Raw genomic sequence first — 57,671 nt, forward strand, 5'->3', positions numbered from 1 at the left:
CATAACAGTATCTACAAAACCAAAAATAATCGATTGTTTCGTAGGTCGGAAAGCGCCAGCGTCATCCGACAAAACACCTTATAATTTGTGGCTTAGATAATCACTAAAGCGCGACCACGCGCTGCCCTTTTTAACATCGGCCAGCGTCACCAGCGGCCAGTGCGCAATGAGCTTGTCGCGGTCAAACAGTTCGATTTCACCCACATGCTGATTAGCCGCGATTGGCGCTTCCAGTTCAGGCTTATCGAGAACGTATTTCGCTTTAATGTTAGGCACTTCCGATTTTGGCAGCGCCAGATACACATCCTGATTGGTACCGACTTCTACGTTCTTTTGGTTGCCGTACCAGATGGTTTCAGTGCCAATTTTTTTGCCTTTATGCAGCACCTGGACGGTATCGAAATTATCCTGGCCCCAGTGCAGCAGTTTACGCGCCTGATCTTCACGGCCTTTGGAGCTTTCAGCGCCCATCACCACCGCAATTAAGCGGCGCTCTCCCTCAACACTCGAAGCGATAAGGTTGAAGCCAGCGCTGGCTGTGTGACCGGTTTTCAGGCCATCGACATTCAGCCCTTTGTCCCATAGCAGGCCGTTGCGGTTCTGCTGGGTGATGCCATTCCAGGTCAGGCTGCGCTCGCTATACATATGATAAAAATCAGGCTCGCCATGAATGATGGCGCGAGAAAGTACGGCAAGATCATAGGCGGAGCTGTGTTGGCCCGGCGCATCAAGGCCATGCACCGTTTCAAAATGGGTATCGCGCAGGCGCAGCTGCTGCACATATTTGTTCATCAGCGCTACAAATTGTGGTTCCCCGCCAGCAACGTAATCAGCAAGGGCAACGCAGGCGTCGTTGCCGGAGTCGATAATCAGCCCGCGACTCAGGTCATGAACGGTGAGTCTGTCGCCCGCTTTCAAAAACATCAGTGAAGAACCGTCAAACACCGGATTGCCTTTGGCCCAGGCATCTTTACCGACCATCACAATATCGTCTGGCTTGATACGCCCGCTATCAATGGCGCGATCTACCACGTAACCGGTCATCAGTTTGGTCAGACTCGCCGGGTTGCGTCGCACATGTTCATTTTGCGCAGTCAGTATTTGCCCGGTGGTGTAATCCATCAACACCCATGACCCCGCCTGGATTTGTGGCGGGGGTGGCGCGTTAACAAAGGTATCGTCGGCAAAAGCGGAGTGAGCAACAAAAGAAAGCAATGAACAAGCAGCAAACAGACGGATCTTCAACGATATACCCTCAGTAACAATAAATTCAGCCGCCTCTTTTACTGGAGTTTGCGAGATTTTTCGCAATTAAATTGCAAAAATATATGAATAGAGAGAATTGCATGCTCACCCTGTATGCTTCCCGCAGTGGTGCAGGCAGCGGCTTTATGGTTTACCATGCACGATTGCAGTGACCGACAAACCAGCTTGCATCATGGAGAGAGTTTTAGTGGGATTTCAGTTTAATTACAGCATGTTAAACAACACTCAAGGGCGGGAGTAAACCGTGGAAAATTCAACGCAGCAACCGACCTTCCTCTTTCATGATTATGAAACTTTCGGCAAAAGCCCATCACTCGACCGCCCGGCGCAATTCGCAGCAATTCGGACAGATGACCAATTTAATGTGATTGGCGAGCCGGAAGTGTTTTATTGCAAACCGGCTGATGATTATTTGCCTCAGCCAGAAGCGGTGATGATTACCGGCATTACCCCGCAGCACGCGCTGGCGAACGGCGTTAACGAAGCCGATTTTGCTAAACGTATTCATAGCATTTTTACGCAGCCGAAAACCTGCGTGGTGGGCTACAACAATGTGCGTTTCGATGACGAAGTGACGCGCAATATTTTCTACCGTAACTTTTATGATCCGTATGGCTGGAGCTGGCAGAACGATAATTCGCGCTGGGATTTGCTCGACGTGATGCGCGCCTGTTATGCCCTGCGCCCGGAAGGGATTGTCTGGCCGGAGAACGACGACGGGCTGCCGAGTTTCCGCCTTGAGCATTTGACCAAAGCCAACGGTATTGAACATGCGAACGCCCATGATGCGATGTCGGATGTTTACGCCACCATTGCGATGGCGCAACTGGTCAAAAACCGCCAGCCACGCCTGTTCGAATATCTATACAGCCACCGCTCAAAACATAAACTCACCACGCTGATTGATATCCCACAGATGAAACCACTGGTGCATGTTTCGGGGATGTTCGGCGCGGCTCGCGGAAATACCAGTTGGATTGCACCGCTGGCGTGGCATCCGGATAACCGTAATGCAGTGATTGTGGTGGATTTGGCGGGAGATATCTCCCCACTGCTGGAACTGGATGCCGATGCGCTGCGCGAGCGTTTGTATACGCCGAAGGCCGCGCTTGGCAATGTGGCTGCGGTGCCAATTAAACTGGTGCATCTAAATAAATGCCCGGTGCTGGCGGTGGCGAATACCCTGCGCCCGGAAGATGCCGAACGTTTAGGCATCGACCGTAAGCGCTGTCTGGATAACCTGAAGCTGCTGCGCGAACACCCGGCGATACGGGAAAAAGCGGTGGCGATTTTTGCCGAAGCCGAGCCTTTTGTGCCATCTGATAACGTTGATGCGCAGCTCTATAATGGTTTCTTTAGCGATGCTGATCGCGCGGCAATGCGCATTGTGTTGCAAACCGAGCCGCAAAATTTACCGGCGTTGGATATTACTTTTGCCGATAAACGTATTGAGAAATTGCTGTTTAACTATCGCGCCCGCAACTTCCCCGGCACGCTGGATGAAACTGAGCAGCAGCGCTGGTTAGAGCATCGTCGTGAAGTGTTGTCGCAGGAAGCGTTGCAGGCTTACGCTCAAGAACTGGAAGCGCTGTATAACTTGCATGAAAGCGATAAAGAAAAGACGGCGTTGCTGAAAGCGTTGTTTGAGTATGCGCAGTTTTTGGTGGGATAAAAATCTTTGTCGGATGACGCTAACGCTTATCCGACCTACAATTTATGCAAAAAAAACCCTCAAATGAGGGTTTTTTCATATTCAGCTTTTACGCTAAATCTTCGTTGAATTGCGGAACCGGGTTACGGAAGCGACGAGTCACGAAGGCCAGATAAGTGAGGCCAATCGCCGCCCAAATCAGACCCAGAATCATCGAGCTTTCTTCCAGGTTAATCCACAGTGCACCCACCGTCAGCGCGCCGCAGATTGGCAGCACCAGGTAGTTGAAATGATCTTTGATGGACTTGTTACGCCCTTCACGGATCCAGAACTGGGAAATCACGGACAGGTTGACGAAGGTAAACGCCACCAGCGCACCGAAGTTAATCAGCGCCGTTGCTGTCACCAGGTCAAATTTCACTGCGAACAGCGCGATGATACCGACCAGCACTACGTTCAGAGCCGGGGTGCGCCATTTCGGATGAATGTAACCGAAGAAACGCTCCGGGAACACGCCGTCACGACCCATCACGTACATCAGACGAGAAACGCCTGCGTGTGCCGCCATACCTGATGCCAGAACGGTAACACAGGAGAAAATCAGGATGCCGAACTGGAAGGCTTTGCCCGCCACGAAGAGCATGATTTCTGGCTGTGATGCGTCCGGATCGTGGAAGCGAGAGATGTCCGGGAAGTACAGTTGCAGGAAGTAAGACACCACCACGAAGATCACGCCGCCAATCAGGGCAGTCAGGAAAATCGCTTTCGGGATGACGCGGCCTGCATCTTTGGTTTCTTCGGAGAGCGAGCTGATGCCGTCAAATCCGAGGAACGAGAAGCATAATATGGTTGCACCGGTGATCATCGGCACCACGTTGGCGTGTTCCGACCAGAACGGACGCGTGCTGGTTAAGGTGCCTGCACCTTCGCCGTTTGCCACGCCGTAAATCACCAGGCCGGTAATCACTACCATCACGATCATCTGCAGCACAACAATCAGACTATTGAAGTTGGCTACGGTTTTGATGCCGCGCAGGTTTGAGATGGTCATAAAGCCCACCAGCAGCACGACGAATATCCATGACGGAATCGACGGCACCAGGGCTTCAAAATAGATTTTTGCCAGCAGGATATTGATCATCGGCATAAACAGATAATCAAGCAGCGCCGACCAACCCACCATAAAGCCAACCACCGGGTGGATTGCTTTTTGAGCGTAGGTATAAGCGGAACCCGCTGATGGGAAGCGGCGTACTAGCTTTCCATAACTTAACGCGGTGAACAAAATTGCCACAAGGGCAAACGCGTAAGCCGTAGCGACATGTCCGTCGGTAAGGCCAGATACAATCCCAAATGTATCGAACAAGGTCATAGGCTGCATATAAGCAAGGCCCATCATAACAACCGGAATGAGCGTCAGGCTCTTACGGAGTTCAACACGAGATTTTGCACCTGCGGTGACGTTAAGCGACATGGTCATTCCCCCAAACGGCGAATACATGCGCAAAAGCAAAAAGCTGCCCCATCTAAATTTCCTCGGCGACACGACTGTCGTTTTTTAAAAGCTAGTATCTATCCGGTACGAAGCCCGGCCTCTTGGTTTTTTTGGCGGATGCCTGTTTGACTGCTAGAACTTAATGCAAAAAAATAACCGACGCGTTTAACGTCGGTTTTTTGTTCTCATTTAGTGAGGCGCGTATTTTGCACCAATTCGAGGCAGGATGACAAGACGTTGAGACCTTCATTAACAATTTCTTTTTCAGCCGTTAACGGAACGAGAAAACGAATCACATTTGCTCGTACTCCGCACGACAGCAATACCAGCCCTTTTTTACCGGCTTCTTGCACAAGTGCCTGTGTTAATTCTTTATTCGGCCGATGGCTGTCACGCTCCTCGACCAGCTCCATCGCAATCATTGCGCCGTAACCGCGCACATCGCCAATGCAGTCAAATTTCTCAGCCATCTCCTGTAAACGATGCGTGATTTGCTCACCAATTTCTTGAGCGCGCTGATTGAGATTTTCTTGCTCAATGATGTCGGTGACGGCAAGTGCTGCGGCAATCGCCACGGGTGAACCGGCATAGGTGCCGCCAAGCCCGCCCGGCATTGCTTTATCAAACAGCGATTTCTTGCCAACCAATGCCGAAAGTGGGAATCCACCCGCGAGGCTTTTTGCCATGGTGACGAGATCGGGTTCGACTTCACTGTGTTCAATCGCAAAGGTTTTTCCGGTGCGGCAGAACCCACTCTGGATTTCATCGGCAATCAATACGATGCCGTGTTTATCGCACAGCGCACGCAGTTGCTTCATAAAGGAAGGCGATGCGGCGTAGAAGCCCCCTTCCCCCTGCACTGGCTCAATAATAATGGCGGCGACTTCCTCCGGTGAAACATCGGCGGCAAAAATTCCCGCCAACGAGGCCAGCGCCTGGGTGTCGCTGACACCGAGATACGCCGCCGGATATGGCGCATGATAGATACCCGCCGGGAACGGACCGTAACCTTTTTTGTACGGCTGAACCTTACCGGTTAATGCCATGCCCAAGAGCGTTCGCCCGTGGAATGCACCACGAAATGCGATAATCGCCGAGCGCCCGGTGGCAATACGCGCCACTTTAATTGCATTTTCAACCGCTTCCGCACCGGTAGTGAGGAACAGTGTCTGGCATGGCTCACTGATGGGCACCAGTTCATTCAAGCGTTCGGCAAGCTCGATATAGTTGCCGTAAGGCGTGACCTGGAAACAAGGATGGGTAAATTTTTCAAGCTGTTGCCGCACCGCGTCAATAACGGCCGGATGGTTATGCCCGGTATTGAGCACCGCAATACCCGAAGCAAAATCAATATAACGTTTGCCTTCAACATCCCAAATTTCGGCATTTCTCGCTTTTTCGATGTAGACCGGCAGCGCATTGCCAACGCCATGAGGAACCGCCTGCTCACGCCGGGACTGCCATTGCTGATTTGTTTGCTTCATACAGACTCCTTGCGCACAAAAAACTCCGCAAAATAAAGCAGAGGAGAAAAATAAACGCGAAGACACTTTCGAAGAAATAACGATCCACTTTAAACAATAGCTGCGGTGAATATGTCCTGCCACTCACCCGTTTGTATTATTTTTCGTGATGCCATAGACCCCGGCAATTTCCGGGCTGTTGACGATCTGCTCACGCCACCATTCACTGGCAAGTCCGGCAGTTTGCTCGTTCCAGCCAATCCACACCGGCACGAACGGCACATGGGAAACCACCTGTTTTTCCACCAATACGCCACTTTCGATAAAACGCTGCGCCATGTAACGCGGAACGTAACCGCAGCCGATGCCGCTGATTTGCAGCTCGAGTTTGGTTTTGAAATCAAAAACGGTGATGGCGTCCTGATCTTCGAGCAAATGCATCGAACGTGAGGGTTCAAGGCGCGAAGTGTCGCCAACGATGACCGCGCGACTCCTTTTTACCAGGCGGCGCGTTAGGGGTTCTTCAACTTCGGCAAGTGGATGGTGAGGGGCGACAACAAACACAATTTCCAGTTGGCCTAGCAGCGTAAAACCAAAACCACTCAGCGATGGCGGGTCGCTCATCGCACCGACGATAATATCGGCTCGCCCCTCGGTGAGCGCTTCCCAGGAACCGCCCAATACGCCATTGATAAATTTCAGGCGCGTCACGCTGTAACTTTTGTAGAAAGCTTCAATCAGCGGCGTCAGCAGCGAAAACGGAAAGGAATCGTCGACGCCAATCACCAGTTCGTTTTCCCAGCCCTGATGCAACTTGATAGCCTGCTGTTCCAGTTCGCGCACGGTATGCAGCACTTCGCGGCCTTTTTCCAGCAGAAGCTGACCCGTTCGCGTAAAACGCGCGCGATGCCCGGAGCGGTCGAGAATTTGAATATTGAGGTCGTTTTCGAGTTTTTGAACGGTGTAACTGAGCGCAGAGGGAGTTTTAAAGAGCTTTGTTGCTGCCGCAGCAAAGCTCCCTTCTTTATCGAGGGTATCGAGAATTATCAACACATCCAGCAGTGGTTTCATACTCGTTCCCATCGGTCACGAGCAATGCCCCACAGCGGTTACTGCATGGGCATTACCAGTGGGTTTGGATACTGATATTCAAACCCAAGTTCATTGCAAATACGGCTGCCATCCACCAGCTTACCGTGGCCATTTTGCCCTTCCGTTCTGAACACTGGCGCATCAAGGTTCATCTGACGTGCCATTAGAGTGTAGAACTCAGCACGCGATGGGTGATCTGGCGCACATAAATTATAGATGTGTCCGCCCTTTGGAGCCTGTAACAACAGCGTAATTGCTGAAATAACATCTTCGAGATGCACCAGGTTGACGCCATGCATGCCGTTTTGCACATCCACTTTTCCCGCCAGGAAGCGCCCGGGATGGCGTTCCGGCCCGACTAAACCCGCCAGGCGTAAAATATCCACCGACGTTCCCGGTAAATCATGCAGCCAGGTTTCCAGTTCTTTGAGCACGCGCCCGCTGGCGGTGACGGGTTCAAGCGGCGAGGTTTCTTTTACGGTGCTTTCCGTTTCACCATAAACCGACGTTGAACTGGTAAAAATGATGCGCGGGATATCATGCGCTAACGCGCTATCGACAATTTCCTGCACCGCTTGCAGATAAAAATCGTCGCCATCGCCAGTGCGGCGAGCAGGCAAGGTGATCACCAACGCATCGGCATCCAGCAACGCATCGAGGTCGTCACTTTCACAAACCAGTTCGGGCGTGAGTTGCAGTTGATAACTGTCAATCCCACACATTCTTGCGGCTTCGACGCCATCAAGGGTGGTTTTACTTCCTGTCACTTGCCAACCACGCGCTGATAATGACAGCGCCAACGGCATTCCCAGCCAGCCTAACCCGACAATCGCAACCTTTTTCATGCCTTATCTCCTGGAATGCAGCATATTTCTCTGCGGTACTTTTTGACCCTGCTTTAAGGCTACGCCACGTTAGCGGAACTGACAATTACTGCGGCTAAACAGAATATTAATCTCTGGTGAAAAAAGCCCTTGCGCTCAACGGCGAATCTGGTTTACGTTATTTGCACATCATGAATAAACATTCATACGAGAATTTTATGACACGCGTTCAAAATACTAACCACCATCATCACCATCATCCTGACTAGTCTTTCAGGCGATGTGTGCTGGGAGACGAAAAGATCTTCCAGTGGTGCATGAACGAGTCAATAAGCCCCCGGAAGATTTCTTCCGGGGGCTTTTTTTTGGACGTCAGACAAGAATTTATCAGGAGAGATTGCACATGTTAGACAACAACCGTTTACGCATAGCTATTCAGAAATCAGGCCGTTTAAGCGATGATTCACGCGAATTGCTCGCGCGCTGTGGCATAAAAATCAACCTGCACACCCAGCGCCTGATCGCGTTAGCGGAAAACATGCCAATCGATATTCTGCGTGTGCGTGATGACGATATCCCAGGCCTGGTGATGGACGGTGTTGTCGACCTCGGCATTATTGGCGAAAACGTGCTGGAAGAAGAGTTGCTGACCCGCCGCGCTCAGGGCGAAGACCCGCGTTATTACACGCTGCGTCGTTTAGATTTCGGCGGTTGCCGTTTCTCGCTGGCGATTTCCGTTGATGAACCGTGGGACGGCCCGGCAAGCCTGAATAACAAGCGTATCGCTACCTCTTATCCGCACCTGTTAAAGCGCTACCTTGATGGCAAAGGCGTGCAGTTCAAATCCTGTTTGCTGAACGGTTCTGTAGAAGTGGCACCACGCGCAGGCCTGGCAGATGCGATTTGTGACCTCGTTTCCACTGGCGCAACCCTTGAAGCCAACGGCTTGCGTGAAGTGGAAGTGATTTACCGCTCCAAAGCGTGCCTGATTCAGCGCGACGGCGAAATGCCAGAAGCCAAACAGCAACTGATCGACAAACTGATGACCCGTATTCAGGGCGTGATTCAGGCGCGTGAGTCGAAATACATCATGTTGCATGCACCAAGCGAGCGTCTGGATGAAATTGTTGCCCTGCTGCCAGGTGCTGAACGCCCAACCATTCTGCCGCTGGCAGGCGACCAGCAGCGCGTTGCAATGCATATGGTGAGCAGCGAAACGCTGTTCTGGGAAACCATGGAAAAACTGAAAGCGCTGGGTGCCAGTTCGATTCTGGTGTTACCAATTGAGAAGATGATGGAGTAACACCATGGCAAACTTCAATACGTTGATTAACTGGAATGAATGCGATGCGGCGGCGCAACAGGCGCTGCTGACTCGCCCGGCGATTTCCGCGTCGGAAAGCATCACCCTCACCGTTGCAGAGATTCTGAATAATGTGAAAGCTAACGGTGATGTGGCGTTGCGTGAATACAGCGCGAAGTTCGACAAAACCGAAGTTCAGCAGCTGAAAGTCAGCGAGCAGGAAATTTCCGCTGCCGTCGCTCGCCTGGGTTCAGAAATTAAAGACGCGATGGCCGTGGCCGTGGCGAATATCGAGAAATTCCACGTCGCGCAAACTCTGGCGACTGTGGATATCGAAACTATGCCCGGCGTGCGTTGCCAGCAAGTGACTCGCCCGGTGGCCTCCGTTGGCTTATATATTCCTGGTGGTTCTGCACCGCTGTTTTCAACCGTATTGATGCTTGCCACGCCTGCGCGTATCGCTGGCTGCAAAAAAGTGGTGCTGTGTTCCCCGCCGCCGATTGCCGATGAAATTCTGTATGCCGCGCAACTTTGTGGCGTGCAGGAAGTGTTCCAGGTTGGCGGCGCGCAGGCCATTGCCGCATTAGCACTCGGCACCGAAAGCATCCCAAAAGTGGATAAAATCTTCGGGCCGGGTAACGCGTTTGTCACCGAAGCGAAACGCCAGGTCAGCCAGCGCCTTGATGGCGCGGCAATCGACATGCCTGCTGGCCCGTCGGAAGTTTTGGTGATTGCCGATAGCGGCGCGACGCCGGATTTCGTGGCTTCTGATTTGCTTTCGCAAGCTGAACATGGCCCGGATTCACAGGTCATTTTACTGACGCCAAACGCACAGATGGCGCAAGCCGTTGCCGAAGCGGTGGAGCGCCAGTTAGCCGCATTACATCGTGCTGAAACCGCGCGTAAAGCGCTGGAAAGCAGCCGCCTGATTGTTGCCCGCGATTTAGAGCAGTGTATTGAAATTTCCAACCAGTACGGCCCGGAGCACCTGATTATTCAGACACGCAACGCCCGTGATTTGGTTGACAGCATTACCAGCGCCGGTTCGGTGTTCCTCGGTGACTGGTCACCGGAATCGGCTGGCGATTACGCTTCTGGCACCAACCACGTGCTGCCGACGTACGGTTATACCTCGACCTGTTCAAGCCTGGGCCTGGCGGATTTCCAGAAGCGCATGACGGTTCAGGAACTCTCGCCGCAGGGCTTCGCAAGCCTGGCCAAAACCATTGAAACTCTGGCTGCCGCCGAGCTGCTGGATGCCCACAAAAACGCCGTTACCCTGCGCGTTGCTGCGCTGAAGGAGATGCAATGAGCATTGAAGAGTTAGCCCGTGAGAACGTTCGCGCCCTGACCCCTTACCAGTCGGCGCGCCGCCTGGGCGGTAATGGCGATGTATGGTTAAACGCCAATGAATACCCGACCGCCGTTGAATTTGAATTAACGCAGCAGACGCTAAACCGTTACCCGGAATGCCAGCCAAAACTGGTGATTGAGCGTTACGCCGAGTATGCGGGCGTAAAACCGGAACAAGTTCTGGTCAGCCGTGGCGCAGATGAAGGTATCGAACTGCTGATTCGCGCCTTCTGCGAGCCGGGTAAAGATGCGGTGCTTTACTGCCCGCCAACTTACGGCATGTACAGCGTCAGCAGCGAAGCCTTCAACGTTGAGTGCCGTACCGTGCCAACGCTTGCGGACTGGCAGCTCGATTTACCGGGAATCGCTGAGAACATCGAAGGCGTTAAAGTCATTTACGTATGCAGCCCGAACAACCCAACTGGCCAGTTAATCAACCCGCAGGATTTCCGTGTGCTGCTGGAAATGGCGCGCGGTAAAGCGCTGGTTATCGCAGATGAAGCCTATATTGAATTTTGCCCGCAGGCGACGCTGGCTGGCTGGCTGAATGAATATCCGCATCTTGTGGTTCTGCGCACGCTTTCTAAAGCCTTTGCGCTGGCGGGCCTGCGTTGTGGCTTCACACTGGCAAACGAAGAAGTGATTAATTTGCTGATGAAAGTGATTGCGCCTTACCCACTTTCAACACCGGTTGCAGATATTGCCGCGCAGGCACTCAGCCCGCAGGGCATCAATGCGATGCGTGAGCGCGTGGCGGAAGTGCTGGTGAATCGTCAGTACTTAATCACGGCTTTAAAGGACGTTGACTGCGTTGAGCAAGTTTTCGACTCCGAAACCAACTATGTGCTGGTGCGCATAACCGCTTCCAGTGCGGTATTTAAATCGCTGTGGGATCAGGGCATTATCCTACGTGACCAAAACAAACAACCATCGTTAAGCGGCTGCCTGCGGATTACCGTCGGCACCCGTACCGAGTGCGAGCGCACCATTGCTGCGCTGCGTGAACAACCCGGCCTGACGGCCACGGAGGGCGTGTGAGCCAGAAAATTCTTTTTATCGACCGTGACGGCACTTTAATTTCCGAGCCACCTTCAGACTTCCAGGTGGATCGCATGGACAAACTGGCGTTTGAGCCAGCGGTGATTCCCGCCCTGCTGCAACTGCAAAAAGCCGGATACAAGCTGGTGATGATCACCAATCAAGATGGCCTGGGAACGGACAGCTTCCCGCAGGTCGACTTCGACGGCCCACATAACCTGATGATGCAGGTGTTTACTTCTCAGGGCGTGAACTTTGATGACGTGCTGATTTGCCCGCATCTGCCCGCCGACAACTGCGATTGCCGTAAACCTAAACTGGCGATGGTGAAAGGCTACCTGGAAGAAGGCTTGCTGGATAAACCTAACAGCTATGTGATTGGAGACCGCGCGACGGACATCGAACTGGCTGAGAATATGGGCATTCAAGGGCTGCGTTACCACGGCGAAACGCTGAACTGGCCGATGATTAGCGAGCAATTGACCAAACGTGACCGCTACGCCCACGTCGAACGCGCCACCAAAGAGACACAAATCGACGTGCAAGTTTGGCTGGACCGCGAAGGCGGCAGCAAAATTAATACCGGCGTGGGTTTCTTCGACCACATGCTGGATCAGATTGCCACCCACGGCGGTTTCCGTATGGATATCAGCGTGAAAGGCGACCTGTATATCGACGATCACCACACCGTTGAAGACACTGGTCTGGCATTAGGCGAAGCCTTGAAAATCGCGCTGGGCGATAAACGCGGCATTACTCGCTTTGGCTTTACGCTGCCGATGGACGAATGCCTGGCACGCTGTGCGCTGGATATTTCTGGCCGTCCGCACCTTGAGTACAAAGCTGAATATAACTTCCAGCGCGTGGGGGATTTAAGCACCGAAATGGTTGAGCACTTCTTCCGCTCGCTTTCTTACACCATGGGCGTGACGCTGCACCTGAAAACCAAAGGCAAAAACGACCATCACCGCGTCGAAAGCCTGTTTAAAGTCTTTGGCCGCACGCTGCGCCAGGCAATTAAGGTTGAAGGCGACACGCTGCCCTCCTCAAAAGGAGTGTTGTAATGAACGTGGTGATTCTGGACACAGGATGCGCCAACCTGCATTCGGTGAAAGCGGCGATTCAGCGCCATGGCTACGAGCCGTTGGTGAGTCGCGACCCGGATGTAGTACTGCGCGCCGATAAACTGTTTTTACCCGGCGTGGGAACCGCACAGGCGGCGATGGATCAAATTCGCGAACGCGATTTGGTGGAGCTGATTAAAGCGTGTACTCAACCGGTGCTCGGTATTTGCCTCGGGATGCAGCTTTTGGCGTCCCGCAGCGATGAAAGCAACGGCATCGACATGCTCGGCATTATCGACGAACCGGTGTTGAAAATGACCGACCACGGTTTGCCTTTGCCGCATATGGGCTGGAATCGTGTTTATCCAAAAGCGGGCGACCGCCTGTTCCGTGGCATCGACGACGGCGATTATTTTTACTTTGTGCATAGCTACGCGATGCCGGTTTGTGCGAACACTATCGCGCAGGCCAGCTATGGCGAAGCCTTCACGGCGGCGGTGCAAAAAGATAATTTCTTCGGCGTGCAGTTCCACCCGGAGCGCTCCGGTGCCGCAGGCGCGAAATTACTGAAAAACTTCCTGGAGATGTAAGCACCATGATTATTCCAGCTCTCGATTTAATTGACGGCACAGTGGTGCGCCTCCATCAGGGGGATTACGGCCAGCAGCGTGATTACGGTAACGACCCGCTCCCACGCCTGCAAGATTATGAAGCGCAGGGTGCGCAAGTGCTGCACCTTGTAGATTTGACCGGTGCGAAAGACCCGGCAAAACGCCAGATTCCTTTGATTAAAACGCTGGTTGCAGGCGTGAAAGTGCCGGTGCAAGTTGGCGGCGGCGTGCGTACGGAAGACGATGTTGCGGCACTGCTTGAAGCGGGCGTAGCGCGAGTTGTTGTCGGCTCTACAGCGGTGAAATCGCCAGAGATTGTGAAAGGCTGGTTTACCCGTTTTGGTGCCGATGCGCTGGTGCTTGCGCTCGATGTGCGCATCGACGAACTGGGCAATAAACAGGTTGCAGTAAGCGGCTGGCAAGAGAACTCGGGCGTCTCACTGGAAGAACTGGTGGAGATGTATTTGCCGGTTGGCCTGAAACACGTGCTGTGCACGGATATTTCACGCGACGGCACGATGGCGGGCTCGAACGTCTCATTATATGAAGAAGTTTGTGCGCGTTATCCGCAAGTGGCATTCCAGTCTTCTGGCGGCATTGGCGGGCTTGATGATATCGCTGCGCTGCGCGGAACCGGCGTGCAGGGCGTGATTGTCGGGCGGGCATTGCTGGAAGGGAAATTTAACGTAACGGAGGCGATTTCATGCTGGCAAAACGGATAATTCCTTGCCTGGACGTACGCGACGGGCAAGTCGTAAAAGGTGTGCAGTTCCGCAACCATGAAATCATCGGCGACATCGTGCCACTGGCGCAACGTTACGCTGCCGAAGGTGCCGACGAACTGGTGTTTTACGATATCACCGCCTCCAGCGATGGCCGCGTGGTGGATAAAAGCTGGGTGTCACGCGTGGCGGAAGTTATCGACATTCCTTTCTGCGTGGCAGGCGGCATTAAGTCGATTGAAGATGCGGCGCAGATTTTGTCATATGGTGCGGATAAAATCTCTATCAACTCCCCCGCTCTCGCTGACCCGGAGCTGATCACGCGTCTGGCAGATCGCTTTGGCGTGCAGTGTATTGTGGTCGGAATCGATACCTGGTTTGACAGCGAAACCGGGAAATATCACGTCAATCAATATACCGGCGATGAAAGCCGCACGCGCGTGACCACGTGGGAAACCGCAGACTGGGTGCAGGAAGTGCAAAAACGCGGTGCCGGGGAAATCGTGCTCAATATGATGAACCAGGACGGCGTGCGTAACGGCTACGACCTGGAGCAATTAAAGAAAGTGCGTGAAGTTTGCCGCGTACCGCTGATTGCATCTGGCGGCGCGGGAACCATGGAACACTTCCTCGAAGCCTTCCGTGATGCCGATGTTGATGGCGCACTGGCGGCATCCGTGTTCCATAAACAGATTATTAATATTGGCGAGCTGAAACTGTATCTGGCTCAACAAGGCGTGGAGATAAGAGTGTGTTAACACAAGAACAGCAAGACCAACTGGACTGGGCAAAAACCGACGGACTGATGCCGGTAATTGTTCAACACGCGAAATCTGGCGAAGTGCTGATGCTGGGATACATGAACCCGCAGGCGCTGGCGCAGACGATTGAAAGCGGCAAGGTCACGTTCTTCTCACGCACCAAACAGCGTTTGTGGACCAAAGGCGAAACCTCGGGCAACTTCCTTAACGTGGTGAACATTGCTTCCGATTGCGACAACGACACGCTGCTGATTCTGGCAAATCCCATCGGCCCAACCTGCCACCTCGGCACTTCAAGCTGCTTTGGCGAAACGAATCACGACTGGCATTTCTTGTATCAGCTGGAAGAGTTGCTGGCATCGCGTAAGAGTGCCGACCCGGAGAGTTCTTACACTGCGAAGTTGTATGCCAGTGGCACTAAACGTATTGCTCAGAAAGTCGGTGAAGAAGGCGTTGAGACTGCGCTGGCTGCGACCGTGAATGACCGCTTTGAGCTGAAGAATGAAGCATCGGATTTGGTTTATCACTTGCTGGTGCTATTGCAGGATCAGGAGCTGGATTTGAGCGCGGTGATTGAGAATTTGCGGGAAAGGCATAAGTAGGTTTTTTAGATATAAAAAAGGCCGCGATTGCGGCCTTTTTCATTACTACAGGACTTAGACTACAGGTTTATAGTTACGCAGTGCGTTACGACCAAGTACCACACCAGAGCCGATGATCAATCCAATCAGCGCGCCCAGAACCAAAGTTAGACCCTTTTTAGGGCTATCACGACGGATAGGTAAAGAAGGTTTCATAACATAGCGGAATGCGTAAGTGGTATCAGGCTTAGATTTCAACGCACTAATCGCTAACAATGATTGACGTGCATCAAAATAGCTATCATCCAACGGCAGAGGACGAGTCGCTTCATTCTTAATGGTAGCTGAAAGCGCATCGCTACCCAGAACGAACAACGTATCTTCAGACAACGTTTCTGCCTGCTGAACCAGGGTATTTTTGATGTTGGATTGCTCCGCAACGATCAATGCCTGATTTAGAATTTCCAGACGCTTGTCTTTCTTCTCTTGAGCAATTTTTTCTTTAGTCGCCAAATCTACATTCAGATCCTCAACTTTAGAATTGATGCTTGTTTTCAAATCATCGTCCAGTTCATTGACAACTCGTTTGTTGATTTGCTGGATGTAAGTTGTGAGCGTTTTTTGCGCTTCTGCCGGGCTCGTAGAGACATAGCTCACTTTCAAAGGAACAGGCTGACCTTTAACTGACTCTTCGATTGTCAGTTTTTCGGGTTTGTCCTGGTTATCTAATAGTTCCGATAAGGCTGAAATGGCAGAGTTGAAACGCCCGAAAAAGCGTTCCTGTACTTCGACGTTCGATGGTGCACTACCACCATATAGGACACCCATCGCATTATTGTAATTCGCTACCTGCCCAGAATCAGGCAAGGTGATGATCGCTTCAGAGGTCCATTTCTCTTTGGCAACGAACAGATAGATAACTGCAAGAATGATAGTTAGAACAGCAAAAGCTATGATGGTGACTTTGCCTTTCCACAATTGAATAATTAAATCAATTAAATCAATAGATTCCTGATTGCTATCCGTGTGGTAATTCGCCATGTTATTGTTATCTGGATTCATGTTTACCCTAAGAGAATTTGTTCACTAAATGCGAGATGCTACAGTCGATTAGTATAATCGGATCAACGAAAAAATACGTAATAGCAAATGAAAAATTTTTGTCAGATTGAGCTGAAAATAGCGTCTAAAATTAAAGTTATATGATCTATTAAATTTATGAAAGTGGATAATAAACGAACAAATTTCATGCAACCCCTAAATTTAGGACCTGCATGAGGCTACGCTCTTTATCGCTAATCTCTTAATTGAATTAATCTGGCGAAGACAAATTAATCTACTGGAAGGCCCTCAATTAAATGTCAGCGCCAACCAATTGGATCAAATATTGACCATATAAGGTTTTATCCATGGATTTTGCATTATCAAGAACCTGCTCCGGAGTTAGCCACCCTTTACGATAAGCAATTTCTTCAAGACATGCAACTTTAAAACCCTGCCTTTTTTCTATGGTATGGACGAACTGCGATGCTTCAATCAGGCTATCGTGCGTACCCGTATCAAGCCAGGCAAACCCACGCCCCAGCAACTCAACAGTTAATGCCCCCATCTCCAGATACATCTGGTTAATGCTGGTGATTTCCAGCTCATTTCTTTCAGACGGCTTAACTTGCTTCGCCAGATCGACAACTTTGTTATCGTAAAAATAGAGTCCAGTTACTGCCCAATTGGATTTAGGGTGTTGAGGTTTTTCTTCAATGGACAATGCACGATACTGCTCGTCAAACTCGACAACACCGAAGCGATTGGGAGACATAACCTGATAACCAAAAACTGTCGCTCCGCTCTCCCGTTGAGCAACCATTTCCAGTTTGCTGCCAAAACCCTGGCCAAAGAAAATGTTATCACCGAGCACTAGCGAACAACTTTCTCCATTAATGAATTCCTCCCCGATGATGAAAGCTTGCGCAAGACCATCCGGCCGAGCCTGGATTTCATAGCTCAGATTAATACCTAAATGAGAGCCATCGCCCAGTAAACGCTGGAATGAGGGAAGATCCTCAAGCGTTGTGATCAGTAAAATATCCCGAATCCCAGCCAACATAAGTACCGAGAGCGGATAGTAAATCATGGGCTTATCATAAATAGGCAACAGTTGTTTCGAGACACCACGGGTGATTGGATACAACCTAGTACCCGAACCACCTGCCAGAACAATCCCCTTCATATTAAATCCTTATATTCTTGATTAGCTGTTAAGGCCCAAACGTTCTCTTGAATACGAACCATCTTTAACACGTTGCCACCACGATTCATTAGCCAGATACCATTCAACCGTTTTCCTGATACCACTCTCAAAGGTTTCAGCCGGTGTCCAGCCAAGTTCCCGTTCGATTTTAGAAGCGTCGATAGCATAGCGCAAATCATGGCCAGGACGATCTGTTACATAGGTAATGAGCTCTTCAAATCGATCTATTTGCATTGGTTTATCGGAAATTATCTCATCAAGCAAACGGCAGATAGTTTTAACGACATCAATATTTTTACGCTCGTTATGCCCGCCAATGTTGTAGGTTTCACCCGGTTCACCTTCGGTAACAACGGTATAAAGTGCTCTGGCATGATCTTCAACATATAACCAATCTCGAATTTGGCACCCATTTCCATACACTGGCAGAGGCTTGCCCTCAAGTGCATTGAGAATAACCAATGGGATTAGTTTTTCCGGAAAATGGTAAGGGCCATAATTATTAGAGCAATTGGTCACGATCGTGGGCAGCCCAAAGGTTCGCATCCAGGCACGCACAAGATGGTCGCTTGATGCTTTTGATGCGGAATAAGGACTGCTCGGCGCATATGGAGTTGTTTCAGTAAATAACGATTCAGTGCCATGCAAATCACCAAATACTTCATCGGTTGATATGTGGTGGAAACGGAAGCTCTCTTTTGCCGATGATGTTAGCTGGCTCCAGTAGTCTCGCGTAGCTTCTAACAATACATAAGTTCCGACTATATTCGTTTCAATAAAGGCAGCGGGTCCGACGATGGAACGGTCAACATGGCTCTCGGCGGCCAAATGCATCACTGCATCCGGTTGGAAGTCTTGAAAAACAGTCGCTAAGGCGGTGGGGGCACAAATATCAATCTGGCGAAATGAGTAACGCTCATTGCTTGAGACTGAGGCAAGAGACTCAAGATTCCCTGCGTAAGTCAACTTGTCGATGACCAAAACCTCATCATGAGTGGCTTCGATAATGTGGCGAACAACCGCAGAACCAATAAACCCTGCACCGCCTGTGACTATAATTTTCATAAGGCCTCAAATAATCTGATTTCAGTTAAGCCTGCCTTTAAAAACATCGGCAGCAATAACCCAAAAGCAAATTTTACACACTTCTAAAAAAGAAAAAACCAATGGAGAGCATTCTCCACTGGTTTTAAATTAAAGCATAACTTACTGACAGTTAATTACTTTTCCATCCACTCGGTGTGGAACACACCTTCTTTATCGGTACGCTTGTAGGTATGCGCACCAAAGTAGTCGCGCTGCGCCTGAATCAGGTTGGCAGGCAGAACCGCTGAGCGATAGCTATCGTAGTAAGAGATGGCGGCCGAGAAGGTAGGTGTTGGAATACCATTCTGTACTGCGTAAGAAACAACGTCACGCAGTGCCTGTTGATATTCGTCAGCAATTTGCTTGAAGTAAGGAGCTAACAGCAGATTTGCAATCGCTGGGTTCTCTGCATACGCATCGGTGATTTTCTGAAGGAACTGAGCACGGATAATGCAACCTGCGCGGAAAATCTTAGCAATCTCACCGTAGTTGAGATCCCAGTTATTCTCTTCAGAAGCGGCACGCAGTTGTGAGAAGCCCTGTGCATAAGAGACAATTTTACCCAAATACAATGCACGACGTACTTTCTCAGAGAACTCTGCTTTATCACCAGCAAACGGTTTAGCCTGCGGGCCACTCAGCACTTTAGAAGCCTCGACACGTTGCTCTTTGAGCGAGGAGATGTAACGCGCGAACACAGATTCAGTGATAAGCGACAATGGTTCACCGAGATCCAGCGAACTTTGGCTAGTCCATTTTCCAGTACCTTTGTTCGCGGCTTCATCAAGAATCACATCAACCAGATAGTTACCTTCTTCATCTTTTTTAGTGAAGATGTCTTTGGTGATGTCAATCAGGTAGCTGCTTAGTTCGCCTTTGTTCCAGTCAGTAAAGGTTGTTGCCAACTCTTCATTAGACAGATTCAGACCATTTTTAAGCAGTGAATAGGCTTCGGCGATAAGCTGCATGTCGCCGTATTCAATGCCGTTATGAACCATTTTCACATAGTGACCAGCACCATCAGCACCGATATAAGCAACACATGGTTCGCCATCCTCTGCCACAGCAGCAATTTGCTTAAGAATTGGTGCAACCAGTTCGTAAGCTTCTTTTTGACCTCCAGGCATGATAGATGGGCCTTTCAGGGCGCCTTCTTCACCACCAGAAACACCGGTACCAATGAAGTTAAAACCTTCAGCAGACAGTTCACGGTTACGGCGGATAGTGTCGTGATAGAAGGTATTGCCACCATCGATAAGAATGTCACCCTTATCAAGATAAGGCTTCAAAGAATCAATGGTTTTGTCCGTGGCTTCGCCTGCCTTAACCATTAATAAAATACGACGAGGAGTTTCCAGAGATTCAACAAACTCTTTCACTGTGTAATAAGGAACCAGCTTCTTGCCCGGGTTCTCGGCGATCACTTCTTCCGTTTTGTCACCGGAACGGTTGAACACGGAAACAGTATAGCCACGGCTTTCAATGTTCAGCGCAAGGTTGCGCCCCATTACTGCCATACCTACGACGCCGATCTGTTGTTTGGACATTACATACTCCTGTCAGGGTTGGTCACCACGGCAAACGCGCGGCTTGAAATGTAGCTTGGATGTTAACCCAATTTATCCTTCTGGGGAAAGATTCGTAGGAGGCAACAACAAGTCTCAGCAAGACCGAAGCACCTACGATGAAACAAGATAAATTGATGTAAAAATCCACTGTCTGTTAGCATTTAATTTTGAGCGCGTTTGAGTCTGTAGAATGTCGGGCCTGCCAAACTAAGTCGCAAATTCCATCTGTTGGCTGGAAACCAGTAGGAACTTTTAATAAGATCGCACGTATCTCGTCGTGCTCAAATTTATTACAAGCATCATCAAGCTGGTCAATATACTCACTCAAAACCTCCCAACTAAGCATTTCTTCATGCGCAGTCATAATTCGTGGATGAGTTGTGCCATGTACTTGCTCACCGATTAAAAGCTCTTCGTATAGTTTCTCTCCAGGCCTTAATCCCGTAATTTTAATTTCAATATCACCATCAGGGTGAGTTTCATTTTTTATGGTTAACCCACTTAATTTAATCATTCTTGTAGCAAGATCATAAATTTTTACAGGGTCCCCCATATCAAGAACAAAAACATCACCACCTTTAGCCATTGCACCTGCCTGAATGACTAACTGAGAGGCTTCTGGAATGGTCATAAAATAACGAATAATATCTTTATGTGTAAGTGTAATTGGCCCTCCATGTTCAATCTGTTTCTCAAATAAAGGAACTACAGAGCCAGATGAACCCAACACATTACCAAAGCGAACCATACTGAAACAAGTTTGGCCACTTTCTTGAGACAAAGCCTGAAGAACTAATTCTGACATGCGCTTTGTCGCCCCCATGGTATTAGTAGGACGAACAGCTTTATCCGTGGACACAAGGATGAAAGTATCAACCCCGGTAGCTATAGCGGCTTGTGCACAATAAAGAGTTCCAAATATATTATTTCTGACACCTTCAACGACGTTATACTCTACTAAAGGAACATGTTTATATGCTGCAGCATGATAAACAGTTTCAACACCAAAAGTGCGCATTATTGTTTCTAGCCGGTTTATTTTTTGCACTGTCCCTAATAATGGAATTATTCTTACACCATAATTTTCATTTCTTGCAATACCAGAAAGCTCTTTCTCAATTGAATATAACCCGAACTCAGAAACTTCAAATAGAATCAATACTGTTGGTGATTGCTTTAGTATTTGCCGACATAATTCGGAACCGATTGAACCACCGGCACCAGTCACCATAACAACTTTTTTATGAATATTTTTCGCCAATAATACAGAATCAGGTTTTACTGACTCTCGCCCTAATAAATCATCAATAGAAACTTTTTTCAAAGAAATGATTTGCGCATTCCCCTCAACCAAATCGACCATGCCGGGTATAGATAGCACCTCACATGGCAAGTTTTCCAGCGATGAAATAACCTCTTTGCGCTTATCCATTGTGATGCTTGGCATAGCTAATAATATTTTATTAATATCATAACGTTGAACCAATAAAGGTAAACTTGCTCGGTTATATACTGCAACACCATGTATGACTACTTTGTGCAAGGCTGAATTATCATCAACAAAAGCCACTGGGAAATATTTATCACCTTGTATGAGGGCTGTTAATAACTGACGGCCGGATGCTCCTGCACCATATATTATAACCGACTCCCTGTCACCCACTGCAGAACTCAACAGTCTGCGTATAAATAAACGGAAGCCACAAACAAACAACATCAAAAATGAAAAGTAAATAACGGGCACAGTTCGAGGTAAAAATACATTAAAAAAGTAAGATAGTGATATTAATAATATTGTTGACCCAACGACACCGAAGAAGGCCACGCCAAATATCTTCGCTGTCACATATCGCAATACCGTACGATACAGTCCGACATATAGAAATAATAGAATCGTAGATACTGCAATGACTAAAAAAAGTTGCCAGTGGGCAGAACTTGTATAAGGAGCCGTACTATCCATACGAACCCAAAATGCTCCCCAAAATGCTAATAGTATTAAAGTCGAATCTATCGCCAGCATAATAATGCGTTTGGCACTACGAGGCAAACTCAATAATTGCGTTAACATTTTGCACCAATTTGCACCAATTATTTCAAGATGAAGGGGTAAGTAATCCACTCACCCCAGAAGACTATTTTTTAAATACTATAATGATTCAGCATTATTATATATTAGATGCTGAAATCAAAATCTCTCTTGCCACTGAACAAGTCTCAACAATTTCAGAATTTGTCAGAGTAGGATGAACCAGGAACATTATACTTGTATCCCCAAGTTCTACAGCGTTTAAAAGTGGTTTAGCAGGACGCCACGATGTATTGTCAAAGGCTTTCTCAAGATAAACTTCAGAACAACTACCTTGATAACAAGGTACCCCCCTGGCACTTATTTCATTAATAATACGTTCGCGGCTCCATCCTTCCTTAAGGAACTCAGCATTAATAAAAATATAGTGCTTATAAGCTGCATGTTCAATATAACTTGGGACCTTTACGGTTCTAACTATTTTTAGGTCACCAACAGCCTCATCAATGGCTTTTGCATTTCTCTGACGTAAAAGTGTCCATTCAGGCATTTTTTTAAGTTGAATCCGGCCTATAACAGCTTGCATCTCAAGCATTCGCCAGTTGGTACCAAATGTCTCATGCAACCATCTAAAACCTGGTTGATGCTCTTGGTTGTATACTGCATCATAGCTTTTACCGTGATCTTTATAGCTCCACATCCGAGACCATAATGCTTCGTCATTAGTAGTGACCATCCCCCCTTCACCACCAGTGGTCATAATTTTGTCCTGGCAAAATGACCATGCACCAATATGACCAATACTACCGACACTTTTACCTTTATATTTTGCACCATGTGCTTGGGCGCAATCTTCAATAACATAGAGATTATGCTGCGTTGCTAAATTCATTAATTCATCCATCTCTGCTGGCATACCAGCGAGATGTACAACGATTATTGCCTTTGTTTTAGGGCTCAATACTCTTTTTACAGAATCCGCTGTAATACATTGGCTATTTAAATCAACATCAGCAAAAACTGGACTACCACCAGCAGTAACAACACACGATACTGATGCTAAAAAAGTACGTGAAGTAACAATAACCTCATCACCAACACCAATATCTAATGCTTTTAAGGCCACATCTAATGCAAGAGTACCATTGCTTACCGCAACAGCATATTTAGTGCCAACCCAATCAGCAAATTCTGCTTCAAACTTACGACATTCATCGCCAGTCCAGTAATTAACTTTATTTGAGAGCAGAACTTTCGAAACCGCATCAACTTCTTCTTGAGTAAAGGATGGCCACGGAGAAAACTTTGTATTTAACATAAAATAAACCCTTAAAATTATTTTTAACTAAAGTCACTCGATGTTACGAAGAGGATATCCTACTAAAATCAAACACCATCGGATATTTTCATATTATATAAGGAGAGTACGGCAATTTTAATTTGCCCAGGCATACATACATTCATCGTCGAATATCACCCCAAAGTTAAATAAGTATTAATCGGTGTTTTTATTGGAGTTACCTTTGAATATAGGCATTGTCGCTTCACCAGTGGAAGATATACCTTCTTTAATCATCACTTTTTTAACCGTGAGGAACAATATTTTCAAATCCAGCCAGAAATTATGATTATCAACATACCATATATCGTATATAAATTTTTCTTCCCAGCTTATTGCATTCCGCCCATTTATTTGTGCCCAACCCGTAATACCTGGTTTGACTTCATGGCGACGCATTTGCTCATCATCATATAATTCGAGATAGCTCATCAACAAAGGTCGGGGGCCCACTAGACTCATGTCACCTTTTAATACATTCCAAAGTTCCGGCAGCTCGTCTATGCTCAACGCGCGCAGTTTCTTACCAAAAGGTGTGAGTCTTTCTTCATCAGTAGTAGAAATACTATCGGCATCTTTCATACTTCTGAATTTTATCATCATAAAAGGCTTCCCTGACTTTCCAGGTCGTTGCTGCTTAAAAAGAACTGGGGAACCCAGTTTTGTATGAACTAAAACTGCAACAATGGCCATTGGCAGTGCCAGAATTAATAGCATAACTGCTGAAACGATTATATCGAACAAACGCTTTATCATTTTGAACCTGTGACCTCATTAAAAATTGTGATGAACCGTCTTACACCTTCATTCAGGCTGAGCTTCGATTCATAAAAATTTTTACCATTGTTTCCTAGTCTTTCCAGCTCAATGCTTGTTAATTGGCATAAGTGCTCAATACCGTCAGCCATTGAGACGGGATCATTAGAAAAACAAATGATGCCTGCTTCTGCTTGTTTAATAAGGTCAGTAGCATCTCCACCTACGGCCATAACAATCGGCTTCCCACAGGCCATATATGCTTGAGTTCTAGAAGGTATAGTGATCTTAAATAATTCATCGTCGATTAAATGAACAAGTAATGCATCGGCTTGATTCAGTAAATCACCTACCTGGCTTACCGGTACTCGTGGGATAAAATAAATATTATCAAGTTCAAGATCTTCCGCTTTTTGTTCTGCTTCTATTTTAGCAATACCAGAACCAATAATGACAATATTTGCTTTTATCTTTCGTTCAATCAGCAGTTTTGCTGTATCAACTATAGCAGGCAACCCCTGAGCCAGCCCCAGATTACCTGCAAAAACCACATTGAACCCATTATTAGGCAATAAATGTTCACTTTTTTCAAAGTTACGAATTTTTTCTTCATCACACCAGTTATAAATAATCTCAATTTTGTCGTCAGGCACACCGCGCTCTATTAAAGTTTTCTTAAACCCCGGAGAGAGTACGATAATTTTAGAAGCCCTTTTATAGATAAAATGACATACAATATCTACAACTTTTAGTATTTTAGTATTATTCAGCATACCGGTAGCCGCTAAGGTATCGGGCCAAAGATCCTGAACATCAATAACAAAAGGAGTTCTTCTGATAAGTGAAATTAATGATGCAGATAAAGCTGTTGTCAGCGGAGGGTGGTAAGCATAAATAACATCGACTTTTTTCCTACGAAAAATACCGTATAGTGAACTACTAAAGAAAAATGAAAGGTAGTTAAATATTCTTTTTATCGCTGATTTCCCATGGTCCGGATAAATTGGCACGCGATTAATATCTACATTATCTATTATTTCTTTTTGGTATGCTTTAATAGCATATCCATCATAAACCTTTCCTCCGGGATAGTTCGGAAATCCAGTAATGACGTCAACATCAATGCCTTGTCTTTTTAATTCTTTAGCAAAGGCAAGCCCTTTAAACGTAGGTTCAGGATCGAACCACTGTGTCAATAATAAAACCTTCAACGTCATTCCACCTGATCGTCAAAATAGCCCTAAATAATTTAGGGCATGAATGCTTAATAATTACGCCACACGACTCTTTTAACATAGTCAGTGTATGAAAGAATAATTCGGATAACTTTATCAGAAACATTCGGCATTGAATAATCGTTTACCTGAAGGAGCAGTCGTTCATCGTTACGTGGTTGATGTTCTAATATTGCAAGTGCCTGCAAAATTCTCTCGGGCTCAACCCCTGTCATCATTACGGCCGCCTCTTCCATACCTTCCGGACGCTCGTGAGCCTCACGAATATTTACAGCAGGAAAGTTTAGAATAGACGACTCTTCATTAATTGTGCCACTATCAGAGAGTACGGCATGTGCGTCTTTCTGCAATTTTACGTAGTCTTTGAAACCCAATGGCTTGAGAAGCTGAATTAAAGGATGGAAAACGATACCTTTAGCATCAATGCGTTTTTGCGTACGCGGGTGCGTAGAAATAATAACCGGCTGTTGGTATGTTTCCGCAACCAGGTTTAATGCATCCACTAATTTGAGCAAGTTTTTATCAGAGTCGATATTTTCTTCACGGTGAGCACTGACAACAAAATATTTTCCTTTTTCAAGGTTCAATCTAGTTATCACATCCGACCCTTCAATTCCTGCTGCATAGTGATTTAAAACCTCAAACATCGGGCTACCGGTTTTGATAATTCGGTCAGCCGGGAGTCCTTCTGCTAGAAGGTATTCACGTGCAATATCACTGTAAGTTAAATTGATATCAGCAGTGTGATCCACTATGCGGCGATTGGTTTCTTCCGGAACCCGCATATCAAAGCAACGATTACCGGCTTCCATATGAAAAATGGGGATTTTACGACGTTTAGCAGGGATTGCAGACAGGCAACTGTTGGTATCACCTAACACCAGAATAGCATCAGGTTTAACTGTTTCTAAAACTTCATCTACTTTAATAATGATCTGACCAATTGTCTCGGCGGCATTTTTACCGGCAGCATTCAGAAAATAATCAGGTTTGCGTACAGATAAATCATCAAAGAAAATCTGATTCAGTTCGTAGTCATAATTCTGACCAGTATGAACAAGAGTGTGTTCACAGTATTCGTCTAATTTTGCAAGTACTCGTGATAAACGGATAATTTCCGGTCGAGTACCGACAATACTCATAACATGTAATTTTTTCATTTTTAACTCTTAAGAAATTTTATATGTCACGGTATCGGGCTGTGATGGGTCGAATATTTCGTTCGCCCACAACATTACAATCATTTCATCATTCCCGATGTTTGTAATGTCATGAGACCAGCCAGGAACAGTTTCAACAACTTTAGATTCTTCTGCATCCACAAAAAGCTCATAATACTCATTGGTAACAATATGGCGGAAGCAGAATTTTGCTTTTCCTTTAATAACAAGGAATTTCTCATTTTTTGTATGATGATAGTGGCCACCTCGAGTTATCCCAGGATGTGCCGTGAAGAATGAGAATTGGCCGGAATCTTGCGTTTTCAGCATCTCAACGAAACTGCCACGCGGATCACTGTGGCGTTTAACCGAGTAAGAGAACTGAGCCGGTTCATAGTAGCTAATAAACGTTGAATATAAAGCACGCGTTAGCCCTACACCAACCTTATCAATGAGTAATTGATTCTGATTTGCCTTGAAAGATTGAATAATTGAAACAACTTCACCCACAGTAGTCTTGTAAATAGGTTCAACAACAGCATTCTCAGGTTGTATTTCGCCAACTAAGCTTTTCAAAAAATATTTACAGACGTCATCAATATAGACAAGATTTAAAGCTGCTTGCGGATCGTTAACTTTGACCTCAAGGCCATTTAAGATGTTAAAGCAAAAGGTTGCGACTGCAGAATTATAGTTAGGACGGCACCATTTTCCGAATACATTTGGTAGTCGGTAAATATAAACTTTTGCCCCCGTCAACGTAGCATAATCTCTAACTGCTTTTTCGGCAGCAGCTTTGCTTTTCCCATAATGGTTATCAGTTGCAGCCTGAATTGACGAAGTAATCAACAGCGGAGTCTTACTACCTTTCTCGGTGAGTTTTGCAACAATATATTCTGTAAGATTTGTATTTCCCTCATAGAATTCAACATCATTTTGCGGACGGTTCACTCCAGCTAAATGATAAACAAAGTCAGCTTCGAAGAGAGCATTATCTAAATCATCTTGTGAATTTTCACGGTCTAAACAAATGACACTTGCATGGCCATTTTCTCGCAAATGAATTTGTAAATTTTTCCCAATGAAGCCATTTGCGCCAGTGACAACAATCTTCATATTACTCATCCAGTTGATAGTTTTTATTCTCGCGAATAAAACGAATGAACGTAAGCTTTAATAAAAGTTTTTTCATACCTTCTACATCTAATCGTTCTGTATTATGAGAGTTATAATCAACAACCTCAGCAATACGTTGATCACCCTCTTCTACATATTTTCCGTAGTTCAGATCACGTAAGTCTGGTGGTATACGGAAGTAGTCACCCATATCTTCAGCAGCAATCATTTCTTCACGGCTCAAAAGTGCTTCGTACAACTTTTCACCATGACGTGTACCGATAATATTGATTGGATGTTCTGGTACTTCAAGCAATTCTCTAAGCGCAATAGCTAAGGCTTCAATCGTTGCTGCAGGGGCTTTTTGAACAAAGATATCCCCATTATTGCCATGTTCGAAGGCATATAATACTAAATCAACAGCATCTTCGAGCGTCATCATAAAGCGTGTCATGTTCGGATCGGTGATGGTTAGTGCTTTATCTTCTTTAATCAGGTCCACAAACAGTGGTATAACAGAACCACGGGAAGCCATCACATTACCATAACGGGTGCCGCAAATTACCGTTTTGTTTTTATCAACATTACGGGACTTGGCCACCAGGACTTTTTCCATCATTGCTTTCGAAATACCCATCGCGTTGATTGGGTATACAGCTTTGTCGGTACTCAAGCAGACTACGCGTTTTACTTCATTAGTAATAGCTGCTTCCAGAACATTTTCCGTACCCAGAACGTTAGTTTTTACTGCTTCCATCGGGTGGAATTCACAAGAAGGAACCTGTTTCAGTGCTGCTGCATGGTAAATATAATCAACACCCCGAGATGCATTTAGAATAGCTTGATAATCTCTCACATCTCCAATATAAAATTTTAGCTTAGAGTTATTATAGCGCTTGCGCATATCATCTTGTTTTTTCTCATCTCGACTAAAAATTCTAATTTCAGTAATATCAGTATCAAGGAAACGCTTCAAAACTGCATTACCAAAAGAACCGGTACCACCGGTGATAAGTAACGTTTTATCTTTAAACATAATTGTCTCACCAAAAAATTATTTATTAACTATAATACAACGCATGTAGCACTCTGATTCAGTTTGCCATCTGAGCGTAAATTTTTATTGAGCATCATAAATAGATATGAAGTAAACATGTATCCATTTGGACCAAAGGCAAGGCCTTTAATATTAAATAGCACTCCAACCAAAAACCATACTAATGCTAATTTACTTTTTCCAAATGCAGCTAGTGATAGAAATGCCAGAAATAACATAAATAGTATAATATATACCACGCCGCCATAATTGAATAATATCACCCACCCCATATCTGAGAACACAGCTAAATTTGGAATTGCTGAAGATATATTTTGCTGGAAACCAAAAAGTATTGAATATACATCCAGAGAATGTAAACTAATCACATGCTGTGCTATAAGTCCACTAATTGTTCGCATACCGCCGCTATTAACGAACTCAGCATAGAACCTTGGGAAAAGTACCGCTCCTAAGGCATAGATTACAGTTCCTGTAATCAAAACTGCAAAAATCTTGAACGTCAACTTAATATTTGAAAACGTTAGCGCAAATAATATTGCCACAACAGCCATATTAGAATTAATTATTTGTGTTAAACATACTAAGATCAGCAATAAATATTTTTTTTGTATAACAAAAAACGACATAAAAACCATAAGAAAAGGTGTCATGAAATTAATTTCACCTGATAACCCAAAGCCTCTTACTGATTCATTCTGTGCCCACAGATTTACTGAGTCCCCCATGCCAAATATATTATACAAAAATATTTTTGCATTAATATTAAAATACATAATAAAAAATATTAATATCTGCAGCCAAAATGATAATATCATTATACTTTCTAACTTTGATTTTTCTTTATTTAGTAATTTGGATAGCGCTAGAGCTGGCAAAAACGACAGAACGAAGATCATAATAATTCTAAATGAAAATGAACTTTGCACTGATAGATTATCTTGGTAGCAATCAAATAGAATACTAACTATTAGAATAACAGCCAGTACTCCCCATGACATTGTACTTGCATCTAATTTAATCTTAAATTGTTTGAGATTAACTAAACTACTTAGCAAAATATAAAAACCATATAATGCTGGAATCAATGCTAAGTATACATATGGACTGAGTAATGACAGTCTAAAAAAAACCACAAAGAAAATTAAAAAACTTACTACTTTGTTTATAAGGGTTAGTTTAATCATATTATTACTTAAATGTAGATTGCGTTAAATATCTATAAATACCAATTCTTTAACAATTGTTTTCTATCAATAGTTTCACGTTCCTGACATCCTTTCAAATATGAGCATAATAATATATATCGATAAAGAAGAGGTATGTAGAATATTTTATTCCTGTCATTTTTTATAAGAAGCTTAGCAATCCTAAGAGCAAGATATTCAGATAATACCTTCTTTATGATTTTACTAAAAATGGATTTGCTCTTAATAAAAATATTTTCAATGGCATTTATTTTTTTATTACTGGCAAACAGTTCTGGGCATTCTATCGATAAAGCTAACATACCATCACGAGCCGTAGATCTAATTTTATTGGAGTACTTTATAATATCACCACCATGTTCGTGATGAAGTATCATTTGTTTTGACATTATAATATTGACACCACTATTCATCAACTGCCATGGAAACTCATGGTCTTCACAGCCATATCCGAGGAAATTTTCGTTATATAAAATTTGTGTCCGTTCTAAAATGTCTCTTGAGATCAAGCAATTCATCGATACAAAAGTCCATTCATTTAAGATAAGCATTTCATCATCTGAATATTTTGGATGCCTAGAATCTCTGTACCTGTAGTAATTACTATTATTAACTAACTCTTTTACAAATCTAACTTCACCACAATATACAGTATTTTCTTTGTAATTATTAACTATGTGCACAACATCATTTAAAAAGTCCTCTCCAGGGATACAATCATCATCAAGAAATATAAGATATTGCCCTGATGATTTTTTTATCCCTAGATTTCTTTTTGCAGCAACAATATTTTCGGTGTGTAAATGCCTAATAGTTAATGAATTCAATTCATTAATTGCATCATCAATAATTTTTTCTATTTCAATACCACTATGGCTATCACACAATATTACTTCTAATTTAATATCATTAAGTGCTGCCTGTTTATTTAACTCGTTTAATATAAGTGACAATTCTATCACTCTTTTCCATACTGGTATGACAACTGACAGTAACATGTTATTTTTTCTCACTTCGTGTATTTCTTAAAGATATAAGATATAAAGACATTCCAAGTGCCACTATAATTTCCGCGGCAAAAAGACTCCATATTGCGCCAATTACGTCAAAATACTTACTTAAGGGATAGATTAGTAAGAGGCATCCAATCCCACCAGAACAAATAATTCTGAAATAAATATTATTTTTCCCTTGAGGGACAAGTATCAATAACCCTACAATAGAATTAAATACGATTAACACAGGCAATAATGTCATTAATCTTAAAGCATCTTTAATCTCAGCACCTTTATTACCAAAAATTATTTCTGCAAATACATCTGGATATAACACAATTGGAATTGATATTACTACAAAAAAAGACACCAGCCATTTTAACAGACTAATTGATTGTTGCCTTGCTCTTCTAGGATCGCTCTGATTAAGAATGTTAATCTTTGGATAAAACGCCTGTATAATCGGCGCTATCAGCCCTGCCAAAGCCTGCTTTACCATATTAGCTGAGTTGAATATTCCAACAGCAGTATTACCGGCAACAATACCTAGAATAATTGGGGTCAGCATTGTATATGTACTTGTAGCCAGAGTTGAAAAAAAGAAATACGCCCCATCTTTTAAAACCCCAATGACATCTTTTCTAGTTGGTATATAGACACATACTAATTTATCGGCGACTAACCACCCCATAGCAGATATAGAATATATCACATATGGTAAAATAAGAATAAACGCAATCTCAATAATATCATTTCTATTTAAAATAAAAACATAACCATATATAAATGAAATGGCTATTCCGCGAGATACTAAAGAATTAATTGCCATTAACTTCATCATTTCTAATCCCTGGAGTAACCAGTTAGGATTGAATATGTTAAAAAAGACAGCAATTAATGATATATATAATAAATTTCTAATATCATATAATGACGGTATTAACAGAAAACACATTACTATCAACATAACTGGAATAAATAGCCATAATCTTGCAACGATTATTTTAGCCAAACTTTTAGAAATGTATTCTTTGTCACCCCGATTAATCGCGACTAACCTTGTAGCACTATACCCAAAACCATATTCCACAATCAGGAATAGCATCTGCATGATAACAATCGATAAACTTACCTTCCCAAATGACTCAACACCTAAAATGCGAATTAATAATGGATAAATCATTAAAGGAAGCAAATAATTTACACCTTGGCTTATTGCAAGGTAAATAATGTTTTTTTTCGTACTATTCAAAGATCATCACCATAAGAAAATAAATAGTTTGCTTTTTTGTTTACTTTATATTGCTTTGCCTAAAAATTTTGCTTTTTTAATTTGTTACTTACTTCGAGCACGCTACCGCCCCTGGCTCAACAGCTACCAGTCTACTGTATATTTATCCCTCTCGGCATTTACCGTACTAGGGCACCAAAAATTTCATCCTGAGTAAGACAATTCAGCAGTATGATTTTTGTATTCAAGTATCAAAAAAACACTATCACACTGAATTTTATACACTATATTTCTAATATATAAAGCAAGACGGTGGCCCGCGACTCAGAATCAAGAACCATTCAGAGCACTACGCCACCGTTTGACCCTTCACCATACTTAGGGCATAACAGCTCATATTCTACAAGTTAGCCCAGCAACTTCTGAATACTATCCCTGAACTTCTGCCCTTCTTTATGGTTACGCAGCCCATACTGCACAAATGCCTGCATGTAACCCATTTTCTTGCCGCAGTCGTAACTTTCACCTGTCATCAATGCCGCTTCAACTGCCTGCTTTTTGTTTAGCGCAGCAATAGCATCAGTCAACTGAATACGGCCCCAGGCACCCGGCTCGGTTTTTTCTAATTCAGGCCAGATATCAGCAGACAACACATAACGCCCCACCGCAGCTACGTCAGAATCCAGTATCTGTGGTTGATCTGGTTTTTCCACGAAATCAACAATGCGACCAATCTGTCCATCGTTTTGCAATGGTTCTTCCGTGGTGATAACCGAATAGTCAGAAAGGTCTTCGTTTGGCATGCGTTTAGCCAAAACCTGGCTGCGCCCGGTCTCTCTGAAACGCTCAACAATGGCGGCTAAATTATAGCGCAATGGGTCGGCGCTGGCGCCATCAAGGATAACGTCAGGTAATACCACCACAAACGGATTATCGCCAACAACTGGACGAGCGCACAAAATGGAGTGACCCAAGCCTAACGGCTGAGCCTGACGCACGTTCATAATCGTCACGCCTGGAGGGCAGATAGACTGGACTTCAGCAAGCAACTGGCGCTTTACGCGCTGCTCAAGAAGAGCTTCCAGCTCATAAGATGTGTCGAAGTGGTTCTCTACCGCATTCTTCGATGAATGCGTCACCAGCACGATTTCTTTGATACCCGCTGCAACAATTTCGTCAACGATGTATTGGATCATCGGCTTATCGACGATGGGCAGCATCTCTTTAGGGATAGCTTTCGTTGCTGGCAACATGTGCATACCCAAACCGGCAACCGGGATCACTGCTTTCAAATTAATCATATTTAGACCCACCTCGAAATGGTTGGAGGATTATAAACTTTTCGTGCTGTGATGCCAGCATGAATTGATCCCCTGAATTAGTACTGCATCTTAACGTTCTTAACAAATCACGCAAATCCAACTCTTTGTATTACTCCATTATAAAGGTCGGAAAATTCGCAAAGTGATTTGACAAACTATTACTTCGCGACTGGCAACGTGAAATTCAACCTCTCACTATTCACATACCGCTGGTCAACGCGGTCGATGTCCACCGAACTGTGTCCTTTCTCGTTCACCGCCCGCACATTGGCGAGCGACAGCAACGTCTCATCTTTGGCCATAAAGCGGCCGCGCACGTCTTTGCGCAGGTCAAAATTAAGCTTCAATGCAGGTCCGGCGTCAGCGTACTGCATCACATCGATGTTTCTCAGAAACAAGTGTTGCGGTTTGTTATGCAGCTCAAGGGTTGCGCGCTTCATCACAACATTAGTGATAGCCACAAACGAGGTCGCATTGCCCGACGATATCTGTATTCCGCGGCTTTTGAACTGCATATTCGTATTATCAAGCACGATGTTATTTAGTTTAAAATTTTGTGGAATAGATAAATATTTACCTTTGATCACACCATAACCAATTAAAAATCCGGCACTCTCTTTCATCTCGATATTATCAAGTACGAAATTATCACAGCCATAAATAGCTACGGTGGCGTTATCAATTCCCGCCTTCTTACTGAAGGTATGGTTTATATTGCGGGCCTTTATATTACGAATAATGAAGTGTTTTCCGTTTTCAACGTGCACCAACTGGCGGCAGTTGCTGCCGGTGATATTCGCCACCACGAAGTTTTTTACCGCCTGGTCTTCCGGGTAGTCGTTGTCGTAGGTACTGCCCGCCAGGCCAATCCCGATGCCCCAGTTTATCTTGCCGTTGGTGCAATCAATGTTTTCAATGACGTGGTCGGAGATAAGCAGGTTGTGGTCGTTTATCGCCACATTCCACTCGATAGCATCGCCCTGCAAATGGCTAAAGTGCCCGTTAGTGATCTTCACGTTTTCCATGCGGTTATGGAACCCTTGCCGCAAAATGGCGTAGTTCGCATCGTGCACCGTGATGTGGTCTATCACCAGGTTGCGCATGGTGCGCTTCTCTTTACCACCAATATAAATCTGCGTGACCGGCACAAAGCCGCTCATATCAATCCCTTTAATAGTGCAGTCCGACCCCCGCACATCAAGGGTGATATTGTTAAATCGTCCGCCCTTCTCGCCTAAAATCTGGCAGCCGTCCTGCATCACAAAGCGCCCTTTGCCGTTGCCTTTTAAGCCACCCGCAACGTGCAGAATTTTACCTTCGGGCATAAAGATGGCGGTGTTGATGTTGTCGCAAACTAAATCGGCGGGAACGGTCACGGTATCAGCGGCGGCGAAAGCCTGTTTGAAAGCGGCAATCCAGTCACCGCGATAGAATTTTTGAACGCTGGCCTCGCTTTTGCCAGCAGCGGCAAATACACCGCGAGGAGAAATGAATGGCACCGCAGCCAGCACAGAGCTGGCTTTTAACAGTTTGCGGCGGGAGGAAGAAAAAGTGGCGGGAGTTGATTGAAATTTATTCGGCATACGTCCTCGTGATAGTTCACTCGGTGGGTTTACAGCGTATGTAGCTGACGAGCTAATTCTTGGTAGATAATTTTCTGGTTGAACTCCGTCTCAATTTTTTCGCGCGCCAAGTTCAGCATTGGCTTCAATTCACTGGCGTCGATGTTGCCGAACGCCTGTAAGCAATCTGCGAGGGCTGCCGCATCTTTCTCCGGCACCAGCCAGCCTGAACGCCCGGCATCAATCAGTTCAGGAATACCGCTATGAACGGTAGAAATCACCGGAATGCCGACCGCCATCGCTTCCATCAACGCCACAGGAATCCCTTCCATATCGCCATCTTCGCCGGTAATAGAAGGCAGCAGGAACACATCGGCGTCATCCAGCATCGCTTTCACTTCGTGGTTGGGTTTAAAGCCCGGCATAAACACCACATCGTCGAGCTGATTTTGTTCGATAAGCGTGCGCAGGCGCGTTTCCCATGGGCCGATACCAAGAATGTTGTAGCGGAACTTCACGCCGCGCTCTTTAAGCAACAGGCAGGCGTCGATAGCAACGTGCAGCCCTTTTTTCTCGGTTAACCGCGCCACTGAAATAATCTCCAGCGTTTTGGCGGGAGCCTTTACCGCGCGTTGCGAGAAGCGCTCCATGTCAACGCCCATGCGAGACACGTTGATTTTCGCCGCCGGGCAGCCCATTTTCTGCAAGCGCCCCGCCCATAACTTGCTTATGGGCAGCATTAAATCGCCGCGAGTAAAGAGCTTTTGGTATTCCGGCGTGTAGTGATTCAGAGCTTCACGGCCTGAAATATCAATGCCGTGGAACACCGTCGCAATTTTGCCCTTCAGCAAGCCAAGCTCACGCAGTTTTGCCGCTGTCACACCCGCCGGGCCGAAGTGCGCAATAAAGACATCGGCGTGCAACGTTTGCGAGTGACGCCCACAAATTGACGACAAAATCAGATTGCGCGCTTCCTCGCCGTAGCGTTTGGCATTCAACGCCCGCCAGGTGCGTGGACGCAGGGAACCCCGCAGCGTATTCAACGCGCGCGATTGCAGTTTTGCGACCTTTCCCGCAGGTTCATCCATCAGCCAGGTGGTTTTCTGCGCCAGCCCGTACTCTTTGAACGCGGAATGCGTGTTGGTCAAATCGCCTTTCTGGATGGCAACAATCTCCACCTCGTATCCCATATCGATAAACGCGGTTATCTGATTAAGCACGAAGGTTTCGGACGCCACCGGGAATTTAAGCAGAAAGAAACCGACTTTCATTTTTTCCCCTTAATACGCGTTAATACCGATTCCACCATGCGCAGGCCATCTTCTCGTTCGGCGCGCACCGCATGCCCCAGGCGTTCGTTAATCGCAGGTAATTGCCCTAACACATCCGCCACCACGCTCAGGAGCGAACCATCGAGCAACTGGCGGATTTCAATTGCCATTTCCGGCAAGCCAAGCTGCTGCATGATGCCCGCAGATTTGTGTTCGTAATTTATAGCAATCGCAGGCGTGCCGAAGTTCATGGAGATAATCGCAGAATGCAGACGCGTGCCGACGGTCAGCTCGCACTCGCCCAGAATCTTGCCCATTTCCAGGTCGTTCAGCTCGTCCATGACGACATGATATTGCTCAGGGTCATTGATGTACTGGCGCAAATTGAGCGCCACCATGCGGTCGTCCTTGTTGTAACTGTCGATGCCGGTACAGGTCGACAGCGCCAGCACCTGGTAACCGTCTTCAATCACGCGATTGACCACTGCGGCAAATGCCTGCTCGTACGCTTTTTGCGTGGTGCCGAGGCGTTTATCGAACGGGGCAAGTTCACGCAGCGTAATCGCCACGGTCTTCTTGCGCTTGATGGTGTTGAGCCAGTGCTGCACCGCATAGCTCGGGGCAAAATTGTCGTTGTGATGATCCACAAGCCAGGCGGTATCCACGCCCTGCTCGACTTTGCTGCTGTCGATATTGCTTTGGTGCATCAATTTCAGGCTGACGGATTCACGCAAAATCAGCGATTCCGCATTGCCGAACACATAGCTCGCCAGATGGTTAAATTGCGGGTCCTGGAACGGCCCCACGCTGTGGCCAATCATGTAAACCGGCTTTTTCGCCATAAAGCTGCACAGCGCGTGTTCAAACTGCGAAACACCGTATAAATCGACAAAGAACGAGCCGCCGACCTGAATAATCGCGTCGTATTTTTGCAGCGATTTCACGAAATCAATAAAGCCCTGCGGAATGGAAATATTGCGCAAACGCCCGTTATCCGTAGCCTTTGCCAATAAAACCTGGTGTTGATATTTACGGCGCAGCACTTTCTTCACGCGCCCCATCAGCCCCACCGCATTGTTGTGCTGTTTCATCTGCTTATACAGGCCATCGCCCATCACCGGGCGGCCCAGCAGCCAGGCGGAACTCACCGGATAACGGCTCATCACGTCAACTTCCACCGATTGATCAATCGTGGTGATGGCATCAATCAGCCCGCGCAAAATGGCGCTGTCACCACGGTTGCCGCAAGTGTGGTTGCCAAGAATTAATAATTTCATACAGACCTCTTTTTCTAATAGGCGCCCTCACCCCAGCCCTCTCCCCCAGGATAGGGAGAATACGGCTAATTCCCTCTCCCTAACGGAGAGGGTTAGGGTGAGGGTGAATACGAATGAACTGGCGCTTCATCTCCACTACCAGCGCGTTACGCGAAATCAAAAGCATGACGATAAAGGCCAGCGCGCCCGCCGCGATTTGTGCCGCGAGTAACAGGCCGAGCGACAGATGCCCTTTCAGAGCAACGCCCAGCAAATAGCTGACCACAATGGTTGGCAGGGAAAGGTAAAACGGCAGCCAGATGCTCTGGATGTACTGGCGATAGCTGGAACCGAGCACCGGTTTAATCATCACGAAATAGCTCAGAACCGTGTTCACCACCTGCACAAACAGGAAGCCGAGCGTCACGCCGAGCGCGCCCGCCAGATGCCCGCCGACGATAATCGCCGGGATAAATAAGCAGGTTTTGAAGACGTTGAATTTAAAGCTGATATCAACGCGCGCTTTCGCCATCAGCAGCGATCCAATCGGGTTGCCGATGGAACGCAGCAGGCCGACCACGCACAGCAGTTGCAGAATCGGGGTAATAAACTGCCATTTTTCACCAAACACCAACGGCACGAAATTATTCGACACCACCAGCAGGCCGAGCAGCGCCGGGAAGTTGATGATCCCCACAATCGACAGCAGTTTGTAGAAGTTAATGCGCAGCTTTTCGGTGTCGTCCTGAATCTTGGCAAATGCCGGGAACAGCACGCGGGTGATAATCGGGTTCAGCTTCATCGGCGGCACAACGGCCACGTTATATGCGAGGTTATAACCCCCAGCGATGCTGGCCCCGAGAATACGCGCCAGCACTAACGTGGAAAGGTTGGTATTGACGTAATTGATAATGCTGTCAGCCGTCAGCCACGCGCCAAACTTCAAATTTGAACCGACGGATTTCAGGGAGAAATGCAGGCCAGGTCGGTAAATCTTGCGTCCGAAAAAGCCGAACAACGAGGTGCGAACCACGGTATTGACCAGATAACCGATAATCGCGGTCATGGCGAACGGGTAAAACATCGCCGCCCCCACCGTCACGCTAAATCCGGCTAAAACCGATACCGTTTCAATTGAGCCAATCTTTGAAAACTCCAGTTCCTTTTGCATTAATGCGCGGAACTGTTGCCCGTGGGGAATGACGATAAAAGCAAACGACAGCGTTTTAATCAGCGGGGAAAGCTTCGGCGCATGCAGCACCGAGGCAATTACGTCGCTAAGTAAAAACACGGCGGCAAACACCACCAAACCGAGGCCGACATTCAGCCAGTACAGCGTCGTCAATTCAAGGTGGCTGATTTCTTTACGCTGAATAATCGAGTTGGCAATGCCAAAATCCGACAGCGTATCGGCCAGCGCGATAATCACCAGCGAGATGGTCAGCAGGCCAAACTCGTGATTGTCGACAATCCGCGCCAGCACGGTCATCTGCACCAGGCCAAGGCTGATAATAATCACCGTGGCGATAGCCGACCATTTCGCGCCGCTGATGGTTTTTTCTCTCAGGCTCATTGAAGACTCACTTAATACGCAGCTTTATTCACAAAGCCTTTGAAAATGGTGAGGAAGACAATTTTGATGTCGAACCACAGGCTCCATTCGCGGATATATTCCAGGTCAAACTCAACGCGTTTTTCCATTTTCTCCAGCGTGTCGGTTTCACCGCGCCAGCCGTTGATTTGCGCCCAACCGGTGATCCCCGGCTTCACTTTATGACGCAACATGTAGCCTTCAATCAGCGAGCGATATTGTTCGTTATGCGCCACCGCATGCGGGCGCGGGCCAACAATCGACATCTCGCCCATCAGCACATTGATAAACTGCGGCAGTTCATCAAGCGAAGTACGGCGCAGGAAGTTGCCCACTGGCGTCACGCGCTTATCGCCTTTGGTGGCTTGCGTCACAACCGCATCGTTTTCCATCACCTTCATGGAGCGGAATTTCCACACTTTGATCGGCTTGCCGTCCATGCCGTAGCGCGTCTGGCGGAAGATCACCGGGCCTGGAGAAGTCAATTTCACCGCCGCACTGATACACAGCAACACCGGGGAAATAAACAGCAGGATCATCGCGGAAAGCACGATGTCTTCGAGGCGTTTCAGGATGCGGTTGATACCGTTGAGCGGCGTGTCAAACAGCGGCACCACCGGCACACCGTTCACTTCTTCGGTGCGGGAATTCAAAATATTGAAGGTGAAAACATCCGGAATCAGCATCACCGAACAGGTGGTGTCCGTCAGTTCACGCACCAGACTTTTAATGCGAATTTCTTCGCTCATCGCCATCGCGATATAAACGTTGTCGATGCGCCCTGCCCGCGCTTGCTCGACTAAATCTGCGAAACATCCCGCATAATCGCCATGTTTTGTTTCTGGCTGTTCGTCGTCGTAAACGCCCATCACATCGAAACCCAACCACGGCTCGTTGCGGAAGCTTTCAGCTAACGTGTAACCGACGGGCATAGAACCTGCGATCGCGATGCGGCGCGTGTTGTAGCCCATATTGCGCAGCCAACCGGCACCGAAACGGATGAACGAGCGGCACATCACCATGCCGAAGCTGGTTAACACATACCAGGCCAGATACACCCAGAATGAGCCGTCGAAGTCCGGGTTAAACGCCAGCAGTCCGGCGCTGAAAATCAGGCTCAGCGTCCAGTTTTGCAGCAGCAACATCAGCTCGCTGGAAATTCTCACGCCGCGCCAGGAGCGATAAAAATCGGTAATTCCACCAATCATTTGAAAGACGACGAGGGCCAGCAACGCCATCAGTAAATGCATATACAAAAACGGTAACGCGTTGACCTGACACACTACCCATAAGCCAACAAACATAATGGTTATGTCGGAAAAACGTTGCACCATAGAGATTAACGATGCGTTCGTTTTTGGCAGCTCGCGCTTTTTTAGGTTTGTCATCGTTTTACCTTTATTAAGATTACCCCTCACCCCGCCCCTCTCCCGCAGGGAGAGGGAGAAAACCTTTCAGTTCCCTCTCCTGGGGGAGAGGGTTAGGGTGAGGGCGACCTATGCCTGGTCAAATCACTGATTCAACAGTTCCATAATTTCCTGCGTTCGCGCCTGCATCAGCTTTTCATTGCTACGCGATTCCACATTCAGGCGCACCACCGGCTCGGTGTTCGAGCTGCGCAAATTAAAGCGCCAGTCGACAAACGCCATGCTGATGCCGTCGGTGTTATCGACTTCCTCTGCGTGCGGCGCAAAATGCTGCTCAACACGGGCAATCGCCACTTTCGGGTCTGCCAGCTTGCTGTTAATTTCCCCGCTTGCTGGCCACGCCGCCATGCGGTCACACACCAGCTCGCCGAGGGTTTTGCCTTTCAGACACAACAGCTCGGTCACCAGCAGCCACGGGATCATCCCGCTGTCGCAGTAAGCAAAGTCACGGAAATAGTGATGAGCGCTCATCTCGCCGCCGTAAATCGCATCTTCCTGGCGCATACGCTCTTTGATAAACGCGTGTCCGGTTTTCGACATCACCGGCGTGCCGCCTGCGCGTTCGACGATATCCACCGTGTTCCATGACAGGCGCGGGTCGTGAATAATTTTCGCGCCCGGCTGTTTTTCGAGGAATGCCGCCGCCAGCAGGCCGACGATGTAATAGCCTTCGATAAACTGCCCTTTCTCGTCGAACAGGAAGCAGCGGTCGAAATCGCCGTCAAAGGCGATGCCCATATCCGCGCCGTGTTCAATCACCGCATTGCGCGTGTCGTCACGGCACTCCGGCAGCAGCGGGTTCGGGATACCGTTCGGGAAGTTGCCGTCCGGTGTGTTGTGGACTTTGATAAACGTCAGCGGCACGTTCAGGGATTTAAAACGCGCTTCGATAGCATCAACAATCGGGCCTGCCGCGCCGTTACCGGAGTTAATCACCAGTTTCAGCGGCTTGATGTTTGCCACGTTGATGTACGAGAACAGGTGATCGATATATGCCTCAACCACCGACACTTTCTGGTAGCTGCCGCGTTTTGCCGCATCCACCGGCGGGAAGTCGTTCGCTTCTGCCAGACGCTGCACGTCGCGCAGGCCGGTGTCGCCGCTGATTGGGCGGGCACCTTCACGCACCAGTTTCATGCCGTTGTAGTCCATCGGATTGTGGCTGGCGGTTACTTCAATGCCGCCGTCCACGTTCAGATGCCAGGTGGCAAAATAGATTTCTTCGGTGCCGGACAGGCCAATATCCAGCACGTCCACGCCCGCATCCTGCAACCCTTTTGCCAGCGCCAGTTTCAGTGATTCGCTGGTCAGGCGCACGTCGCCGCCCAGCACGATGGTTTTCGGTTTCAGGTATTCGCCATAGGCGCGGCCAATGCGTTCCGCGATGTCTTCGTTCAGCTCTTCACCGAGCTTTCCACGGATGTCGTAGGCTTTAAAGCAGGTCAGTTTGTTCATAATCATCATCCTGAATTTCGTAGGTCGGATAAGCGCAGCGTCATCCGACAGAAGTTAAATGCGCCCGTAACGGTCTTCGAAACGGACGATGTCGTCTTCTTCGAGGTAAGTGCCGGAACGCACTTCAATCAGGTCGAGCGGGATTTTTCCGGGGTTTTCCAGGCAGTGCGTCACGCCCAGCGGAATGTAGATGGACTCGTTTTCACCGAGCAGTTTTGTCTCTTCACCCAGCGTCACTTTTGCGGTGCCCGCCACGATGATCCAGTGTTCGGCGCGGTGATGGTGCATTTGCAGAGACAAGCCTTCGCCCGGTTTCACGGTGATGCGTTTCACCTGGTAGCGGTCGCCTTCGTCGATGGAGTCATATTTGCCCCACGGGCGATACACTTCGCGGTGGTTGTGGTGTTCGTGGCGGCCATCAAATTTGATTTGCTCAACCACTTTTTTCACGCTCTGGACGTGGTCACGGTCGGCGATCAGCACCGCATCTTTGGTTTGCACCACGATCAAATCTTTCACACCAACGGTGGTTACCAGGCCTGATTCCGCATAGATGTAGCTGTTTTCGGTGTCGTGGCTGATCACATCGCCGTGGTGCACATTACCCTGCTGATTCTTGGCACTGATATCCCACAGCGACGACCAAGAGCCCACGTCGCTCCAGCCCGCATCCATCGGCACCACCACCGCATCGGCAGTTTTTTCCATCACCGCGTAGTCGATAGATTCGTCCGGGCAGGCCAAAAATGCCGCTTCGTCAACGCGTACAAAATCGAGATCCGGGTCGATGTTCGCCATCGCTTTTTCGCAGGCATCGAGAATATCCGGGCGGAATTTTTTCAGTTCTTCGAGATAGCGTCCGGCGCGGAACAGGAACATGCCGCTGTTCCAGTAATATTCGCCGCTGGCAACGTAAGCCTGCGCGGTGTCGATATCCGGTTTTTCCACAAACTGCGCCACGCCAAAGGCGACGGCGTCAACGTCTGAGCTGTTCGCCAGTTCGCCACGGCGAATATAGCCATAACCGGTTTCTGGCAGGTCGGGCACGATACCGAACGTGACTAATTTTCCGGCTTCAGCAAACGGCAGCGCGTTGCGCACCGCGTCGCGGAAAGCGTCTTCGTTTTGAATCACATGATCGGCTGCAAGAATCAGCATCAGTGGGTCGTTTTGCGGCTGGTTACGCACCGCCGCCAGAGCCGCCAGCGCAATGGCTGGAGCGGTATTACGCCCGGCTGGCTCCAGCACGATGTTTTCCGTCAGCTTGTTCAGCTCACGCAGTTGTTCGGCAACAATAAAGCGGTGTTCTTCGTTGCAAATCACCACCGGGCTTTCGCACTCCACGCCGTTCAGGCGGCTGATGGTGGTTTGCAGCATCGTCAGTTCGCCTTTCAGGCACAGGAACTGTTTCGGGTAAAGTACGCGGGACAACGGCCACAACCGGCTACCGTTTCCGCCAGCCATAATGACTGGGTAGAGTTGACTGTGACTCATGATTTAACCCCGATTTCTTATGCAGTAATGTCTGCGATAAATTGGTTCAGCACGCTGTCTTTCTCGAGCGTGCGCTCGGCATATTCACATGCCACCGTGTTGTGTACCGGCAATTGCAGGCAGCGCTCGATGCCGTCGGCTAACGCGTCAACCGACTCAGGCTCTACACACACGGCAATACCGGAATACGCGTCGCAAAGTTGGCCGAGTTCGGTATCCGGTTCTGCGGTAATCACCGCATTTCCGCCCACGGCAAGAATATTGGTTAGCTTCGATGGCAACACGGCATCCGCCGCGCCACGGCGTTGAATCACCAGGTGGCAATCCGCCAGGCGCAACAAGGCAGGCAGCGCGTTGTAAGGTTGAAGCGGATGGAAAACGACGTTTTTCAGCCCTTTTTCCTGCGCCAGTTTTTCAAGGCGAGCTTTGCCGCCGCCCTGCCCGACAATCACAAACAGATATGGCTGATGAGCAAAACGCTCCGCCACTTCAATGACGGTTTCCAGCCCCTGCTTTTCCCCGATGTTGCCGGAATAAAGAATGATTTTTTTATCCGCAGGCAGTTGCAGGTCGTTGCGTACCGCCAGAACGTCTTCCGGCGAAATGCCGCGAAAACGCTCTACTTCCGACCAGTTCGGGAAGAAGATCACTTTGCCCGGCTCCACGCCCTTCTCTGCCGCTTTGTTCATCATCGAGCGCGAAATAGTCGAAACGTTATCAACGTTATGCAGCCCGCTTTGTTCAAAGCGCTGTGCCAGTCTGGCGACTTTGCCCTGTTTTTTGCCCGCCATTCCCAGGCCGAGCATGGCGTCAACTTCGTAATCCTGAATGTGCAGCAGCGTGCGTGCGCCGCTCAATTTTGCGAGCAGGCGCATACCCGGCACGCAAAAGAGCGTCGGCACCACACCAATGATGCGATCCGCTTTCCAGCGACGTTGCGCGATCAGCGGGAAGAACGAGCTCAGCGCAAAGCTGCCCAAATGAATCAGGCGCTTTAAGGTTGAGGGTTGTTTTGGTACGTAAAGCGGGCAACGCCAGACGGTGGCGGCACCGATTTCTTTTTTGTATTTCCACGCCGAATAATCGGGATGCACTTCCCAGACCGGGTAATAAGGTGGTGCGGTAATCACCCGCACCTCATGGCCCTGGCTCGTCATCCATTCCACCATCTCGCCGGTGTATTTGCCGATGCCGGTCAGTTCTGGGGAATAGTTAATTCCGTACACCAGAATTTTCATAATCCGATGACCTTATCTGCCTTGTCGGCGAGAAAATAGGCACGGCTGTTGTCATGCACATCGTCGCGAGCCAGCAATTGCTCCGGCGTTAACCAGCGATAATCGCTGTGCTGTGCGTCGGGCAGTTGCAGTTTTTCGGCATCAACTCGCAGGCGGAACCCCAACACCACATAGTGGGTTGAGAATTCCGGGCCGGAGAAATTGTCGTCGTAAAAATGCTGCCACACGCCGTAAAACTCACCGTCGGAAAGGGTAAAACGCTGGCCTAATTCGGCTTCGGTTAAGCGAGCAAAAGCCCGCTCCAGCGTTTCATCTTTCTGTACCCGGCCACCCGGCACGAACCAAAAGTTCTGTGCCGGACGTTGAGTGCGTAAGCCCAGCAGGAATTCTCCCGCCTGATTTTCCACAATTAAATCAATGGAAATCAGCGGCGTGGAGCGGACAACGGTTGAGAAGTCTTCAGCACTCAGAAACATATTTACCCCCGGAACCGCTGTTGGTTTTCGAGGAACCACTGGTAAGTGCTGGCAAGGCCAGGTTCCAGCGTGACTTCCGGATACCAGCCCAGGCGGCGCAGGCGCGTCACATCCAGCAGTTTGCGCGGCGTACCGTCAGGTTTAGTGGCGTCAAACACCACGCGCCCACGGTAGCCGGTCACTTTCGCGATGGTCTGCGCCAGCTCGCGGATGGTGCAGTCCACACCGGTGCCGACGTTGATATGCGAAAGCATCGGCTCGGTGTTTTCCTGCCACACTTCGCTGGCGAGTTCCATAATGTGAATGCTGGCGGCGGCCATATCGTCGACGTGCAGGAATTCACGCATTGGCGTACCGCTGCCCCACACCACCACATCCGGCGAATTTTGCGCCGTCGCTTCGTGGAAACGGCGCAACAACGCCGGGATCACATGCGAATTGCTCGGGTGGAAGTTATCGTTCGGGCCATACAAATTGGTTGGCATGACCGAGCGATAATCGCGACCGAACTGGCGATTGTAGGACTCGCACAGTTTGATACCGGCGATTTTGGCAATCGCATACGGCTCGTTGGTCGCTTCAAGCGTGCCTTGCAGCAGCTCGGTTTCCGCCATTGGCTGGTTCGCCATTTTTGGATAGATGCACGAGGAGCCGAGGAACAACAGCTTATTCACGTTGTGCGTGTGCGCGCTGTGAATAATGTTGGCTTCGATCATCATATTTTCGTAGATGAAGTCAGCCGGGTAGGTGTTGTTCGCAACAATTCCGCCCACTTTCGCCGCCGCCAGATAAACCTGGTCGATACGCTGCTCGGCAAAAAATGCATTAACCGCCGTGCCGTCCAGCAGGTTCAGCTCGTCGCGGTTACGCAGCACCAGTTCAACGTCTGCACGTTGCTCAAGCTGACGCACGATGGCGGAACCGACCATCCCGCGATGGCCAGCAACAAAGATACGTTGTTTATTCATACTCAGGACTCCAGCGCGATGGCAACCTCGTAGCCGTGTGACTTCAGCAACGAGTGCTTTTTCGCCGCTTCGAGATCTTTGGCTACCATTTCGCCGACCATTTCACGCAGTGTGATTTCTGGCTTCCAGCCCAGTTTTTCGTGTGCTTTGGTTGGGTCGCCGAGCAGGGTTTCCACTTCAGCAGGACGGAAGTAGCGCGGGTCAACGGAGATAATCACATCGCCTGGTTTCACGCCTGGCGCGTCATGGCCGGTGACGGAAACAACAATGCCTTTTTCGTCAACGCCGGTGCCTTCAAAGCGCAGTTTGATGCCCAGTTGTGCCGCTGCCATTTCGACAAATTCACGTACGGAATACTGAACGCCGGTCGCAATGACGAAGTCTTCCGGGTTGTCTTGTTGCAGCATCATCCACTGCATTTTCACGTAGTCTTTGGCATGGCCCCAGTCTCGCAGGGAATCCATGTTGCCCAGATACAGGCATTTTTCCAGGCCCTGTGCGATGTTGGCGATAGCGCGGGTGATTTTACGGGTGACGAAGGTTTCGCCACGGCGTGGGGATTCGTGGTTAAACAGAATGCCGTTACAGGCAAACATGCCGTACGATTCGCGGTAGTTTACGGTGATCCAGTAGGCGTAAAGTTTGGCAACTGCATACGGGGAGCGCGGGTAGAAAGGAGTGGTTTCTTTCTGCGGCGTTTCCTGCACCAGGCCGTACAGCTCAGAAGTCGACGCCTGGTAGAAACGGGTTTTCTTCTCAAGGCCTAAGAAGCGAATCGCTTCCAGCAGGCGCAGAGTACCCATTGCATCAACGTCAGCGGTGTATTCCGGGGATTCAAAAGAAACCGCAACGTGGCTCATGGCACCCAGGTTATACACTTCATCCGGCTGCACTTCGGAAAGAATACGGGTCAGGTTTGAGCTGTCCGTCAGATCACCGTAGTGCAGATGGAATTTTGGATTGCCTGAATGAGGATCCTGGTAAATGTGATCAACACGTTCAGTGTTGAAAGAAGAAGCGCGACGTTTAATACCGTGAACTTCATAACCTTTTTCCAGCAGCAGTTCCGCCAGATAAGAGCCGTCTTGTCCGGTAACACCCGTGATGAGAGCTACTTTAGTCATAATAGATTTTCCTCTTTTAACATTTGTGTATCACCCTCACCCCAGCCCTCTCCCTAAGGGAGAGGGGGAATAACGGGACTCAATCCAATTCCCTCTCCTGAGGGAGAGGGGGAATAACGGGACTCAATCCAATTCCCTCTCCTGGGGGAGAGGGGGAATAACGGGACTCGTTCCAATTCCCTCTCCTGGGGGAGAGGGGGAATAACGGGACTCGATCCATTTCCCTTTCCTGATGGAGAGGGGGAATAGCGGGACTCGATCCAATTCCCTTTCCTGAGGGAGAGGGGGAATAGCGGGACTCGATCCAATTCCCTTTCCTGAGGGAGAGGGGGAATAACGGGACTCGATCCAATTCCCTCTCCTGGGGGAGAGGGTTAGGGTGAGGGCGTAATGCGTTGCCGAATAACGACTGCCGGATTACCCCGGCAAACGGCATTTGCCGGTAATGATTTATAAATACTGCTGCGAGCACCGACGACGGTGCCATTGCCAATAGTGACGCCAGGTGAAACAAAGACATCCGTGGCAAGCCAACATTTCTCACCAATAACAATTGGTGTGGCAGTAATATCGAAATACTTGCTCATATAATCGTGGCTGCCAGTACATAAATAACACTTTTGTGACACCACAGAATTGGCACCAATGGTGATATCGCCTAGTGTATATAACACCGCGTCATCACCGACCCAGGCATAATCGCCGAGCGTTAATTTCCATGGATAAGTAATTTTTACTGACGGGCGAATCACCACGCCTTTACCGATTCGTGCGCCAAACAAGCGTAATAAAAAGGCGCGCCAGCGATATAATACTTGTGGTGACCAGGCAAATAATGTTGCCTGAACCGCCCACCACAATTGCACTTTAATCGCGTTGCCACCCCGGAAACCTTTCGGCACCGAGAAGCCATTTAATTCCTGCATAATGTACCCTTCGTTTTATTGCCGGATGACGCTGCGCTTATCCGACCTACAAAATCAGGCTTTGTTATAAAGTGCTTTTGATTTTCCGGTGGTACGCAAACGTAATTTATAAGATAACTCTGCAATAAAACCGGGAACGCGTAATATTCTGCGCTGTACGCTTCTTGCATCACGGCATAATTCAACATTGTTGGTTGTCGAAACGCCGCCCATGGAAAATTCGGAGACTATTCCATTGACGCGCTTAAATTCATAACCGCTCTTATACATTTTGGCGGCCAGCGCGTAATCTGAAGACACTTTATATTGCAGGTCATAAGGGTATTTCAGCAGACCATCCATCGGGAAAAATATCGCCTGATGGCTGGCAGGCAAACTGTGGTAAATATACCACCCCTGTTTTGCACGACGCTCTATTTTCGTACCATCACCAAAGTCTAATAATGCATCGCCAATAATCATGGCGTTTTCGGTTAACGGCCTTGCAGCAAGTTGGCTGACGACATTGACGATATCCGGATGGAAAATATCACCGGAGTTGAGGAACAAAGCATAACGGCCCTGAGCCAGTTCAATGCCTTTATTCATCGCATCGTAAATACCGTTATCTTTCTCACTGACGTAACGTAAGTTGTACTGCCCGCTCAGGTTTTTCAGAAATTCTGCCGTACCATCTTGCGAGCCACCATCAACCACAATCCACTCAAATGCGATGCCCGGTGCCTTCGCCAGGTGAGCCAGCGACTGCCAGGTTTTTTCTATCCCGGCGAGGTTTTTATAGGCAACAGTGATGACACTTAATAGCATTATTATTGACCTCAACTGTTCGTAATATTGAGTGCCTTACGCAAAATAAACGGGCAAACAATTAAGAAAGCATATTCAGGGCTAAAAATTGAACCGGTAAAAAACAGTGATACAGGAGTAAACAGCCATAATTGCACACGGTAATTTTCATTATTACCAAATGCCGTGCGCATCATTTTAATGACTTTCCACATATACCAAACTGTCAGTAATACCGCGAACCATGAAAAATAGATAATTAGCAGATACAAACCATTGTCTACTGTTTTACCGACATCCGCACCGTTAAAGATTCCGAATGATGCGACATATTCATATAAAGATCCGAATCGTACTACGCCATCAATATTGGTTAAGGAATGCCCGACCATCGCCAGGGGGCCAATAATACGGTAATACGATGATGAACCTTCCGTTCCCAAATCCCCCAGACGCGTGGCGATATAAGGAAACGCGAATATTAACCCTACTAAAAACACGGAAAGAGAAATTATCGCCAGCGGCAACTTCTTCTTTATGGCACTTTTATTAAGGTATTGAAATGCCCATTCCAGCAGATAAAACAGGATAAAAGTCATTACCCCTGAAAACGATCCGGAAAGCACTATCCCGAGAAGAATCATACCATCAGTTTTGGGGGTTTTGATACCGAACTGTTTGATGCTGAGCCAAATTGAGATTAACGCCAGAGCGAAGAACGCCGGTTCAAAATATAACGCGGTAGTACGTTTACCGCCAAAGCTAATAAAGTTCAGAACATAGCTATTACTGTATATAAGAAACTTCGAAATTTTCTCAATTAAACTACTGCCGCCGGTAAGGATAATCTGAGCCATTTCTGCCGCCGCCAGCGTCACAATAATGCCGACGACACCGTAAAATAACCTTAATAACATACGGTGATTACGTTGTGAAATAGTTTCGAAGCGGCAGCTCCAGGTCATTGCCATTATCAGCACGATATAAACGAACAATAATGTCGAGGTGACATATTTGCTGGCATCCAGCGACTGACCAAAGATGTAGTTAAATGCGGTGAGTCCCGCACCAATGCCCAAAGCAATCATCAATTTTTTGACGCTGATGCGTTCAATGTACAAAAAGAGGATAGCGGGCAAGAAGGTGACTATCGTTATCGGGAAGCTTTCTCCGAGTGAGGCCAACTTGACGTTGACCACCAGATAGATAAACGGCAGCAGCAGATAACTACAGATTCTGATAGAACGAGACATATTCCTCCAGCATCTGTTGCCCACTGAACGCCTGGCGACTTGCAGTTTTGAAGCTGTGCAAATCTTTGCCAAACACCTGCTGCGCGAGTTGCTCTTTTGGCATTTTCACCAGTTCGAGCACGCGCGCGTCATTGAAGGTTTTACCGCCGACTTTGCGCAGCACTTCATCTGCGGCGTCACTTTGCGTGGCGATCACCGGCACGCCAATCGACAGCGCTTCACACAAAATCAGCGGGTAGTTGTCCACCTGCGAACTAAATACCAGCGAGTCCATTTTATTGAGCTCGCTCATCAGCGCTTTTTTGTCGGTCATGTAACCGTGATTCACCACGTTCGGGCCGTTGAACGGCGAGAATTTACCGAAGGTATGCAGCTCGATTTCATCGCCCAGCGCCATAATGGCCTGCACCAGTTGCTGATTGGTTTTGCCGTCATAACGTAAATCGTGCGCCACCACCGCGACTTTCGGTTTGTCACTCGCCGTACTTGTCAGTGGCAGTTCAGCCAGAATCGCTTCGGTTGCGACGTCGATTCCGTTATTGATAATTTTGCAGCGCCCTGCCCCGTAAATGCGATTGAAAGCATCAGCCACATGCTGGCTTGGGGAAATAAACTGGCAGCCGAGGGCTAACATTTCGCGGAATAACTGGCGCTTGGTATCCACCAATAAATGAGCGCGGTCGGTTTTTACCGGAGGATAGTTATTTAACGTCGGGCATTTCTGGCAGCCGGTTTTCCAGACGTCGCAGCCATCGAGAAACGCGCAACGCCCGGTAATGCTCCAGTGGTCATGCAGCGTCCAGACGAAAGTGACATCCGCTTTATGGGCTTTCACGCGCTGGCAAAACGTCACCATTTCTTCCAGATTCAGCCAGTAACTGTGAACCACGTGGAAATGCAGAACCACCGGGCCGCTGGCGCGAGTGACTTTGCGATACAGATTATTGAGATTGCCAAATGGGTCGCGGTTGAAGAAGCGAAACAGAATGATGTTGGCAATCGAGGTCAGGCGCGGCGTGTGTTTTTCAACGCCAGCGAATTTATCGTGGCTGGCGCTTTTCTTGCCGCCTTTGCCGTAACCATAAATGAAACGTGAGCTAAAACCGGCGGCGTTAGCGCGCTGATGCAGATCCAGCGCCACGCCCGCCGCACCGCCTTCCGCCAGGCGCACGTTGAATTGTAAGATATTCATTTTATAACCTTTACTTGCGCTTTCTGGCCGACGACCAGCGCATTGTCCGGCACGTTGTCCAGCACCACACTTCCCGCACCGACCACCACGTTATTTCCCACGGTGATGTCACCAATAATCACCACATTCGCGCCTAGCTCGACACCGTTGCCAATCACCGGGCAATCATCGTTTTTGCTGCGATTGCCAATGGTGACGCCGTGGCGAATGGTGAAGTCGTCTCCGGCCACCACGAATTTATTGATAACGACGGCATAACCGTGGTGAATGGTAAAACGCCGCCCAATGGTGGCCGCCGCCTGAATTTCATAGCCAAACAGGCATTCGGTAACGAAGCGATAAAGCAGAATGACCGGGGCCGCCCACAGGTTGTTGATGACGCTTTTTTTGCGCCACACCGAGCAGAAATGGGCGATGCGATAAGCCAGCACCATGCAGCACGGGCGCAGGCTCCAGGAATTGGCGCGCAGATCTTCAAGCACGGTTATTTCCCCCGTAGTCCGTCGGCAAGACGTTTGGTGTTTCGCACACTCAGCAAGGCTAATAAGGTGCGCATCGACATGCGTTTATTGCGGATTTGGTACAGGGTAAACAGCTGATATTTCTTGCTGGCGCGGTCGAATTTGTCTTTGTGCTTTTGGTAGAAGTGGAAGTATCCGGCGAACTTTTTTGGCGATTTGGTGATCTGCATTTCACCGTGGTTGATATGCAGAATTTGCGTGGCTTCTTCCACTTTCCACGGTTGACCGTATTCCACCACCATGCGCAGGAAGATGTCGTAGTCCTGAGCCGCAGCCAATGTGGTATCAAACAGGCAAGCCTTGAAGCGGCTGGCGTAGGTAAATACCTGATTGCCGATAATGTTGCGCTTATAGAACAGCTTTAATGAAAACGGTGATTTCGGGTACAACGGCAAACTCGCTGGCTGCGAATAAACCTGCCCTTCACAAACATAATCATTGGCATACAAGAAAGCGTGCGTCACCAGTTGATGCTTGTGCTCGAGAAACACCGACAGGCGGTTAGGCGTCCATTCATCATCGTCATCAATACCGGTAATCAATTCGCCCGTTGCCTGGCTGATGGCCTGGTTGCGCACCGAGCACGCGCCGGAGTTGAAATCATTGCGGGTATAGCGCACGCGCGGGTCGCCGAGTTCTTCAACAAATCGCTGGAGCTGCTCAAAAGAAGAGGAACAGTCGTCGACGATTAACATTTCCCAGTGCTCATAATCCTGGCGCAACACCGATTTTATGGCGCGGATTGCCAGCTGTTGACGGTTCCATGTCGGCATATAAATAGAGATAAGTGGGTTATTCATGGCGCTCCCCAAAGTCTTGTTATGTAACCCCCCTCATCCCGGCCTTCTCCCAGAGGGAGAAGGAGCAAAAGATCCCCTCTCCAGGGGGAGAGGCTTAGGGTGAGGGCGACAAACTCAATTATTTCGCATCAGATTTATATTCGTACTCGTAGTAGCCGTAATCCTCGTACCCTGCCGCACGGCGGAAGATAGAGTTGAGGATCACGCCGCGCACGTTGATGCCGTTTTGTTCAAAGCGGCTGAGGCTGGTTTCGACTTCTTTGAGCGTGTTCACCGCGTAACGCGCCACCATCAGTGTGGTGCCAGCATGGCGACCGACAATGGCGGCGTCGGTAACAGCAAGAATTGGCGGGGTATCAATCAGCACCAGGTCATAGTTCTGGCTGGCCCATTTCACCAACTCACCAAAACGCTCGCTCATCAGCAGTTCAGAAGGGTTGGAAGGCACCACGCCACGCGGCACGAGGTCAAAATTAGGCACTGAGGTTTTTTGCGCGCAGCGCGAAATTTCCGCCTGCCCGGTCAGCACTTCCGCAAGGCCATTGGTGTTGGTAGTGCCCAGCAGTTCGTGGGTATAGCCTTTGCGCATATCGCAGTCGATCAGCAGCACACGTTTATTGGTCTGGCTGATGACTGCGGCGAGGTTGGCGCAGACAAACGTTTTACCAATCGACGGGCTAACCCCGGTCAGCATCAGGACATTGTTTGACGCCTGCATCATGGCGAAGTGCAAGCTGGTGCGCAGGCTGCGAATCGCTTCGATGGCCAGATCCGTTGGATTGCCCACCGCCAGCAACTGGCTTTGTTTATTACGTTTGGTGGCCTTCACACCGCGCACCGTGGCGTTATCGCGAGATTTCTGCCATTCAGAAAGTGGGATGCTGGCGTAAACACCAATCCCCGCTTCTTCCAGCGCCGCCGGGCTTTCGATGCCACGATTGAACAGTGAACGCAGCAGCACGCCCATCACGGAAAGCATCAGGCCAAGAATGATGCTGCCGAGAATAATCAGCGCGCGTTGCGGTTTGACCATGCCCGGCTGGGCAATCGCCGCATCAACGATACGCACATCGCCCACGGTGCTGGCCTCGGTGATTTTCAGCTCTTGCTGTTTGTTCAGCAATTGCATGTAAACCTGCTGGCCGGATTCCACATCACGCGTTAAACGCACAATTTCTTGCTGCGTTTTTGGCATTGCCGTCACGCGGCCTTCCAGGCGTTCTTTCTCTTGTTCCAGCGTTTTACGTTTTTCCAGCAGCGTACGATACGCCGGGTGAACTTTGGTGTAGAGCTTGGAAATCTCGGCTTCTTTGAAGGTCAACTCGTTGAGCTGCGCATCAATGTTCACCATAGTGTCGAGAACAGATTTCGCTTCCAGCGGCAAATCCACAGAGTCTTGCTGTTGGCGATAAGCGTTTAACTTGTTTTCAGCCGCATCAAGACGGGTGCGGACTTCCGGCAATTGTTGCGCGAGGAATTTGAGGCTTTTCGCCGCTTCTTCCGATTTGCGCTGCACGTTTTGCTCAAGGTAGTTACGGGTGATGCTGTCGAGGATGTCGCGGATCTTGTCGCGATCTTCGCCGGTATAAGACAGGCTCAGTACGCCGGTATCTTTACCGTTTTCAGCCACCACCAGGTTGCCCTGAATCTGGTTAATCATGCCCAGCGTGGAGTATTTGGTGACGGTGAATGTGTCGCCCACTTGCGCTTTAATCGCACTCACGCTCAGGGTGACGCCGTCTTTACTCAGCGTTTGGCCGACTTGCCCTTTGGCGCTAAAGCCGTTGTCGCTGGTGAGCAGATATTGCGTTGGACTCAGCACTTCGACGGTGAAGATATTTTTACCCTGCCCTGCCGGGAGGTTAAAAGTATCGACAACGACGGTGTCATTTTGGCGGCCCTGCAACCGATCCCAACCCGCGCCTAACAGCCAGAAGCTGTTTTTCTCAACCGCGATATCAAGGTTAAGATCGTCAACGGTTTTCCCTAAAACCAGGCGCGATTGAATCAGCTGCATTTCCGCAGCGGACGCTGGCGGCTTGTTAGAAAGCGCAGAACTGATGTCGTTAACCAGCGAGTTACCGGCATTTTGTTCAATTTGCACCAGCGCATCGGCTTTATAGATGGGCGTGGCAAACATCGCATAAATAGCGGCGAGAATGGCGAAGACGGCGGTGATCCCCAAAACCCACCAGCGGGCTTCGAGAACCGTGCCAAACAATCGGCCAATATCAATTTCGTCATTGCCCTCAGTCGGGGCGCTCGAACGGCGTGATTTTTCTGTCATTGTTATCCCTGATGAGCGTTGAGTGCGTTAGCCCATTTCTGGGCGCTCTGGTCCAGAAGACCGTAAACCGCTTCAAAAGCGTCGTGGCTTTTGCGATACGGATCGGGGATTTCCCGTTCCGCATCCCAGTGACCAAACAGCATCACTTTGCCGCGCATCTCTGGAGCCATTTCGCAAATTGCGGAGATATGGCGTTTTTCCATGGCGAGGATCAGGTCATATTCGCGGCACATTTTGCCGGAAACCTGCTTCGCGCAATGGCCGTCAAGCGAGAGGTTATGCTGTTGCGCCACACGAATCGCGCCATCATCAGCCCCCTTCCCCACCAGCGCCCCGAGCCCTGCCGAAGTGACAGTCAGCTGCGGTTGATAGCTTTTTAGTAACCGCTCAGCGGTTGGGGAACGACAAATGTTCCCGACACAGACAACCAAGATTTTGTTGAACATAGCGCGTTACCAGGTGTGGATATCTTTGGCGGTATCCGTCATATAACGAACGCCACTGATGGTTGGCAGCAGTTGGTTGATCAGGCGATTCCAACGCGTCACTGGTGCGGTGGTCACATACACCACGTCGTACGGTTGCAGCTGGAATTCGGTGCCCATCACCAGAGATGTCGCATCGGACATATCAAGCTGATAAATGTTGGCGATTTTGCCGCCCTGCTTCTCTTTGATTGGACGAATGACAAAGATGCCGCTGGCGTTGGAGGCGGTCATATCCAGACCTTCGGCCTGGCCGAGCGCTTCGGTCAGCGTCATGCCGCTGAAGTCCATTTTCAGGGTGGTCTGTTTCTTCACTTCGCCCATCACGAACACTTTCAGGTCGTCGTTACGTGGCACGAATAGAATGTCGCCAGGGTAAAGCAGATGGTTTTGGCTCAGGTCGCCGTTTTGCATCAGCGCTTGCAGGGAAATACGTTTTTCCTTGCCGTTGTGCGTGAGCACCACGTTGCGCCAGTCAGCAGCATCGGTCAGGCCGCCTGCGGCGTTGATCGCATCAAGAACAGTGAGCGGCACGTTGGTGATCGCCTGCTGGCCTGATTTATTGACCTGGCCTGAAACGTAGGCTTTTTGAGATCTGAACCCAGCGATATTAACGTCCACCTGCGGGTCTGCGATGTACGTCGCAAGGCGGCTGGTAATATCACTACGAATTTCAGAGAGGGTTTTACCGGTGACTTTGACTTTGCCGACATACGGATAGAACATCGTGCCATCAGACTGTACCCAGTTACCGGCATCGCTTGAGCTACGGTATTGGCCGGCTGGTGTGGTGAGTTCCGGGTGATCCCAGACGGTGACGTTCAGCACGTCGCCTGGCCCCACGCGATATTGGTACGCCGCGATTTCCTGGTCGAGAGACATATTTGGCTGAGCGACCGCCGGGCGTACACGTAATTGTTCAACCAGGCGCGGCGTTAGCGGATAAACGTTAACCATCCTGTCCAGATTGAAGTCTGAATCCTGCTGCTTGATAACATCTTTCCCCATGGTAGACATATTGCTACCGGACAGGACTGTGCAACCGCTCATAAGGGTCACCGACACCAATAAAGGCATCAATTTAAGTTTGTATTTTATCATTGAGTATTTATCACTATGGCAGAGTAATTATCCTGAACGAATATATCCGTCATACTTCAAGTTGCAGGGGTGTTGGCTGCACTCACTTACCCCAGTCACTTACTTAAGTAAGCTCCTGGGGATAAGCTCCCTTGCCGCCTACCTGCAACTTGAATTATTTAGGCTATAAAATAAGTGACTCGTTAGGTTTTTGAATGAGGCTTGAATTTAAACCTGATTTCCGCAGAAAATATCTGGCATCAATCCTAAAAAAACTCTTATTTCCGGACATCCTATTGACAGAATAATTAAGGCTTATTCTCTGGCCTTCTGGCATGCTACCGCCCCTGGCTTACAGTCACCAACCTACTGAAAAAAGACAAGTTATAAGGGTTAATGGTTGCAGGGATTAAATTCAAAGAATTATCTGAGAAAATAAAACCCGTGGTACCAGGTTAAATACTAAGGCTTCAGAAAATATAAAAAATACATCTAATGTCAGACACCGATATCGATTGTTACAGCTAACCCTATATCAGGCAAGGCGGCATATAACGATACTCTGTCTTTTAAGAATAGTATTAACAGCACATTTACATGCGTTTAGGATTTTCTTTATATTGACAGAAAATTAATAACTGATAAATCGAGTGAGCATATACAGAACTATCTCATGTGATTTCTAATATAAGAAAAAGCGATAGTTGCTTATTACGCAAAATAATTAATTATTTACCCTGGTTATTAAAGGGAATTAATCGTGAAAATGACTTAAATTTGGTCTGGATGGATTTATCCCGCGTCTGACATTGCAATTTCCCCGTCGAGTATCCATTATTTCATTGTGACATTTGTCATCTTATAAGAGGTGTATACCGATTAGCATTCGAGCTGTAGGTAGGCGG

The 57,671-nt window shown here is 48.1% G+C and carries 51 protein-coding genes and 1 other annotated feature; of the genes, 10 read left to right on the plus strand and 41 right to left on the minus strand.

Going from position 1 to position 57,671, the window contains the following annotated elements; genetic code table 11:
- Positions 1–78 precede the first annotated feature (78 nt).
- A complete protein-coding gene (gene dacD / locus D6029_RS02655) occupies positions 79–1,245 on the minus strand; it encodes a serine-type D-Ala-D-Ala carboxypeptidase DacD (RefSeq protein WP_120063282.1) in 1,167 nt (388 codons plus the stop codon).
- Positions 1,246–1,510: 265 nt separating this feature from the next.
- Between dacD and sbcB the strand changes: the two genes are divergently transcribed.
- On the plus strand, positions 1,511–2,938 hold the full coding sequence (gene sbcB / locus D6029_RS02660) for an exodeoxyribonuclease I (protein ID WP_120063283.1): 1,428 nt from the start codon (positions 1,511–1,513) through the stop codon (positions 2,936–2,938).
- Positions 2,939–3,026: 88 nt separating this feature from the next.
- Here sbcB and D6029_RS02665 read toward each other — a convergent pair whose 3' ends face one another.
- From D6029_RS02665 to D6029_RS02685, 5 genes are all read right to left on the minus strand, one after another.
- Positions 3,027–4,391, minus strand: a complete 1,365-nt coding sequence (locus D6029_RS02665) for an APC family permease (protein WP_120063351.1) — start codon at positions 4,389–4,391, stop codon at positions 3,027–3,029.
- The gene (gene yoeI, locus D6029_RS22825) at positions 4,381–4,443 is read right to left on the minus strand and encodes a membrane protein YoeI (RefSeq protein ID WP_120063352.1); all 63 of its coding nucleotides are present in this window, start codon (positions 4,441–4,443) and stop codon (positions 4,381–4,383) included. The genes D6029_RS02665 and yoeI overlap by 11 nt, the downstream gene beginning before the upstream one ends.
- Before the next feature lie 154 nt (positions 4,444–4,597).
- The gene (gene gabT / locus D6029_RS02675) at positions 4,598–5,896 is read right to left on the minus strand and encodes a 4-aminobutyrate--2-oxoglutarate transaminase (RefSeq protein ID WP_120063284.1); all 1,299 of its coding nucleotides are present in this window, start codon (positions 5,894–5,896) and stop codon (positions 4,598–4,600) included.
- Between the two features lie 123 nt (positions 5,897–6,019).
- Entirely contained in the window at positions 6,020–6,946 is a 927-nt protein-coding gene (locus D6029_RS02680; protein WP_120063285.1) for a LysR family transcriptional regulator, read from the minus strand.
- Positions 6,947–6,984: 38 nt separating this feature from the next.
- The gene (locus tag D6029_RS02685; RefSeq protein WP_120063286.1) at positions 6,985–7,812 is read right to left on the minus strand and encodes an SDR family oxidoreductase; all 828 of its coding nucleotides are present in this window, start codon (positions 7,810–7,812) and stop codon (positions 6,985–6,987) included.
- A 197-nt stretch (positions 7,813–8,009) separates the two neighbouring features.
- Here D6029_RS02685 and hisL point away from each other — a divergent pair, with 197 nt between their 5' ends.
- The 9 genes from hisL to hisIE all read left to right on the plus strand — a co-directional run bounded on the left by hisL (position 8,010) and on the right by hisIE (position 15,245).
- Positions 8,010–8,060, plus strand: coding sequence for a his operon leader peptide (hisL, locus tag D6029_RS22575; protein WP_202914407.1), 51 nt, complete (start codon positions 8,010–8,012; stop codon positions 8,058–8,060).
- Positions 8,036–8,158, plus strand: a sequence feature (His leader region). (Overlaps the previous gene by 25 nt.)
- A 36-nt stretch (positions 8,159–8,194) precedes the next feature.
- The gene (gene hisG, locus D6029_RS02695) at positions 8,195–9,094 is read left to right on the plus strand and encodes an ATP phosphoribosyltransferase (protein ID WP_120063288.1); all 900 of its coding nucleotides are present in this window, start codon (positions 8,195–8,197) and stop codon (positions 9,092–9,094) included.
- 4 nt (positions 9,095–9,098) lie between these two features.
- Positions 9,099–10,406 (plus strand): histidinol dehydrogenase, encoded by a 1,308-nt coding sequence (gene hisD / locus D6029_RS02700; RefSeq protein WP_120063289.1) that lies wholly within the window; start codon positions 9,099–9,101, stop codon positions 10,404–10,406.
- Positions 10,403–11,485 (plus strand): histidinol-phosphate transaminase, encoded by a 1,083-nt coding sequence (gene hisC, locus D6029_RS02705; RefSeq protein ID WP_120063290.1) that lies wholly within the window; start codon positions 10,403–10,405, stop codon positions 11,483–11,485. The genes hisD and hisC overlap by 4 nt, the downstream gene beginning before the upstream one ends.
- The gene (hisB, locus tag D6029_RS02710; RefSeq protein WP_120063291.1) at positions 11,482–12,549 is read left to right on the plus strand and encodes a bifunctional histidinol-phosphatase/imidazoleglycerol-phosphate dehydratase HisB; all 1,068 of its coding nucleotides are present in this window, start codon (positions 11,482–11,484) and stop codon (positions 12,547–12,549) included. Before hisC ends, hisB begins: the two co-directional genes overlap by 4 nt.
- Positions 12,549–13,139: an imidazole glycerol phosphate synthase subunit HisH gene (gene hisH, locus D6029_RS02715; protein WP_120063292.1), complete on the plus strand. Its 591-nt coding sequence runs from the start codon at positions 12,549–12,551 to the stop codon at positions 13,137–13,139. Before hisB ends, hisH begins: the two co-directional genes overlap by 1 nt.
- Positions 13,140–13,144: 5 nt before the next feature.
- Positions 13,145–13,882: a 1-(5-phosphoribosyl)-5-[(5-phosphoribosylamino)methylideneamino]imidazole-4-carboxamide isomerase gene (hisA, locus tag D6029_RS02720; RefSeq protein ID WP_120063293.1), complete on the plus strand. Its 738-nt coding sequence runs from the start codon at positions 13,145–13,147 to the stop codon at positions 13,880–13,882.
- Positions 13,864–14,640 carry an imidazole glycerol phosphate synthase subunit HisF gene (gene hisF / locus D6029_RS02725; RefSeq protein WP_120063294.1) on the plus strand — a complete coding sequence of 259 codons (777 nt, stop codon included), beginning with the start codon at positions 13,864–13,866 and terminating at the stop codon, positions 14,638–14,640. The genes hisA and hisF overlap by 19 nt, the downstream gene beginning before the upstream one ends.
- Positions 14,634–15,245 (plus strand): bifunctional phosphoribosyl-AMP cyclohydrolase/phosphoribosyl-ATP diphosphatase HisIE, encoded by a 612-nt coding sequence (hisIE, locus tag D6029_RS02730; RefSeq protein WP_120063295.1) that lies wholly within the window; start codon positions 14,634–14,636, stop codon positions 15,243–15,245. Before hisF ends, hisIE begins: the two co-directional genes overlap by 7 nt.
- Before the next feature lie 54 nt (positions 15,246–15,299).
- On the opposite strand, the gene wzzB is transcribed toward hisIE, so the two are convergent.
- From wzzB to D6029_RS02905, 35 genes are all read right to left on the minus strand, one after another.
- Positions 15,300–16,286, minus strand: a complete 987-nt coding sequence (wzzB, locus tag D6029_RS02735; RefSeq protein WP_120063296.1) for an LPS O-antigen chain length determinant protein WzzB — start codon at positions 16,284–16,286, stop codon at positions 15,300–15,302.
- 292 nt (positions 16,287–16,578) lie between these two features.
- On the minus strand, positions 16,579–17,451 hold the full coding sequence (gene rfbA, locus D6029_RS02740; RefSeq protein WP_120063297.1) for a glucose-1-phosphate thymidylyltransferase RfbA: 873 nt from the start codon (positions 17,449–17,451) through the stop codon (positions 16,579–16,581).
- Between the two features lie 21 nt (positions 17,452–17,472).
- On the minus strand, positions 17,473–18,537 hold the full coding sequence (rfbB, locus tag D6029_RS02745) for a dTDP-glucose 4,6-dehydratase (RefSeq protein ID WP_120063298.1): 1,065 nt from the start codon (positions 18,535–18,537) through the stop codon (positions 17,473–17,475).
- A gap of 155 nt (positions 18,538–18,692) precedes the next feature.
- Entirely contained in the window at positions 18,693–20,105 is a 1,413-nt protein-coding gene (gene gndA / locus D6029_RS02750; protein WP_120063299.1) for an NADP-dependent phosphogluconate dehydrogenase, read from the minus strand.
- A 175-nt stretch (positions 20,106–20,280) separates the two neighbouring features.
- Positions 20,281–22,197 (minus strand): polysaccharide biosynthesis protein, encoded by a 1,917-nt coding sequence (locus tag D6029_RS02755; RefSeq protein WP_120063353.1) that lies wholly within the window; start codon positions 22,195–22,197, stop codon positions 20,281–20,283.
- Between the two features lie 97 nt (positions 22,198–22,294).
- A complete protein-coding gene (locus D6029_RS02760; RefSeq protein WP_120063300.1) occupies positions 22,295–23,473 on the minus strand; it encodes a DegT/DnrJ/EryC1/StrS family aminotransferase in 1,179 nt (392 codons plus the stop codon).
- Positions 23,474–23,650: 177 nt separating this feature from the next.
- Positions 23,651–24,250 (minus strand): sugar transferase, encoded by a 600-nt coding sequence (locus D6029_RS02765; protein ID WP_120063301.1) that lies wholly within the window; start codon positions 24,248–24,250, stop codon positions 23,651–23,653.
- Positions 24,247–25,461 (minus strand): glycosyltransferase family 4 protein, encoded by a 1,215-nt coding sequence (locus D6029_RS02770; RefSeq protein ID WP_208642659.1) that lies wholly within the window; start codon positions 25,459–25,461, stop codon positions 24,247–24,249. The genes D6029_RS02765 and D6029_RS02770 overlap by 4 nt, the downstream gene beginning before the upstream one ends.
- Positions 25,462–25,514: 53 nt before the next feature.
- The gene (gene wecB, locus D6029_RS02775; protein ID WP_120063303.1) at positions 25,515–26,645 is read right to left on the minus strand and encodes a non-hydrolyzing UDP-N-acetylglucosamine 2-epimerase; all 1,131 of its coding nucleotides are present in this window, start codon (positions 26,643–26,645) and stop codon (positions 25,515–25,517) included.
- A gap of 9 nt (positions 26,646–26,654) precedes the next feature.
- On the minus strand, positions 26,655–27,761 hold the full coding sequence (gene wbjC / locus D6029_RS02780; protein ID WP_120063304.1) for a UDP-2-acetamido-2,6-beta-L-arabino-hexul-4-ose reductase: 1,107 nt from the start codon (positions 27,759–27,761) through the stop codon (positions 26,655–26,657).
- 1 nt (position 27,762) lies between these two features.
- A complete protein-coding gene (locus tag D6029_RS02785) occupies positions 27,763–28,797 on the minus strand; it encodes a polysaccharide biosynthesis protein (protein ID WP_120063305.1) in 1,035 nt (344 codons plus the stop codon).
- 29 nt (positions 28,798–28,826) lie between these two features.
- On the minus strand, positions 28,827–30,005 hold the full coding sequence (locus D6029_RS02790; RefSeq protein ID WP_120063306.1) for a hypothetical protein: 1,179 nt from the start codon (positions 30,003–30,005) through the stop codon (positions 28,827–28,829).
- A 32-nt stretch (positions 30,006–30,037) separates the two neighbouring features.
- Entirely contained in the window at positions 30,038–31,024 is a 987-nt protein-coding gene (locus D6029_RS02795) for a glycosyltransferase family 2 protein (protein ID WP_120063307.1), read from the minus strand.
- Position 31,025: 1 nt separating this feature from the next.
- The gene (locus tag D6029_RS02800) at positions 31,026–32,273 is read right to left on the minus strand and encodes an oligosaccharide flippase family protein (RefSeq protein WP_120063308.1); all 1,248 of its coding nucleotides are present in this window, start codon (positions 32,271–32,273) and stop codon (positions 31,026–31,028) included.
- Between the two features lie 386 nt (positions 32,274–32,659).
- Complete coding sequence (galF, locus tag D6029_RS02805) at positions 32,660–33,553, minus strand: UTP--glucose-1-phosphate uridylyltransferase GalF (RefSeq protein WP_120063309.1); 894 nt, start codon at positions 33,551–33,553, stop codon at positions 32,660–32,662.
- 179 nt (positions 33,554–33,732) lie between these two features.
- Positions 33,733–35,157: a colanic acid biosynthesis protein WcaM gene (gene wcaM / locus D6029_RS02810; protein WP_120063310.1), complete on the minus strand. Its 1,425-nt coding sequence runs from the start codon at positions 35,155–35,157 to the stop codon at positions 33,733–33,735.
- Between the two features lie 29 nt (positions 35,158–35,186).
- Positions 35,187–36,407, minus strand: a complete 1,221-nt coding sequence (gene wcaL / locus D6029_RS02815) for a colanic acid biosynthesis glycosyltransferase WcaL (protein ID WP_120063311.1) — start codon at positions 36,405–36,407, stop codon at positions 35,187–35,189.
- Positions 36,404–37,684, minus strand: a complete 1,281-nt coding sequence (gene wcaK / locus D6029_RS02820) for a colanic acid biosynthesis pyruvyl transferase WcaK (protein ID WP_120063312.1) — start codon at positions 37,682–37,684, stop codon at positions 36,404–36,406. Before wcaK ends, wcaL begins: the two co-directional genes overlap by 4 nt.
- A 79-nt stretch (positions 37,685–37,763) precedes the next feature.
- Positions 37,764–39,236, minus strand: a complete 1,473-nt coding sequence (locus tag D6029_RS02825; RefSeq protein WP_120063313.1) for an MOP flippase family protein — start codon at positions 39,234–39,236, stop codon at positions 37,764–37,766.
- An 11-nt stretch (positions 39,237–39,247) separates the two neighbouring features.
- On the minus strand, positions 39,248–40,642 hold the full coding sequence (gene wcaJ, locus D6029_RS02830) for an undecaprenyl-phosphate glucose phosphotransferase (RefSeq protein ID WP_120063314.1): 1,395 nt from the start codon (positions 40,640–40,642) through the stop codon (positions 39,248–39,250).
- A gap of 123 nt (positions 40,643–40,765) precedes the next feature.
- Positions 40,766–42,136: a colanic acid biosynthesis phosphomannomutase CpsG gene (gene cpsG / locus D6029_RS02835; protein WP_120063315.1), complete on the minus strand. Its 1,371-nt coding sequence runs from the start codon at positions 42,134–42,136 to the stop codon at positions 40,766–40,768.
- A gap of 54 nt (positions 42,137–42,190) precedes the next feature.
- Positions 42,191–43,630 carry a mannose-1-phosphate guanyltransferase gene (cpsB, locus tag D6029_RS02840; RefSeq protein WP_120063316.1) on the minus strand — a complete coding sequence of 480 codons (1,440 nt, stop codon included), beginning with the start codon at positions 43,628–43,630 and terminating at the stop codon, positions 42,191–42,193.
- Positions 43,631–43,647: 17 nt separating this feature from the next.
- On the minus strand, positions 43,648–44,868 hold the full coding sequence (gene wcaI, locus D6029_RS02845) for a colanic acid biosynthesis fucosyltransferase WcaI (protein WP_120063317.1): 1,221 nt from the start codon (positions 44,866–44,868) through the stop codon (positions 43,648–43,650).
- The gene (locus D6029_RS02850; RefSeq protein WP_120063318.1) at positions 44,865–45,344 is read right to left on the minus strand and encodes a GDP-mannose mannosyl hydrolase; all 480 of its coding nucleotides are present in this window, start codon (positions 45,342–45,344) and stop codon (positions 44,865–44,867) included. The genes wcaI and D6029_RS02850 overlap by 4 nt, the downstream gene beginning before the upstream one ends.
- Positions 45,345–45,346: 2 nt before the next feature.
- Entirely contained in the window at positions 45,347–46,312 is a 966-nt protein-coding gene (gene fcl / locus D6029_RS02855; protein ID WP_120063319.1) for a GDP-L-fucose synthase, read from the minus strand.
- 2 nt (positions 46,313–46,314) lie between these two features.
- Positions 46,315–47,436: a GDP-mannose 4,6-dehydratase gene (gmd, locus tag D6029_RS02860; RefSeq protein ID WP_034496631.1), complete on the minus strand. Its 1,122-nt coding sequence runs from the start codon at positions 47,434–47,436 to the stop codon at positions 46,315–46,317.
- Positions 47,437–47,810: 374 nt separating this feature from the next.
- Positions 47,811–48,362 carry a colanic acid biosynthesis acetyltransferase WcaF gene (gene wcaF, locus D6029_RS02865; RefSeq protein WP_120063320.1) on the minus strand — a complete coding sequence of 184 codons (552 nt, stop codon included), beginning with the start codon at positions 48,360–48,362 and terminating at the stop codon, positions 47,811–47,813.
- Positions 48,363–48,416: 54 nt separating this feature from the next.
- The gene (gene wcaE, locus D6029_RS02870; RefSeq protein ID WP_120063321.1) at positions 48,417–49,169 is read right to left on the minus strand and encodes a colanic acid biosynthesis glycosyltransferase WcaE; all 753 of its coding nucleotides are present in this window, start codon (positions 49,167–49,169) and stop codon (positions 48,417–48,419) included.
- An 11-nt stretch (positions 49,170–49,180) separates the two neighbouring features.
- Positions 49,181–50,401, minus strand: a complete 1,221-nt coding sequence (wcaD, locus tag D6029_RS02875) for a colanic acid polymerase WcaD (RefSeq protein ID WP_120063322.1) — start codon at positions 50,399–50,401, stop codon at positions 49,181–49,183.
- A complete protein-coding gene (locus D6029_RS02880) occupies positions 50,376–51,593 on the minus strand; it encodes a glycosyltransferase (protein ID WP_120063323.1) in 1,218 nt (405 codons plus the stop codon). Before D6029_RS02880 ends, wcaD begins: the two co-directional genes overlap by 26 nt.
- On the minus strand, positions 51,590–52,075 hold the full coding sequence (gene wcaB / locus D6029_RS02885; RefSeq protein ID WP_120063324.1) for a colanic acid biosynthesis acetyltransferase WcaB: 486 nt from the start codon (positions 52,073–52,075) through the stop codon (positions 51,590–51,592). Before wcaB ends, D6029_RS02880 begins: the two co-directional genes overlap by 4 nt.
- A 2-nt stretch (positions 52,076–52,077) precedes the next feature.
- Positions 52,078–52,914, minus strand: a complete 837-nt coding sequence (gene wcaA / locus D6029_RS02890) for a colanic acid biosynthesis glycosyltransferase WcaA (RefSeq protein WP_120063325.1) — start codon at positions 52,912–52,914, stop codon at positions 52,078–52,080.
- 118 nt (positions 52,915–53,032) lie between these two features.
- Positions 53,033–55,201, minus strand: a complete 2,169-nt coding sequence (wzc, locus tag D6029_RS02895) for a tyrosine-protein kinase Wzc (RefSeq protein WP_120063326.1) — start codon at positions 55,199–55,201, stop codon at positions 53,033–53,035.
- 2 nt (positions 55,202–55,203) lie between these two features.
- Positions 55,204–55,647 carry a low molecular weight protein-tyrosine-phosphatase Wzb gene (wzb, locus tag D6029_RS02900; protein WP_120063327.1) on the minus strand — a complete coding sequence of 148 codons (444 nt, stop codon included), beginning with the start codon at positions 55,645–55,647 and terminating at the stop codon, positions 55,204–55,206.
- A 6-nt stretch (positions 55,648–55,653) separates the two neighbouring features.
- Positions 55,654–56,787, minus strand: coding sequence for a polysaccharide export protein (locus tag D6029_RS02905; RefSeq protein ID WP_120063328.1), 1,134 nt, complete (start codon positions 56,785–56,787; stop codon positions 55,654–55,656).
- Between the last annotated feature and the right edge of the window lie 884 nt (positions 56,788–57,671).

This window comes from Buttiauxella izardii, assembly GCF_003601925.1.
Lineage (GTDB): Bacteria > Pseudomonadota > Gammaproteobacteria > Enterobacterales > Enterobacteriaceae > Buttiauxella > Buttiauxella izardii.

Excerpts from the sequence above, each read along its gene's own strand:
- hisG (WP_120063288.1), top strand. The coding sequence starts at position 8,195 with ATGTTAGACAACAACCGTTTACGCATAGCTATTCAGAAATCAGGCCGT.
- D6029_RS02850 (WP_120063318.1), bottom strand. The coding sequence starts at position 45,344 with ATGTTTCTGAGTGCTGAAGACTTCTCAACCGTTGTCCGCTCCACGCCG.
- gndA (WP_120063299.1), bottom strand. The coding sequence starts at position 20,105 with ATGTCCAAACAACAGATCGGCGTCGTAGGTATGGCAGTAATGGGGCGC.
- D6029_RS02785 (WP_120063305.1), bottom strand. The coding sequence starts at position 28,797 with ATGTTTAAAGATAAAACGTTACTTATCACCGGTGGTACCGGTTCTTTT.
- hisD (WP_120063289.1), top strand. The coding sequence starts at position 9,099 with ATGGCAAACTTCAATACGTTGATTAACTGGAATGAATGCGATGCGGCG.
- hisC (WP_120063290.1), top strand. The coding sequence starts at position 10,403 with ATGAGCATTGAAGAGTTAGCCCGTGAGAACGTTCGCGCCCTGACCCCT.
- wzb (WP_120063327.1), bottom strand. The coding sequence starts at position 55,647 with ATGTTCAACAAAATCTTGGTTGTCTGTGTCGGGAACATTTGTCGTTCC.
- gabT (WP_120063284.1), bottom strand. The coding sequence starts at position 5,896 with ATGAAGCAAACAAATCAGCAATGGCAGTCCCGGCGTGAGCAGGCGGTT.
- D6029_RS02685 (WP_120063286.1), bottom strand. The coding sequence starts at position 7,812 with ATGAAAAAGGTTGCGATTGTCGGGTTAGGCTGGCTGGGAATGCCGTTG.
- cpsG (WP_120063315.1), bottom strand. The coding sequence starts at position 42,136 with ATGAACAAACTGACCTGCTTTAAAGCCTACGACATCCGTGGAAAGCTC.
- D6029_RS02665 (WP_120063351.1), bottom strand. The coding sequence starts at position 4,391 with ATGTCGCTTAACGTCACCGCAGGTGCAAAATCTCGTGTTGAACTCCGT.
- D6029_RS02880 (WP_120063323.1), bottom strand. The coding sequence starts at position 51,593 with ATGAATATCTTACAATTCAACGTGCGCCTGGCGGAAGGCGGTGCGGCG.
- hisA (WP_120063293.1), top strand. The coding sequence starts at position 13,145 with ATGATTATTCCAGCTCTCGATTTAATTGACGGCACAGTGGTGCGCCTC.
- D6029_RS02790 (WP_120063306.1), bottom strand. The coding sequence starts at position 30,005 with ATGATTAAACTAACCCTTATAAACAAAGTAGTAAGTTTTTTAATTTTC.
- gmd (WP_034496631.1), bottom strand. The coding sequence starts at position 47,436 with ATGACTAAAGTAGCTCTCATCACGGGTGTTACCGGACAAGACGGCTCT.
- wcaA (WP_120063325.1), bottom strand. The coding sequence starts at position 52,914 with ATGAATAACCCACTTATCTCTATTTATATGCCGACATGGAACCGTCAA.
- rfbB (WP_120063298.1), bottom strand. The coding sequence starts at position 18,537 with ATGAAAATTATAGTCACAGGCGGTGCAGGGTTTATTGGTTCTGCGGTT.
- rfbA (WP_120063297.1), bottom strand. The coding sequence starts at position 17,451 with ATGAAGGGGATTGTTCTGGCAGGTGGTTCGGGTACTAGGTTGTATCCA.
- D6029_RS02905 (WP_120063328.1), bottom strand. The coding sequence starts at position 56,787 with ATGATAAAATACAAACTTAAATTGATGCCTTTATTGGTGTCGGTGACC.
- fcl (WP_120063319.1), bottom strand. The coding sequence starts at position 46,312 with ATGAATAAACAACGTATCTTTGTTGCTGGCCATCGCGGGATGGTCGGT.
- galF (WP_120063309.1), bottom strand. The coding sequence starts at position 33,553 with ATGATTAATTTGAAAGCAGTGATCCCGGTTGCCGGTTTGGGTATGCAC.
- wcaJ (WP_120063314.1), bottom strand. The coding sequence starts at position 40,642 with ATGACAAACCTAAAAAAGCGCGAGCTGCCAAAAACGAACGCATCGTTA.
- wcaK (WP_120063312.1), bottom strand. The coding sequence starts at position 37,684 with ATGAAATTATTAATTCTTGGCAACCACACTTGCGGCAACCGTGGTGAC.
- wzc (WP_120063326.1), bottom strand. The coding sequence starts at position 55,201 with ATGACAGAAAAATCACGCCGTTCGAGCGCCCCGACTGAGGGCAATGAC.
- wcaE (WP_120063321.1), bottom strand. The coding sequence starts at position 49,169 with ATGCTATTAAGTGTCATCACTGTTGCCTATAAAAACCTCGCCGGGATA.
- D6029_RS02825 (WP_120063313.1), bottom strand. The coding sequence starts at position 39,236 with ATGAGCCTGAGAGAAAAAACCATCAGCGGCGCGAAATGGTCGGCTATC.
- D6029_RS02765 (WP_120063301.1), bottom strand. The coding sequence starts at position 24,250 with ATGATAAAGCGTTTGTTCGATATAATCGTTTCAGCAGTTATGCTATTA.
- wbjC (WP_120063304.1), bottom strand. The coding sequence starts at position 27,761 with ATGAAGATTGTTGTCACTGGCGCAAATGGCTTCATTGGGAAAAATTTA.
- wcaM (WP_120063310.1), bottom strand. The coding sequence starts at position 35,157 with ATGCCGAATAAATTTCAATCAACTCCCGCCACTTTTTCTTCCTCCCGC.
- hisF (WP_120063294.1), top strand. The coding sequence starts at position 13,864 with ATGCTGGCAAAACGGATAATTCCTTGCCTGGACGTACGCGACGGGCAA.
- D6029_RS02760 (WP_120063300.1), bottom strand. The coding sequence starts at position 23,473 with ATGTTAAATACAAAGTTTTCTCCGTGGCCATCCTTTACTCAAGAAGAA.
- D6029_RS02680 (WP_120063285.1), bottom strand. The coding sequence starts at position 6,946 with ATGAAACCACTGCTGGATGTGTTGATAATTCTCGATACCCTCGATAAA.
- hisH (WP_120063292.1), top strand. The coding sequence starts at position 12,549 with ATGAACGTGGTGATTCTGGACACAGGATGCGCCAACCTGCATTCGGTG.
- D6029_RS02795 (WP_120063307.1), bottom strand. The coding sequence starts at position 31,024 with ATGTTACTGTCAGTTGTCATACCAGTATGGAAAAGAGTGATAGAATTG.
- wcaL (WP_120063311.1), bottom strand. The coding sequence starts at position 36,407 with ATGAAAGTCGGTTTCTTTCTGCTTAAATTCCCGGTGGCGTCCGAAACC.
- wcaF (WP_120063320.1), bottom strand. The coding sequence starts at position 48,362 with ATGCAGGAATTAAATGGCTTCTCGGTGCCGAAAGGTTTCCGGGGTGGC.
- wcaI (WP_120063317.1), bottom strand. The coding sequence starts at position 44,868 with ATGAAAATTCTGGTGTACGGAATTAACTATTCCCCAGAACTGACCGGC.
- cpsB (WP_120063316.1), bottom strand. The coding sequence starts at position 43,630 with ATGAGTCACAGTCAACTCTACCCAGTCATTATGGCTGGCGGAAACGGT.
- wcaD (WP_120063322.1), bottom strand. The coding sequence starts at position 50,401 with ATGTCTCGTTCTATCAGAATCTGTAGTTATCTGCTGCTGCCGTTTATC.
- wecB (WP_120063303.1), bottom strand. The coding sequence starts at position 26,645 with ATGAAAAAATTACATGTTATGAGTATTGTCGGTACTCGACCGGAAATT.
- D6029_RS02755 (WP_120063353.1), bottom strand. The coding sequence starts at position 22,197 with ATGTTAACGCAATTATTGAGTTTGCCTCGTAGTGCCAAACGCATTATT.
- wzzB (WP_120063296.1), bottom strand. The coding sequence starts at position 16,286 with ATGAATCCAGATAACAATAACATGGCGAATTACCACACGGATAGCAAT.